The organism is Shewanella sp. MMG014 (genome assembly GCF_018100775.1).
In the GTDB taxonomy this organism is placed as follows: Bacteria; Pseudomonadota; Gammaproteobacteria; order Enterobacterales; family Shewanellaceae; genus Shewanella; species Shewanella japonica.
In genome coordinates this window covers 1-57,671 of record NZ_JAGJDZ010000001.1, presented here as the reverse complement: position 1 = coordinate 57,671, position 57,671 = coordinate 1, and the positions used below count along the sequence as shown (strand labels likewise).

Here is a 57,671-nt window from a genome sequence, read left to right as displayed (position 1 = left end):
AAGTTCTTTTGTAAGCAATTGCCATTGAGCGTTGCTGGGCTTTTGCGGTAATACAAAAGCCACTTGTTCAAACTCACTGCCTTGGCTTTTATGTACGGTCATCGCAAAGCAGGTGTCGTGGTTAGGTAAGCGAGCTGGCTGTACTTTTAATAAGCTACCGTCGGCTTTAACAAAATAAGCCATTAAGCGTTCTGGTTTTTGCTCGTCTTGTAAAATAAGCCCGATATCACCGTTAAATAAGCCTAAGTTGTAATCATTACTTTGAATGATGATTGGGCGACCTAAGTAAAACTCTTGGCTTGGCTTGATCCATTGATTTTCTTTAAGCACATTGGTCATCGCAAGGTTCATCCCATCTACGCCAAACTCGCCTGAACGCATCGCACATAAAATGCGGTATTGGTTAAAACTGTCGATAATGGCTGTTGGGCTATGTAAGTTTTCCAGCGCCGCTGAGCTAGATTCAAGTTGCGTATAGGCATATTGGTTATCAAGGATCATTTGCAAGTACTGACCATAAGCTGCAACAGATACCTGTAGCAGTTGCAGACTTTGAGTATTTGCTTGGGTTTTACTCGTGCTTGCTACAGGAGAATGTCCTTGAGTTGTAGCTTGAGCCTGATGTTCAATCCAAGTGAGCTCTTGGTGACCATGCTGCCATTCTCGGCGAATACCCGCAATATCGACATAATTAACAGCACTCGCTAATAAACCAATACCTGCATCGCCTTTAAACCTGTGGCTGTGCATTAACATACAAAGGTTGTCACCAATCATAGGTTGGGGGTGAACGAATTGGCTGGTGGGTTGATGGGTCAGTTTTTCAAGCAACTGAGCTTGCTCGGCAGAGTAACGCATTTGCCAAGGCTGAGTCGCAGTGTTTGCATTTACTTGATGCTGTTGAAGGCCAGAACAGATATCAGCAAGGACTGCGCCAGCTTCAACAGAGGCTAATTGATCTTGATCGCCCAATAAAATTAGCCGTGCATTGAGTGGTAATGCACTGAGCAATTTATGCATCATGGGTAAGTCCACCATGGACGCTTCATCTACGACTAATAAATCTAATCGCAATGGATTGGCTTTATTATGGCGAAAGGTGTGAGAATTCGGAATCACGCCTAATAACCGGTGCAAAGTCGCTGCTTCTTCAGGGATACGTGTTAGCGCATCTTTAAGCTCTTGTTTACCAGTCTGTTCTACCTGACTTGCTAGCCTTGTTTTTGACGCTTTAATTGATTCACTTAATCTCGCGGCAGCTTTGCCTGTTGGCGCCACTAACTTGATGGTTAATGAAGACTGAGTTAATAGCAATAATAATAGTTTGGTGACTGTGGTGGTTTTACCGGTTCCAGGCCCGCCAGTAATTACCGCTAAAGATTTAGTTAATGCGGTTGCTGTAGCCACTTTTTGCCAATTGATGAGAGGTTCATTCGTGTTGTTCTGTTTACTATTTACTTGCTCATCAAACAAATCATCCAGGTAGGCTGGCAGTAACTCAGTATTGGCCACTAAGTTGATAGCTGCCATTTGATTAAGCCGTTGAGCAACTTCAGCCTCGAAATGATAGTATTTGTTTAGATACAGGCGACCATATTCAATGATTAATGGCAAATTATCTTCGGGCTCACCAACACAACTTAGTTGTTTGATTTCATCCTCTAACTGCCCATGATTAATTTTTATTTGGCATAAAGCCAGTTGTTCACATAACGGGTTTTCGAGGTTGATATTACTGATCACTAAACAACTGTGTTGGCTAGACAGTTGCTGGCTTAATAAGGCGCATATAAACAGTAAAAAGGCTTCATCTTGCTGGCTATGACTGGCATCAACATAGCTACGCTGCATTTTTACCATTTCTAACGCAAAATGTCGGTCAAGAGGCGTTATAAGACCCTGTTGTTGCCAGTGTTTCAGTAATTGTTGAATGGGGGCTTGTAATTGGAGTATTGAATTCATTTTAGCGACTCCAAGTAGGCGTCATCACCTTGTTGAAATAACCTGTCTAATGCGTCTATAAGCGCTTGAGAAGGCTTATCAAAAAAGACGCCAGTTTGAGGCTCATGTGGTGTCATTCCACGTAAAAATAGATAGAAGCAACCGCCAATATGTGTATTGTAATCATACTGCGGAAGCCTTAATGCTAAGTAACGGTGCAGCGCTAAGGTGTACAAAATATATTGCAGATTATAACGATGACTGCTGATGGCTTTTGCCATTGCATGAGTATCGTAATCACTAAAATTTTCACCTAAATGATTCGATTTGTAATCGGCAATATAAAAACGTCCCTGGTACTCGAAAGTTAAATCAATAAAGCCTTTAAGCATGCCTTGTAATTCATCAAACTCAAAGCCAGCATCGTAGCCAAATTGAGATAATATTGTATTTAACCCTTGGGCTTTAAGACGAGTAATTGGTAGATAAAACTCCATTTCAACCAATGTTTGTTTTGGCGTTAGCTCACTTAAGCTAATGATATTTCCATCTGAGTTCAGCAGTTGTTGATCATTGTCGATAAAGCCGGTGAGTAATGGAGTATGCAGTATTTGCTGGTACCATTCGGTTAAGGTATTCGTCCATGTCTCTTTATCAAAACCGTATTGCTCCATGGCTTTTTCTAGTGCAGGAGCAAGTTCAATATCGGCTTTGGTGAAGTCAAATAATTCCATTACTAAATGCATAAAGCTACCCGCATTGGCGCCACGCTCAAAGGTGAAGCGATTAATGGCATTAACTTCTGCTTCAGTATCAAATGGGTTGATGTCATTACTGGGTTCAAATGCAACTTGTAGCTCTTGGCTGAAATCTTCATCGTCAGCGCCTGGTGACACTTTCTCATGAGCTAAGTGTTTTACTAAACCTGAATAGCTTCCGACACGCCAAGGCGTATCGTAACCTCGATTGAGTGTATTGGCAGCTAAGGCTTCTAAAGACGTTTGGCTGTCAACAAATACGGACTCATCGATTTGATTAATTTCAGTGATACTGATTGCACAGCGGTATAGTTCATCATCCGACTCCAGATGCAGTAATTTTTGTGCTTGCTGTTCTAGCTGTTCAAAATCGCAATCTTTGCTGGTGATGCCAAGTAAATAACCGATTGCAGTCTCAAATAATTGGCTACTAATGCCTGCTTTTAACATACGGCTGTGATTGGCTATATAGAGATAGCATACATACACAGGGCGGGTTAGGGCGACGTATAACAAGCGTAAATCTTCAGCGAGGTTTTCTTGTTTGTATTGCTCCCAACCTTCTTTGGTGCCTTCTACATCCCAAATGAGTTGATCATCTTGGTGATACAGCATTGGTGTCGGCTTTCTGCGATTGTCACGGGCTAAACTGATAAAAGGTACAAAACAAACAGGGTACTCAAGGCCTTTACTCTTATGAATCGTGACAATTTGAACAAGATTCTGCTCGCTTTCTAATCTTAACTGTTGCTCATCACTGCCTTGAGCTTCAATTAATTGTTGCTCAAACCAATTAATCAGTGCGCTACTGCCATCAAGTTCAGTGGCTTTTTGCTGCAATAGCTCAGAGAGATGACGAAAATCGGTTAAGCGTCGCTCACCACTCTCATGAAGTTGACTGATATCATTCTCAGACTCAATTTTGTTGTCAATTTTTGAATGACTATGACTATGACTATGACTATGACTATGACTTTGAGACAAAAAGCGTCGAATAAGCTGAGTTTCATTAGCCAAAGATAACAGTGCAGGCATGATCCCATGCCTAGACCATAATTGGTGCCATTGTGCAAAGGTGTCTAATAAGGTTTGTCGCTGCTCTTCATCTTGATTGAACTGATGAATTTGCAAGGCGTTATAACCCATGAGTTCAGTCGCCATTGCGGCTCGCAAACAGCGTTCATCTTTTGGCGTGGCAAGGGCTCGCAGAATGATAGCGAGTTCAAAAGCTTCTTGGGTTTTAAAAACACTATCACGACTTAAAAAAACTGCGCCAATATTACGCTGACTTAATGCCTGTTTCATTACGGCCGCTTCATTTCTGTCTCTCACTAATACAGCAATATCTTTAGCCACGAGTGCTTTACCATTATGATGGCATTGTCCTGCTTGAGACTCAGTGAGCAGTCGTTTAATTTCACTGGCTGCATCACCAGCGAGTTGTTTTCTAGCGGTGGTTTTGTTTAACCCGCTTTCATTTTCAGATAATAACTTTATCCGAAGAGCTGAGCGGTCATTACTCGCTTCAGTAAGTATTTTTGTATCTGCGTTTTTTGGCGTGTTAACGACATCATAAGGAATCGCATCGCTAATAAAAGGATCATCGTGCTGGCTAAATAATTGATTCACCCCATTAACCAAAGCGGTTGATGAGCGATAATTAGTTTCAAGGTTGTAATGCGATTGAGTTTGTTTTCTTGCACTAATATAGGTATGAATATCGGCACCACGAAAAGCATAAATGGCCTGCTTAGGATCGCCAATCATGAGTAAACTCAGTTTTTCTAGTTGAGTCTGTTGCTGATAAATTGCTGAAAATATCGCAAATTGAAGCGGGTCAGTATCTTGGAATTCATCAATTAATGCCACAGGAAAGCGTGTTGAAATCGCTTTTGCTAATTGCTGTGCAGTTTGTGTATTTGATGCCAACGCCATGTCGTCAGATTCTGGGTCATTTTCTGAGTTAGCTTCTGAGCTAGTTTCTAAGTTAATTTCAGAGTTAGTTTCGTTAGTGGCTACAGAATGAAGCGCCCCAGCTAAAGTCATCAGTAAGTCATCTGGTGTCATTAAGTTGCGCTGCGCTTTTTGCATAGCAAATCGTAACTTAATACCCTCTTTGGCTTTAACTAAAAAAGCCGGTTTAATTTGGTTAATTAAGTCGAATAAGCGCTCGATATGATCCAATAATGGTGCTTCAGAAGGTGTGGGTATTTCACCGCCTTTATTGAGTTTAAGTCCTGATAATGCCAGCATTTCAAGTTCTTTAATTGGCGGCAAACTCGCGTGCTCAGCACTAGCCCAATGAGTTAGTTTATCAAACATGGCTGCAAGCTTGGGGTAATCATCGGCTTTTTTACCAAACCTTGCGCCGTTTAAAGGCAAGCTATGTAGTAATTCAAGTTCTGCTTCACTATCTGCTTTCCAGCGCATTTTAAAACGAGATAAGCTTTGACTTAGCTCTGCTGTGAGCTTGTTAAAGTCTTTAGTAACAAGAGAAGTATTGGCTTGGGTTGCACCTAATAATTGCCGTAATTGCTTCGCTAGTTCATCAGGGCTACCAAACTCATTTGCAATGACTTGGGCTAATATTGGCGGTAGTGGGTAACAGGCCTCACGCCAGAAATCTCGAACGGCATGATGTAAAAATTCACTGTCATCCAGAGTAAATTCAGACTCAAACAGTAAAGATGACTCGAATGCCATATCCGATAGAATGCGCTGACAGAAACCATGAATGGTAAAAATGGCTGCTTCATCTAATGATTTTAAGGCTAAATCTAATCGCCTTAATGCCATTGAATGTTCATCGACAGGCATTTGTTGATAAAGGGCATTGACGAAGGCATCGTCGGTTTCAAGACCAAGAAAGCATTTAAACGCCACTTGAATACGCTTACGAATTCGGTCACGAAGTTCTTCTGTTGCCGCATTGGTAAAAGTCACCACCAAAATTTGTTCACAAGTTAATGGCGCTTTGTCTCTATCACCTAATAGCAAGCGTAAGTACAAACCCGATATAGTGTAGGTCTTACCCGTACCAGCACTGGCTTCGATTAAACTACTGCCTGCAAAAGGTAAAGTGAGCGGGTCAAGCTTAGTGACGTTGGTCATTAGTGGCTACCCTCTGTGTTAACACTGGTGATCTCGCTAATGTATTCATCTAACTCTGCTAATGTCCCTTTGTGATACACACTCAGCATAGGACTCAATAATTGCATCGCTGTGTGGCCAAACTCAACTTCGGTAAAGTCATCTGGAAATTGAAATAATCGTTTGTTATGGGGATCGTTACCTTCGCCAAATTCAGTTTGCTCATCTATCCATTGGCTTTGAGCTGCTAATAACTTGTCAGCATGCTCGCCTTCGGCTTCAACGTAGGCAAGGGCGGTGCGAGGCATAAAGCATAATGGTTTGTTTTGACCATTAAGGTAACCTTGCACAAATTGCTGTAGCAGTGTGTGGGCTTGAGCCTGCTTTATGGCAGTAAAGGCATGAAAATGACCGATATCTAATAGGTAACTGTTTTTTTCAATGCCAGAAGCGTTGATACAAAGATGACGTAAGTACACTCGTAAAAAGTCACGACCATGGGCTGTGCCAGGTCGGTAATTAATTTGACCTTTAGGATAAATATTATCGATACGACCGACGACATTGACTTGAATGTTTTGCTGTTGATTCAACGGCATGTGGTTAAAGCACAAATCAACATCAACTTCTCGCGTGTTTTCTTGCTCTGCGGTTAAAAATTGAATTCGACCAATTAATGGAGCGATATCTCGCTGATATTGGTTAAGCAACAAGTCATCAAAAGGACGCATCGGAAGCTCGCCGCTGGCTTTTAATTGGGCGATAAATTCCATATCTGCGTGCTCTAACTGGTGACTAATCGCACTGTCTAGCAGGGACGATTGCAGTTTATATCGCTCGAGTGAATCTAAATTAAACGGCTCATCATTATCATCAGCTTGAATACGAAGATTGAAATCTACTTTTAAGCTGCGATTTAAAAAAAATTGTGCTGGGCTACGATAAAACCGAAGCAAGGCTGAAAGCTCAAGTGTGTGTCGGCCAATATCTGCATTAGGTACGTCCACTGTTACTTGGGCAGGCATTGCTTCTTCAAGCTGCCAATCAATATCGATGGTTTGTTTAGCTGCAATAAAAGGGCGTTGACTTTCTGCGCTGGGATCATGTTGTGGCGGACACCATTGATGATTATAACTTTGCATTAATGCTGGCGAGCTATTTGTCGTGAGCTGTTCGCTTGGGGAAAATAACTTAGCGTCGAAAGGCTGTAATGGCTGCTGAATAATTAGATGTTCAATAATGGCGAGGTTAGCGTCATCGTTATTGATATCTCTGCGCTGTTTATTATTCGTGAGTAAACGATAATCCGCAAAATAACAAAGCTGATAATATTCAATTAATTCAGAGACTAACATTGACGGAATACGCTCAGCGTTATCACGTTCAGAATGGCCAATGTAACTAATATAAAGCTGTTGTCGAGCTGATAATAAGGCTTCTAAAAATAGGTATCTGTCATCTAAACGACGAGAGCGGTCACCTTTCATTGCGCCGTTATGCGCCATTAAGTCAAAGCCAACAGGGTGTTGAACTCGTGGGTAAACCCCATCGTTCATACCAAGTAAACAAACGACTTTAAATGGAATGGAGCGCATTGGCATAAGGGTGCAGAAGTTAACGCTGCCCGCTAGATAACGCTGACCCACACGAGATTCGTTAAGACGCTGATTAAACCATTGCTTTAATACTTCAATATCGAGCGAACCTTGATGGCCTGCAGCTTCTAACTCATCTTTTAAGGCGGTGAGTGCTTCGCGAATGGTTTGTACTTGTTCACGTTCGTCATCATCAGCTTCAAAGAATACTTCCAGCAGTTGATAGAGTTGCTCAATACGCTCAAGCGTAGGGCAAGGGGTTGCAAGTTGAAGTTGGTATTCGTCAATGGCTTCTAAAAAGTTGAGTAAAAACCCTAACGTTTGCGCTGACTGTCCTTCAACCCCTTTAACCAGCAAAGTGTCATGATAAATGGAGGACTCATCATTAAACGCGTAGCCTTGAATTAACCGTGTAATACCAAAAGCCCAAGAGTTTTGATTAAAGCCTGGCACGCCCTGTTGAACGCGGGTGTGTTCATCACGCCCCCAGCGAACGTTAGCATCATCTAACCAGCGCCTAATAAGCTGTAATCCGTCATCGTCGAGTTGAAATTTACGTAAAATGGCTGGCACTTCAAGAATGCTAACAATCTCAGTTAAGCCAAAGCGGCTTTGATTAATATTGAGTAAGTTTAAAAAACTATTGATTAATGGAGATTCTTGCGCAGCACCTCGGTCAGCTATGGCATAAGGAATATAGCGATTGCCATGTTGTTGCTGACTGTTTCCTGTGCCAAAAACAGCGTCGATGTAGGGGGCGTAAGCGGCCACATCTGGCATCATGATCACAATGTCTTTTGATAATAAGTCGGCATCATTTGATAATAAATGTAAAAGGTGGTCGTGCAGCGTTTCAACTTCTCGCAATGGACTATGACAGCTGCGCAATGTGATGGAATCGTCGCTTGAGTGCAATGTTCTTCGAGCTTCGGTGTTTTGATAAAAATGCGCATCTGGCCCTAATGGCTCACCTAAGGTTTCCATTTGCAAAATATCATATTGCAAACCATGTAGTAGGCTTAACTCATCGGTGGATTGGCTGGGTTCAACATAACAATCATAACTAAAATCAGTGTGCTCTGCAGGTAGCGCGAGCATTAAATCTAATAGCTCACGGCCCATTTTTCCGTTGTTCGCTAAGATAGGGTTACCGACTTCAAGTTTTTCTTCCCATTGCTCGCCTAGCTGCTTTTTATTGGCATACTGAAGCGCCATGCGAGCACGGGCTTTCGGGTCAACAATATCCCCCCAGTAATGCTGGCAAGGGCTGAGTGAGAACATAATAACTTCAATACGTTCTGCAAGGTGATATAGCACTTCTAACGTTTGCGGAGGCATAGATGAAATACCAAATACAAATAAACGTTCAGGTAGAGATTCGATTACCGTATTTGGGTTTTGCAGTGCTGTAATTAAATCTTGATGCAAGTTAGCTCTGTGATACAAACTGGAATTAACTTGATGTTGGTTGTATTCAATTAATGCTCGCCATAGTTTAGGTTGCCATAACTGATTATCTTCAAGAGACAAAGGATGCTCATTTTGCTCCCAGCCAAGTATCCAGTGTGGACGGTATACTAAATATTGATCGAATATATCGGCTATTCGACCACATAATTGGTATAGTTTCATCGCATCAAAATGTTGTTGATGTTGAGCATATAAAGGTGAGAGTTCATTGCTAGTCGTAGTGGGTTCGACTAATGTACTCGCTTGCTGCTCAAGGTAAGCTTTTAATGGCGCAAAATCTTCATCCGTTAATAACTTGGGTAACAAGTCCATTAACTTCCACGTCATTGCAGCTTTAGTAAAAGCATTGTCTTTTGGAACATCAGGTAAGAGTTCGTGGCATAATTGCCAAGTAAAACTTGAAGGCAATGGGAATGAAAGCGCTGCAGCAATGCCATTGTATTTAGCGACTTCAAGCCTTAACCAAGTCGACATACCTGGGCTTTGTACCAAGATATGTTCACTGGCCAGTAAATGCGTTGAATCAAGTGGAATTGCCAACATTTTAGAAAGTTGTTCCGATAACACTTCCATCTGATTTGATTGAATTAATCTAAGCATAACTGACTCGAAAGCTGATGATAAAAACCATTCTAAGAGGTTGTTATTAGGTTTGAAAGGCTTTTATAGCTGCGGATATTTAAAAGCTAAATAATTACACTAATATCTTTGTTCTTGATGTCATTAGTATGTGGTTTAAACTGTATTTTCCTATACTAATGGATTATATGGGCTACCAGTTTATGAAAACGAGGACCTACATCAACTTTCACTTAATTAAATATGGCAGTTAATTCATTTTTATACTTATGTATCAGTTATGGAGTAACTTATATATCGAAGTTTAAGTTTTTAAATTATGACGTTTATTAGTGTTTGTTGATTTTTTCTTGGCTATTTTACTGTGTTATCGACTTTCTATGTAGAATAACGACACCGTAATGTCTCTCTCATATAAATGGCTATCAAATCAAAGCTAATACAACCTTGAAAAGTCAACAGGAGTTAGTCACTAGATTAAACGTTTATAAGACGACGTGACTAATAGCTGTTAAGTGAGGGTTTGATACGTCATATTGCATTGGTTGATAGGAAATTAGTGGCATATATTAATCTTAGTTTTATGGTGAAGTATTTTTATTTCATGTAATTATCATGTGGGAGATTAAGAATGTGTACTCGTATTATTTATCAAACTAAATCAGGTAAATTCATTACTGGGCGTGGTATGGACTGGAATGATCCTAAATCAAAGTTTGCTGTGATAGCAATGCCTAGAGGAACAGCACAAACGGGTGGAGATGTTGCGAACGCGCTATCTTGGACATCGAAATACGGTTCAGTGTTTACTGCAATGTATGATTCATCTTCCTCAGACGGTTTAAATGAAGCTGGTTTAGCTGTGAACGCACTTTATTTCACTGAAGCAGATTATGGTGATTACACCAAAACTGAAAAGCCTGTTATTTCGGTTGGAGCTTGGGCCCAATATTTTCTTGACAATTTTGCTACTGTTGATGAAGCGGTTTTAGCGATGCATGAGCCAGCTTTTGTAATATACGCACCATTACTTGCAAATGGTCGCCCAGCTACGGCACATATTTCTCTGACAGACGAAAGCGGTGATTCTGCAATTTTTGAGTACATAGATGGTGAGTTGACGATTCATCATCATCCTAAATATACCGTGATGACCAACTCTCCTACGTTTGAAGAGCAATTAGCAATTAACAAATATTGGAAAACGGTTGGCGGTAATCGAATGATCCCTGGAACAATTAATGCTGCTGACCGTTTCGTAAGAGTAGATTATTTCCTGAAAAGTACTCCAAAGTTTGAAGATGGAAAAAGCGCTATAGCTGCTGCAATGTCAATTATGCGCTCTATAGGGGTACCGCTAGGCATGGAAGATCCTGACCATCCCAATATTTCTGCGACCTTGTGGCGTTCATTAGCTGATCATAGTAATAAAAAGTACTATATGGAGTCTTCATCTCAACTAGGTTTATTTTGGGTAGATTTAAAGCAGTTAAACCTTAATGAAGGTGCACCAATTGTTGGTGTTGTTTTGGACTCAGCTGATAATAGCTCCGGTGATGTGAGTAAAGATCTACAACCTATGCAAATGATTTCTTGGATGGTGTAAAAATACTTTTATTCTAAAAATGTCATAAGTGACCTATTGCATCTTAATTTGGCCTGAATTTTAAATTTCTAAATTCAGGTCAAAAATGTAAAGCTAAATTATTAAATATAAGTTTATCTTGGTAGATGTTGTTTGATGCTCTAATCTGCCAACTCACTTATAATCCAATTTTTACTTTACGAAAGTAGCGTTTAAACAATTTCTGATGTTGCTGGGCTTGCTTATCATTTAATACTTGATATTGCAGTGCGATAAAGTGTTCGGTCATTTTATTAAAGTCAGCAGCTAGTTGTGGCTGCTCTTGATGAATAGCTTGATGAATAAAGTTTGCAAATGCTTGTGGAGGCATTGTTTCTCTTGGGTAGCCCTTGTCAGCAAATTTTGAGCAAATATGGCTATAGCGTTTAATTAATGGATCTTGTTTAGGCTTTAATGCAAATACGCCTGCATAATACGCAATAACCAGTGCGATGATACTAAAGCTCACAATCATTAAGATAATGATTTTACTGGTATTGACCTCACCTAGTAGTTCACTTAGCACTTGCTGTTGACGTTCCTCATCGAAACCTAAAACCCAAACACTCCAGTAAAAGTCTAAGCTGGCTAACTGTAGACGAATGTCATTTAACCAAGGTATTTCTTTTACTCGCAAGCTGGTAAAAAGACTATCTTGAAGGTAACTGTCTTGACCTGTAAACATGGCATCGAACCCATCCAAGATCCGCTCAGGTGCAATCATCGCAGTCGGGTCTAACCTTATCCAACCTCTGCCTTCAATCCATACTTCAGTCCAAGCATGTGCCATATATTGATAAATACTGTAATAACCGGCTTTGGGGTTGTATTCACCACCTTGGTAACCTGCCACCATACGTGCAGGTATTCCGCTGGAGCGAGCCATAAACACTAACGCTGATGCGTAGTGAGAACAAAATCCTGCTTTGTTTTTAAATAAAAAATCATCCACTTGATTGTTGCCCAGAGGCGGTGGACTCAAGGTATAAAAATAAGACTGTTGATTAAAATACTGCATCATAGCGTTAATTCGAGGCAGTGGTTCAGGGTAATCTTTTACGAACTGCTGAGCTAAAGCTTGAGTCTGAGGGTTAGTTTCTTTCGGCAGTGATAGATTTATCCGTTTGGTCAGTGGTGTTAGCACAGGCTCAAGCATACTCAAAGGATAAGATGTCACGCGGTAACTGAAACGTTGGTCAATATTCCTGACGGAATATAAGCGAAAGTCATCCATTTCAACAACGTGATCCGTTTCTGAAAATGCCTGATCTAAGCCAAATAACCATTTCTGATAAGTCGGCTCAGTGATCACTTGATAATTAAGCGAATTGGATTGATCGACTTGAGCTGGCATCGCTCTTTGGTTGCGGTCGCGATAAGCTCGCTGCTGCGCATTTTTACGCAAGTGAGCTTGTTTCCACGTTTTACCATCGTAATTCTCCATTACAAGGGCACGCCAATATAACGCCTCATTAGGGATAAGTTGGATCTTGCTGGCATTGGATGCTTCGTTGTCAAAACCCACTCTAAATGCCAAATCAGGTGAGCGCGTCAGTTTACTGATATCGCCCAATGACACTTCATCAGATAAGCCAGTTGTCGCATTTTTCATGCTGGGCGCTAACCAAAGAGGGCCAAGGCGAGGAAATACAATAAAAAGCAAGATAGCCAAAGGAAGGCTTTGGAGTAACACTTTAGCGCCAAAGCTGAAGTTTATTTTACGAGTTGCATGTTGATAAACACTGATAAGTACACAGGTATTGATTAGCGAAACAAAGAGTAAGTGCACCGTATCAAGCATGCTTTGACGCTCTAATAAGGCAAAGGCAATGAGAAAATACCCGACTAGTACAACCACTTTTACATCACGTATTTGGCGCATTTCGATGTATTTTAAGGCGTAACCAAGTATCAATAAATTAACGAGTGCATTGAGCATACCGATTTCTTTTGACACTAAACCTAATGTTATCGCTGCGCCAATAGCTAGACTGGTGACCAGCAATTTAGGCGGGGCCGCGACTTTGCCAAAATAAATGCCGATGCGCCAAACAAAGCATATACAGCAAATACCAATGCTCCACAGTGTGGCGTCTTGGTATAGTGGTGATAATACCAAGGCATTAGTCAGTAACAGCCAAAATAAGGTGTTACGGCTAATATTCTCATTAAAATCATCGCTAATTTTCATCGAGTTCACCTTGTGTTGAGCGGGTAATATCTCGATAACCATAACTTGCTATCAATTGCTGGCATTGTTTTCGGTGTGACTCGCCGCTGTCTTGTTCGATGATTTGATTATCTAACGCTAAACCAAATACTTGATGGGCTTGTGATAACGCGTTGACCTGCCACGCTAATTTACTGAGCTTATGTTCAAGGTCATCACCTTGTGTGTCAGCTAGGCTTAACCATACGGGTTTACCTTCTGGCTGAGCGAACTCTTTACTGAGCATACCACGCCCTTGCGCCCATTGTTTCCATGCCACTTGCTTTAAGGGTTCACCTTCAACATAAGTTTTCAACCCTTTGTAATCATCAACCCCTGGTTGTAATTTACCGTGTTCAAACTCGGTATTATTGTCATCATCTAAACTGGTAAGCGAAACGGTTGTTTGCAATGGCTCTGCGAAAATGAGCTGCTCGATGTTTAAATCAACATAGGACCAAGCGCGAAATAAACCCAATGGGAAGTTAGAGGAAACTTGAATACGACCTGGATTGAATGGTCCTCTATTTTGAGGCGAATACCCGACCGTTGCGTTGAAGGATTCACCGACATCACCAATACGAATATGGCGCTGCTGAGCAAAATTTAAACAAATCTGCTGGTGGTTTGTGTGGCTTAAATCCTTTTTTTGTTTACTCGAAAGAACAACCGGAAATGCCAAACTGGTGTTCGCGATACTCTCTGGCGGCATAGGAGCTGTTAATGTTAACCCTGCCAGGTTTTTATAACTGTAAATGATACACGTATGCAGCACACTTGCGAGTAATAAGCTTAAGCCAATGACTAGGTTGTTTTGATAATTGGTGCCGAATAAATAAAGTACGACGATTAACATAAACCATGCGATACCAAAGGCACTCGGTAGGATAAAAATGCTTTTATGGCTTAACGTCACTTGTTGGTTGGGTGGGATTCGACGTGTTAACCAACGCGCCCAACGCTGCTTTATCATTTTAGGAATAAAGCGAGAATACCACTTGGGCGGAGTTTGATAATGAGCAGTATTACCGATGTTCTTGTTCATTATCACTAACTAATTGGATTAACGTTAGCCAATATTTGATCTGAGATAGCTTGGCCTTGTATTGGGTTATTATTACGAATTCGATGCTCGGCTACACAATGAAATACTGCTTGAATATCTTCCGGTACCACGTAGTTTCTTTGATGCATAAATGCCCACGCTTTGGCTGCATCAAGTAAAGCGATGCTGGCACGGGGTGATAGGCCATTTCCGTCTGCTTGTTCTCGAGAATATTGTGCTAAATGAATTAAATATTTAAGTACAGCATCCGATGCACTGACTTTTTGCACGAGTGATTGAAGAGTAATGAGTTCATCCGGCGTAAAACATTGCGGCGTAGTGGTAGCGGTGTTTTTGGCCGTATCACTTTTTAACATTTCAAGTTCAGCTTGTTCATTTGGGTAGCCAATTGAAATGCGCATCATGAAGCGATCTAATTGCGACTCTGGTAACGGGAATGTTCCTGATTGCTCAATGGGATTTTGAGTTGCGATAACAAAAAAGGGTTGGGGAAGGGCATGGGTTGCGCCATCTAAAGTAATTTGCCTTTCAGCCATCGCCTCAAGTAAAGCACTTTGTGTTTTAGGGCTTGCTCGGTTGATTTCATCAGCTAATAGCATCTGATTAAAGATCGGCCCAGGATGAAACTGAAATTCTTGTGTTTGTTGCTGATAGATAGAAACACCAAGGATATCAGCAGGTAACATATCACTGGTAAATTGAATCCGTTGATAGCTCATACCAAGTGAGGTCGCAAGTGCTTGAGACAAACTGGTTTTGCCCATGCCTGGTAAATCTTCAATGAGTAAGTGACCTTTTGCAAGTATACAGGCGACGGCCAATTTTATTTGCTGAGGTTTTCCTAATAATACCGTTTCTAATTGCGATAATAATTGTTGTAGTTTTGACGCAGGCACGCATTACTCCATTAGTTAATTGGCAGTAACATTATACTGCCAGTAACAAATACATCGAGTTGATTACGTTACCTTGTCGTTAAATATAAGGAAAGGATTTAACAAGTTTTAAGACTGAAAAAGTGTAATTTAGTATGCAAATGCCATTTCTTGTTCACTAAACATACTGGCGTTAATGTTTTTATTATGCTGATAAATCATTCGGTAACTTAAAACAGCCTGAACATACTCTCGAGTTTCTTTAAATGGAATCGTTTCAATAAAGCTCATAACATCCAGCGTCCCATTGGATTCTTTAAGCCACCGAGTCACTCGATGCGGTCCTGCATTGTATGCGGCAGTGGCTAGTACTCGATTTTGGTCAAACTGTTTTAGTAATTGGCTGTAATAGGCACTCCCTAACTGCACATTATAATCAACTTGATAAAGCTGAATTTTGTTCTTAAAACTGAGTTTGTTTTTACGAGCGGTTTCTTTTGCAGTTGCAGGCATGAGTTGCATTAATCCTCTTGCTCCTACACCGGATGTCGCATAAGGGTAAAATGCACTTTCACGCCTGGCTATGGCACGTATCTCATCAATATCGACTTGGTACAGTTTACTGGCTTTTTCAAATGAGTCTTGTGCTGCATTAGGGAACCTAAGTTGCAAGCTGTTCCATTGTTTCGCTTGAATACTGGCCTCGACACTGTAATCAAACCAACCTTGCTGTAAGGCATATAAACCATATTCAGCTCGCATGGCATTGTCATGTCGTCGTAACATGCTTACCCATTCACCTCGAGCATCTCGGGTTTTATCAATTGCAATGAGTTCAACTATTCTGGCCATTGCTGGGTCATCATTGATTTTAGCGGCAAGCTTAGGATTGGACTGTAACTTATCATCGTTCATCGCAAGCGGTGAGTTGATTGATTGCGCCGCATGGAAACCATAAAAATTACGAGCTTTGCTGAGTTGTTCTATTGTGGTGTTTTTTTTGGGGGTGTTGTTTGTATCAATAGATGCCATTCTGGCAGACCAATATTGCCAACGGCTGTCATCAATCACATCATCACTGAGTAAGGCAAGGTAACGTTTTATGCTGTCATTATCTTGTTCACTGATGGCCCATCGTAAACGTATTTGGAATAGATCATCTGAATCTAATATGGGCAAACTGGCATCAATGTGTTCAAGTAAATCAGCCTCTTTACGGATTAGTGCTCTTCTTACGATGTATCGGTTAAGTTGCTGACCCTTGATGGCAGTAAAGCGATTAGCTTTATCATATTTGTTATACAGTTTTACGGCTTGCTTGAGATCTTTTCGAGCAAGCTTTCTAAGGCCTACATTGACAATATCACCAACGATAGGTGAGTTTGATGAAAACTTTTTTGTATAGCGTAAGCTATTGGGATCTCGATAAACTGAAATCAGTAAGTCAGCTTCTTTCTTGTTTTTGGTTATTTTTCTGGCAAGGTATTGCGTTAAACCATATTGATTTTCGTTAAAGCTCAATAGCATTCTTGACCAAATTAATGCCTGAGTCCGTTTTCCTGCTTTAGTCCATTCACTAAAGAGGACGTCACACTCTTTTGGTCGTGAACGGCCATAAAGCCACATGCGCTCAGCACCATCGAAGGCGGATTTTTTATTGCCTTGAGAAAGTTGCGCTCGATAGTAATAGCATTGCAATGCAATATCGTTAGGCGTGTTTGGAGAAATGGCTAAAAAATTCTGCCATTGCTTTCGTTTCCCTGCATTTTTTAGATAACGGTAGCGTAGGGTGTTATAGAGGGGCGTTTTCTTATATTTCTCAATAGCGATATGGGCATCTTCGCCGTTTAGCGACAGGATGTCACTTCCAGTTTCATGGTAGTCAAGATAGACATTTAATGGATATTCACCAAGTTTTTTCCGCAGCGCCTGGTAGGTTTTCATTTGTTTTTTATCGAGTGCTTTACGGGCATCAAGATAAAGTTGTTGCTCAGTGGTATAAGTTGTTTTTGCAGCCGAAACCGGCAAGCTAAGCCCTGCCATTAACAGACAAATAAATACACTAACTAAAAAAAACACACTGTTACGCATAATAATGAGAACCTCCGTCCCAGTACGACATTGTTGCGAAACCAATTGTTACGAACGTATTTTAATTAAACTTTTCTTACTCAATGACTTCATCTACTCATCGGATATTAGAGCATGTTTGTACATGGTATTTATATCATGCTTAAAGGTTATATTAGTAACGATGATGAGCCTTTAAATACTAGCTCATCATTATAAACCTGCATGATAATATTCACTTTTGAGTCGCTGTGAGCTGCTGTTATAAAGTGCTGCTCATTTATTCAATTACTCGCTACTCTTTTGACTCATCTAACGCTTTATTAATTAATTGCGGGTCAAGATTTTTACTGGTTTCAACACCTAATTTTTGCATTACGTGAGCTTGTCTAATTAGGTTACCTTTACCTTGTGACAACTTACTCATGGCTTGCTGATAAGTTTTATCTGCAGTGTCTAATGCGCGGCCAAGTTTATCCATGTCTTCTACATAGCCACATAATTTGTCATATATTTTCGCGGCTTGCGAAGCGATAGCCTGGGCATTTTGATTCTGATATTCATAACGCCAAATATTGTTAATCGTTCGAAGTGCGACGAGTAAATTAGTTGGGCTGACCAGCATAATATTATGATCGAGTGCAAAGCTGACTAAACTCGGATCTGACTCTAACGCCAGTAAAAACGCAGGCTCAATTGGAATAAACATCAACACATAGTCGAGGCTTTTTAAGCCATGCAGCTTGTGGTAATCCTTTTGACTTAAACCTTTTATATGTTGGCGAACTGATAGCGCAAGCTCTTTAATTGCCTGTTGCTGTACTAATTCATCCTCGCTATTAAAGAAACGTTCATAGGCTACTAATGACATTTTTGCATCAATAACGACATCTTTTTGTTCAGGCAGGTGAACGATAACATCCGGTTTAAATCGCTTTCCGCCATCATCTTTTAAGTCTTGCTGAGTGTCGTACTCGTGTCCTTCACGTAAGCCACTTTCTTGCAGAACACGCTCTAATATGACTTCCCCCCAATTGCCTTGCTGCTTGTTATCGCCTTTTAAAGCCTTAGTTAAATTTATCGCGTCTTGGCTCATTTTAAGGTTAAGATCTTTGAGGTGATCGAGTTGGTGCTTTAAGGCACTTCGCTCAGTTTGCTCTTGAGTATATGACTCTCGGATTTGCTGCCTAAATCCTTCTAACTGTTGTTTTAGCGGCCCTAAAACCCCATCAATTTGTGTCACATTCTGTTGTTTGAAGTTTTCACTTCTTTCTTCAAATATGCGGTTAGCAAGGTTTTCAAATTGTAACTTTAATCGTTCTTCTGCACTTTCTAGTAAAGCTATTTTGTCATTGAGCGCTGCTTTTTCAGTGTTAGCTTGTGATTGGATGCTTTGTTGCATCGCATTTGATTTAGACAGAGCCAGTTGAGTCTCCATAAACTTACGTTGGCCGTCGCTAAGCTGCTGCTCTAGAAGTGGTAACCTTTCAGCTTGGGCTTCAAGTTTTGAAAGTTGAGCAATTAAAAGTTCTGCTTTTTCTCTAGCACTATGCAGCGCGAGTTCTTTGTCGTCGATTTGTTGTTGAAGTAATTGCTGTTTTATCGCCATATCAGATTCAAACTGCGCCATTTCAGCTTGGAGTTTGTCTCGATGTTGCTCCCATCGTTGGCGGGTCAAACGTTGGTTAAGTAGCGCACCAATTAATAACCCTAAAAAGGCGACAGCACAGAGGGCAATGATTTCAGCAATGGATAAAGAGGTAGGAAGCGTCATGAATACGGCCAGCTTAAAAATGAATGCTTAAGATTCTCATGGCAGTGCACATGGCGCAAGCCAACATCGAGTGATTTCATACTTAAGCGCTTAATTAATAAACTCAATAGCTTAAAAACTGTAAACTATTTGAAATTAATTGCCGTATAAACATGTCTAATAGTTTAACAGTAGAATGACTTTGTAGAATAGGTTTGCTTTAGGAGGCGTTATGGTCGCAAAAAAAGGGTTCACAAAAGGCATTGCCAACACGCCAAGTTGGGCATTAAAAGAAAACCAAGTAACACCAGAGCGGGTATTTGCTGATAGACGCAACATTGTAAAAGCACTTGGTTTAGGCGCGTTAGGAGCAAGTCTACCTGGGCAGGTTCAAGCTGGGTTATTTGACTTATTCGGCAGCGAAGATAAACCTGCTTTTGCTGTTCAAGGGCTTGATTACAGCAAGCCAAGCCAATTTCAAATCAGTGACATACTGACGCCAGAAGATAAAATTACTCGCCATAACAACTTCTATGAATTTGGCACGAGTAAACAGGATCCATTTGAAAATGCACAAGGTTTTCAGGTCAATCCTTGGGAGCTGCGAATTGAAGGTTTAGTGGATAAACCATTAACACTTGACTTAAATGACCTGACGACCAAGTTTGATTTAGAAGAGCGCATTTACCGTCTTCGTTGTGTAGAAGCTTGGTCAATGGTGGTGCCTTGGGTTGGTTTTTCGTTAGCTGAACTATTAACCATGGCTGGAGTGTCAAATAAGGCAACGCATGTTGCATTTGAAACTTTATTCGACCCAGATCAAATGCCCGGTCAGAAAAATCGCCTAATGGGAGGTGGGATCCACTACCCATATGTAGAAGGTTTAACCATTGCAGAAGCAATGAACGAGTTACCGTTCCTTGCTGTTGGCTTATATGGAAAAACTTTACCGCCACAAAATGGTGCACCAGTTCGTTTAGTGCTACCTTGGAAATACGGGTTTAAAAGCATTAAGTCTGTAGTGAAAATTCGAGTAACAGATAAGCAGCCTCCTACCAGTTGGAACCAACTAGCACCCCATGAATATGGCTTTTATGCCAACGTGAATCCACAGGTTGATCACCCTAGATGGTCACAAGCGACAGAGCGCAGCATTGGTGAAGGCGGTTTATTCTCTGCAAAACGGATTCCGACGCAAATGTTTAATGGCTACGCAGAACAGGTGGCTGACTTATATAAAGATTTAGATTTAAGGAAGTTCTATTGAAGCGGTTAACACCTAAAGGTCTATTTTGGATAAAAGGCTTACTGCATGTGAGCTTTTTATCTCCAATAGTGTATTTAGTTTTATTAGTTATGACTGACAATGCTGGTGGCGATCCTGTCCAATACATCATCCATTTTACTGGGATGGGTGCAATTAATTCGTTAATCATTACCTTAGTAGTTTCACCATTAGCTAAATTTTTGAAGCAAGGGGTGTTACTGCAAACTCGGCGATTAATTGGCTTGTATGTTTTTGTATATGCGAGCTTACATATTGCTGCTTTTATTAGCCTTGATTTACTTTTTGCATGGGGTTATTTGTTACAAGAAGTGGTTAAAAGGCCGTATATTTTGGTCGGCGCGGTGGCGTTGATTATTGTAGCGCTTCTAGCTTTGACCTCGTTTCAAGCAATAAAACGTAAAATGGGAAAAGGTTGGCAGCAATTACACAATTGGATTTATGTTGTCGCGATTTTAGCGCCAATACACTTCTATTGGTCTGTAAAATCAGAAATCATCGAGCCGAGTATTTATTTCGTTCTCTTTGCGGCTTTATTGTGGCTAAGAAGACGTCAGATTAAAATATGGCTGTTAAAACGTTAGTTATATCAACTGTTTAATGGGTGGTTTATTAACTAATGTAGCCAACTGATTTTTAAAGATACAACACCGGCATTGCCGGTGTTGTTTTATATAGCAATCCCTGTTTGCTATTGGCGCTATAGGCGCGGTGTAGTTTAAACCTTTTGTGCCAAGCTGGTTATTTAAATAATCATAGTCAGATTAAGCTTGAATGTGACTTGTGCGGACTTTAGCGAAATAAACAGTTCTTGGCTCTGGGTGGGTTAACCAGCCCATTGAAACAGTAACTTGCAAAAAGGCTAAAGGCGATAACTGAACCCATGATAATGGCGAGTGTATACCAAGGTTCATGCATTGTTATTCGCATATCAATATATTGGTAAGTTGATACGCCCCAAACCATCACAGTCGCTACGATTAAGCCTAATTGAATGACTCGGGTAATAATATTGTTCTTAAGCAATAATAACCAAGGTAGCATGACGCAAGTGATTGCAAGTGGCATTTGTCCAAATCGAAGAAAATGCGCTGCAAGTAATACATACGCTAATGAAATGAATATAATTCGCCACCACATGGTTCTGTTCTCCTAACTATTTTGATTTTTGCTGACGCAATATATCGCAATCAATTTAGGTTGTTCTGTCGAAGTGGTCACATAATATCGCAGCGTGGGTGATACAGTTCAAAAAACAGCAATCTTCTTAGTCAGAGCTAACGAGAAAAACAGCGTGTGGGTCGTCAATATTTTATTAATATGAAGACTTACTATGAATGGTATTAAGTGTGAAAATTGGTCGGGATAACAGGATTTGAACCTGTGATCTCTTGTCCCCCAGACAAGCGCCTTACCGGACTAGGCCATATCCCGATGACTTTACTTCTGATGCGTAAATAAACTAACAACTCGTCATTTTAGGCGCAACTTATTTTTAAATAAAAAAGGTTAATTGACTGATATATAGTCAATTAACCTTTTGTTAAGTCATCTCTTAATCACTCAATTTATAGCGTATTTTTATCACGAGTTATTGATTATATAGCCGGCGGCCTTCACGCATGACTTGAATTAACTCAGGTGCGCTCAACTTGCGCTTGAGTCGTTTGTCATAATTAATATCATATATTTGATATTTACCGTGACGATCTAAAACGGTGATTTCAGCATCTTGATAGATGGCAAATGTACGACTATCTCCAATATAGACCCAGCTTTGTTCACTTGGCTGCAATAAGCTGTAGCCAGAACTGTAATCTGTAGATGGATTATTACAATGTAAGATTTGGCTCATAATAGTCGGCACTATGCCGTAATGACTGGTGCGGTATGTGACTGTGTCTGCAGCGGCTTTTGGCCAATGCATAACAAAAGGTACTTTTACGTTGCCAGGGGATAAATTCTGGTTAACCTCAGATGGATTACTACTAAACACTTGGCCATGGGTACCTGTAATCATCACGACCGTATCTTTATCAACGCTATCAATTAGTTGATTGAGTTGCTGGTCGATAAAATACAATGACTGTCGGTATTGGTTATAAAGTACTTTTTCTGCAGGTTTCAACATTATGTGAGGCTTAACGGTTTCGATACCTAAAAAACCAATAGGCGTGTCATAATGTTTTGGAGCCGTGAGGTTCACAATTGAAAACCAATGTGACTGCTGCGATGCTTGCCAATTGACGAACTGGGCCACATTTTTACTATCTGTTTTAGCACTGCCTTCATCGCTATGGTTGATAAACGGTGTTAGCTCATCAAAAATAGCGCGCCCGATAAACGGATTAGCATTATCTTGCGGTAAGAAAATAGCTTGCTGATAACCTGCTTTGGCAAGGGTTTGTGTCATAACAGGTGCAGTATGATAAAACTCTTTTCTGTCACCATAGTTGCCCTGAAGGCCATACAGTATTGAAAAAATTCCCGTCTTAAACTGATTCCCACCACTAAAATGGTCAATGAATTGTTTGTTGTCAGTCTGATATTGCGTCAGAAACGGCATGGTTTGTTCATTCACCATATCTGCACGTAAACCATCGACAGAGACTATCAATACATTAGGTTGCTGCTCTTGGATTAATGGCGTTTTACATTGTAATGGCTTAACAGGGTAACTCAGTTTACGTGACTTAGTTTGGTAGCGATTATCTTCTATATTGGTGCCTTCAATACCATGGCTTTCCATGAATGACCGTGCAGTGGCTGGGTATGATAAAGGGTAAGTATCATCAAAACGGGTAATTTGTGTTACGTCAGATGCATCAGCCCAAATATGAACTAAATGGCTACTGATAAAGCAAATACCGACAAAAGCAATTGCTTTATTGCCAAGCTGTTTTTTCTCCAGCTTTTCGATGCGTTTCCATATGAAGTTAGCTGCTGTTAGCTCGATTAATATAATCGAGATGGGAGTCACTATATAGGAGGTACTTTTTAATAATGCATTCAGATCTGTCCAAGCTAAATCAAATGCGAAGGGGCTTAAATGGATACCATAATCGTCATAGACAATTGTGTCATACAATAAGATACATAAGCCTAGGCTCGCGACGAGGGCGGCGTAGCCTCGTAAAATTTTAGAATAAGGTAATAGTAACGTGACAGGAAAAAGAAAGACTACATAAACAATGAAAGCTAAAAAACTGAAGTGACCAATGGTGCTAACGGCAAGATAGCCCCAACCAATAAAGGTTTCAGGATAACCCACGCTACTGAGGTAACGGGCACCGACTATCATAGCTAAAAAGCCATTAAAGAAGGCAAACCAGTGACCCCAATTAACGAGGCGCGATACTTTATCGCGAGTCATTTGTTTTTTGCGCTCAACCATGCGGAGTTGTTTTCCTAATCCTATCTTTATCAAAGATATGCTTCAAAGCTAACATATCCTTGATAAATTAAAATACCTTTTAATATGGCTTAGTCAGCCTTTACTGATTGCGCCAATGCTTTTGCAAATTGTTCAGCAACCTGTTGACGAGATTCGCTAGGTACTTTGTTCTCTAGTAAATGTGAAACACAATTACCTAATACCATCAGACTTAAATCAGTCGGTGCTTGATGCTTGTTGAGTACTGCTAATAACTCAGTAATTAACGCTTCAACTTGGGTGTTGGTATATTTAGATTGGATAGCCATAATCAGAAAAGTTCAAAAAGTAATGAATTAGCCGCCTATTATATCGGATTTCATATTATCTTGCTGTAGTTTATTGTGGTGAAAATAGCGTCGAAATTTAGCAATTTAATGGCCTTGTTAAGTACAAATTGAAATAAATATAGCGGTTGAGTTAACTAAAATTGGCACTTGAAGCTATTGGCACTTTTCGTAATATTTTTTGAGACTTTTTTAACGTGTCTGTTATGATATTCAGCGCTATTTCGCTTCCATATATTACAGATTCAGTTAGGGCTTATGAGCATCAATATCGAACAAGCAATTATCCACGAAATTTCCCAAGACAGTCAGGGTCAACTCAGTTGTCGTTTAAGACCACAACCTCTACTAAATAGCAGCGCTGTAGAAGCGATGCTAGAAGAGTTGCATCAAACGTATACGGGTAAAGCTGGTAAAGGCTTTGGCTTTTTTGGCACACACGGTGAAGATGGTGAAGCCAACCCTGCTTTTTCTGACGCATTAAATGAATATCGAAGCGGCGAACTAGGATTTGTTGAGTTTAGTAGTGCTGCAAGTAAGTTACTTCAAGAAGAACTTGCGAAATATGACTTTAGTCAAGGCGGCTTTTTGTTGATGTCTTGCTATACCAGCATGACAAGTGATTATTTATTCGTGGCATTGTTAAACGCAAAATCGTCAATGACGGTGTTAGATGATATGGAACTATCGCAAAACAACCATCTTGATTTAACGAATGTTCAGTTGGCAGCTCGAATTGATTTAACAGAATGGCAAGCAGATAAAGATTCACGTAAATATATTTCGTTTGTACGTGGTCGTGCGGGCCGTAAAGTGGCAGACTTTTTCTTGGATTTCATGGGCTGTGTTGAAGGCGTGAATACTAAGGCGCAGAATAAAACATTAATGCACGCAGTTGAAGATTTTGTCGCCAGTAGTGAATTGACTAAAGATGAGCGTCAACAATGTCGTGATAAAGTGTTTGATTACTGCAGTGAGCGTGCCGATGAAGGCGCGGATATCGAAGTAAAAGATTTGGCTGATGAATTGGCCGATTCTGGTATGGATTCGTTTTACGATTTTGCTTGTGGCGGCGCTTACGAGTTAGATGAGGAGTTTCCTGCTGATAAAGCCAGTTTACGCACCTTGAAGAAGTTTTCGGGTACTGGTGGTGGCGTTACATTGAGTTTTGATGGCGGCCATTTAGGTGAGAGAGTTATCTACGATCCTATTTCTGACACCATTCTTATTAAGGGTGTTCCTGCTAACTTGAAAGATCAGTTAGATCGCCGCCTTAAAGGTGAATAAAGAAACAATATTCAATTAAAGCGCCCATATGGGCGTTTTTTTTTGCATTTATTATATGCATTTAACGATTTCGGTACATATAAGAGCTAATTTAGGCATAAATACATTTAAAGATTTAAATTTGAATTTATTTAAGTACACTAGCCGACAAATTTAAACCTAATATTGATAGTTATGAAAATATAACTATGTGGGGGATACATGATTACTGCCTATGTTTATAAAAATCGCAAGTTAACTGTTCACGAACTGAATGTTCAAGACAGTATACCCGAACAAACATTATGGTTAGACATGTTCAAACCCAATGATGATGAAAGGGAATGGTTGAGTCGGTTTTCGGTCGAGGAAGTTCCCGACGAAGAAGACATCAACGAAATTGAAGCCTCGGCTCGTTTTTTCCAAAGTAAAGATGGATTGCATATTAATTCGTTATTCCCGCAACGTGTTGGCTCGGATGTGCGAGCGATTAACGTATCGTTTAACTTGAGAAAGGATTTCTTACTGACTATTCGTGAAGATGATGTCGGTTTGATCCGTTTATTACGCAACTATCTACGTCTTGGCCGTTTGGATGCCACCACGCCTCAAGGCTTAATGCTAGAGCTATTCCATCTAAAAGTGGATTACCTGTCTGATTTAATTGAAGACGTTTACTCTGTTCTTGATGATGTAAGTGAAAAAGTGTTTGATGATGAAGAGTTAGATGAAGTATTCAAAATGATCACGCTGCAAGAAGACTCAAACGGTAAAATCCGTCTAAGTTTACTCGATACTCAGCGTTCATTACGATATATCCAACGTTACTACCGCGATCATTTATCTGAAGAAAATATCAAGGATATTCGTGAGATGTTGTCGGATATTGAGTCGTTAATGCCTCATAGCCAATTCATCTTTGATAAGTTGAATTTTTTGCTCGACGCAGCCATGGGCTTCAGTGGCATTCAGCAAACCAAGATTATTAAAATATTCTCGGTTGCCGCCGTGGTGTTTTTACCACCAACGGTAATTGCAAGTAGTTACGGAATGAACTTTGTTAATATGCCAGAGTTAGATTGGCGTTTCGGTTACCCAATGGCGATAGGATTGATGTTAGCCAGTGCCGGTGGTACATATTTATTCTTCAAGCGAAAAGGCTGGTTATAAAACCTATTTAAGTCCTTTGTTAATATTAAAAGCCATTAGTAACGTTAAGTTATTAATGGCTTTTTTGTATCTGTTAAATAGATTTTTATGCTTGTTTAAATAAGGATTACCCTTGGCCAATACCATAGCTTATGCGCTCTCTTGGGCTTAAATATTTTAGAATGTTTTCGGGTAATGCAGATATCGGCAAACATCGTGCAATACTGATTTCTTCGCGTTCTAAGTCAATGATTGGTGCTTGTTCTTTTGGAACGAGTGCGTCGTATAGCATGATTTGAGGGTATAAAATCTTATTTATATTTACAGACATCACCATGCCAAATTGACCGCTTGAAAGCTCTACAACACTACCAGGTGGGTAAATACCAATGGTTTTGATTAAGGTGCCTACATATTCTTGATTGAGCTTATCTTTATAGTTTTTATAAATATAACCTAAAGAAGCATAAGGTGTTTTCGCTTTTGTAGTCTTAGTGCCGTTACACAAATCATCATACTCATTGACTACCGTGATAAGTTGGGAGTATTTATCTAACTCATCTCCTTTAAGTCCTTTGGGGTAGCCAGAACCGTCTAGAAACTCATGATGATTGGCTATCATGGGGTTAGCTTCTTCAGGAAAAGTATCGGCAATTTTAAGGAAGTTGAGACTCATTAAAGGGTGCTGCTTTATAAGGTTATGTTCCGGTTTATTTAAAGGAGCTTGTTTATTCAGTACATTGCTAGGAATTTTAAGTTTGCCAATATCATGAAATAGGGCACCTAAGCCAATCTGCTCAATCTCTTCTCGTGACCAATTCAAGCTTTTTGCTAACATCATGCAAAGCACTGAGACATTCAGTGAATGGTGATATATTAAATCGCCAGGTTTGACATCACCCATAAGATGTAACACTAAATCATCAGAATTAAGCAGCATAGTGGTCATCGAGCTCACCATGTCTTTAGCATCGTTGACAGCGTTTAATGGTCGACTACCGAGTTTTGAGATACTAGAACGCATAATTGATAATGAACGGTCAAACTGTTGCTCAGTCTTTTTAAGTCCTCTTCTAAGCTTCTTTTGCGTTTCAATTTGATCATGTTTGTACTGATCCATTTCAAGCTTGAGCTTATCGAGAGAAGCAGTATCTGTAAGTACTTCTTTTGCATCTTTAGCGGGTTTATCACGTAACTCAGTGTCGCTTTTAGTAGGCACGAATAAAACGGTTTCGATACCTAAACTTTTAATTAAATCGATTTGAGACTGACTTTTAACCTTGAAACGACTAAATAGAAATGGGTGATCCTTCCAAGATACTGGCAAGCAAATAAAATTGCCGACTTGGATTTCATCGATTGAAACTTTTACTGTGTTTTTCATAGGTTAAAACAGGTACCTAAATTTATTTTTGTTATTTTGTAGCTAACCATCTGTACTCATCCCTTTTGCTAATCGACAGTTTCCATGGCAGCATATTACCAAACAGATATAAAAAGTGCTTATTTAATATGGATTTTATTGAAGTCATACCAAATGCGTTAGATGAAGATTTATGCGATCGATTGATTGCCGCTTTTGAACAACACCCAGGAGTCATTGAAGGTAAAACTGGTCAAGGTGTTGATAAGGCTAAAAAACATAGTTTTGATTTAACTTTAGACATTCATGCTGATTTAGCGCCGCTAAGAAATGAAATTTTACAATTAACGCTTAAGCATGCGGCTTCATACTTTACTCAATATTCGATGGCGTTAATGGGCGCGGTATCTGTGGCTGTCGCTGATGAGCATGGTCAAGCAGTGACTTTACAACCCAACAATTTCGATGCTTTAGGTGCGCCTCGAGCAGAAGCGCTAACCAAGTATTTGTATCGAAGTGGCAATGTAAATTTGCAAAAATATCCTATGGGGCTAGGGGGCTACCCTCATTGGCATTCTGAGCATTTTCCGCAATCTGGTTCACATGAAGCTTTACATCGAGTACTACTTTATATGTTTTATTTAAACGATGTGGAAGAGGGCGGAGAGACGGAGTTTTTTTACCAACAGAAAAGCATTAAACCTAAAAAAGGGACCATGGTTATTGCACCAGCGGGTTTCACTCACACCCATAAAGGTAATAAGCCAATCAGTGGTGATAAATATATCGCCACCTCTTGGATTATGTTTAACCGGGCAGAGCAGCTCTATGCACCATTAAACAGTAAATAGTGTTTATTGTTATTGAGGGGGGATTTTGATAGTAAATTTAGCCCCTTCAAGCTCACTTTCGGTGATTGATAATAGACCATGGTAACTACTGACAATTTCGTTACACACAGCTAAACCTATGCCTTGACCTGGTGATTGGGTATCGGCGCGCACTCCTCGTTGAATGATGCGTGCTTTTAATGATTCATCAACGCCAGGTCCATCATCTTCAACACAAAGGATAGAATGCCCCTCACTATCAATTGTCGCAGTAACAATAACTTCACTAATACAAAGCCTGAATGCATTTTCCATTAGGTTGCCACACAGCTCCATTAAATCCCCTTTATTAATAGGAAAGTTAATATCAGAATCGATGTGACTGCTAAATTTGACGTTTTTTTCTTGATAAATCTTGAACAACATTTGTGACAACTGCTCAACCATAGGTTGAACCGGTGTTTGTTCTTGAACGAGCCCTTGACGACCGACTAAAGCGCGTTTCAATTGATATTTTACCAATTGATCCATCTGTCCCACTTGCTGCATGATTTTTTCACTGGCATCTGATTTTGACAACGTTGCGTCATCAGTTATTGCATGAACAGCGGCAAGGCGCGTTTTTAAACTATGGGCTAAGTCATTCATGGCATTCTGGTAACGCTCTTGTTGCGCACTCGATTGCGATAATAGTTGGTTTAATGCTTGAGTTACCCCTTCTAATTCTTGTGGGTAACCATCTGATAGTGACTTTTTGTTGCCGTCACCAATTGCTTGTAATTCACTTTTGAGCCTCGTCAGTGGGCGCATTCCCCAATAAGCTGCACTAATCAGTAATATAAATGCAAGTAACATGACGACGCCAAGACGCAAATAAGTCAACTTTTTAAAACGTTTAAAGTCGTTCTCTACGGTGTCAGCTTCTTTTAATACCACCATATTGTATTGGGTTTGATTGAGTTCAACGGGCAGTAAATAGGCAAAGTAGGAACGATTATCTGACATGTTTAGAAAGTAAGGGGGATTGGAGTCGACAATAGATTCAAATCGTTCACATATATTGGTTAACCCAGCATCGGTAGCGAGTGATGACGTCCATACGTCTGCAAAGTCTTGACTACAGCTGGCCATCATATAGCGTTTTTGCTTATTGTTTTCCATTAACCAATTATTATTGGCTGGAATAAGGTCGTGTTCACGCAGCTCTGCTGCAATTTGCGGCATTTCAGCGATAAGTTGAGCCGTTTCTTTATTATAACTGTTTTGCGCATGAAGAATGGTTACTGACCATGCAAGGCCAAAGCCTACCAGTGCGATGATAGTTAACGAGGTAATAAACATCCTCGTGAGTAGGCGTTTTTTGGGCTTAAACCTTAGCTGCATGGTAGATTAAATTTATATCCTTGACCGCGGATGGTAGCGATTGGATTATCCATACCGCCTTTATTAAGTTTTTTTCGTATACGGCTGACCATGACTTCAATGGTATTCGGGTCGCCTTCTTTGTCACCGTAAACGACATCAAGTAAACGTTGCTTGGCTACAACTTCATGGCAGTGACGCATGAGGTATTCAAGAATTAAATATTCAAATGCAGTAACTTCCATAACCTCAGCATTTAGCGTGACTTGTTTTGCTGCTAAATCTAATTGTAGTGGCCCACTACTTATGGTCGGTTTTACAAACCCAGCGCTCCGTCTTACCAATGCGTCAAGTCGAGCAACTAACTCTTCTTTTTGGAATGGTTTGACTAAGTAATCATCTGCACCTGCATTTAATCCTTCAACCTTATCTTGCCAGTTAACTCGGGCCGTTAGAATAAGAATAGGCGCTTTAACATCGGCATTACGGATATCTGATATGAGTGTCATACCGTCTTTATCAGGCAGGCCTAAATCAACAATAGCGATATCAATAGGGTAATTGGTTGCTTGATAAAACCCTTCTTTCGCAGTCAGTGCCACTTGTACTTGATTACCTAATTCAGATAATTGCACATTTAAGTGGTGGGATAAAATTGGGTCATCTTCTATTACCAAAATTCTCATAACAAATACTCTTTGGTGAAATCGTAATATTTCTTTGCATTAAATGATCGCTTAAGAAAAGTACAAGGCGATAGGCATAGTGGCATCTTAGCCCGACGATACTTAACCTTAACTGACTGTAATCTGTAATTGTTTACCAGACAATAAGTTGATTGATTAAATTCATTAAAATAGTGATTGAGACACCCATAAATATAATGCCTGTTATAGCATCAATGAGCAGGCTGCCTTTAGCCATTTTATGTTGTATTTGCGGTTTTGTAAGAATGATAGCAAGAAAACTAAACCAACAAAGGGAAAGCGTGAATAATAGACTTGCTGAAGCTACTTTTGTAGCTAGTGTAACCTGTGGTGTGACTAGAACAGTAAAGATTGTGATGAAAAAGATCAAAGCCTTAGGGTTAAGCAAATTTGTATAAAGCCCAATTTTGAATCCTTTAGCTGATGAAAATGTTAAATGTTCTAAATCGTTATTATTAGGTTGATTGGCGGCTTTGTCTTGGGTTTTATGCTCAAAAGATGATGGTTCACTGAAATTTTTTTCTTCGTTTTTAGTGTTTTTTTTGAATGATGATAATGCAGAAGATAAAGCACCAAATCCCATCCATGCAAGGTAACAGGCTCCAATAATTTGCACTGCAAAATAGGCAAACTCAGATTGACGGATCATTAAGCTGATACCTAATAGTGAAAGTAGACTATGTATTAGTATGGCGAGGCTAATACCAAAGGCACACATTAATGCAATACGTCGTGGTTGCTGTGTCGCTGTTTTGACTATGATAGCAAAGTCTGGTCCAGGGCTAATAAGAGCTAGGCTGTGTATAACAGCGAGAGTCGATAGAAGAGCAAAATCCATTTAAATTCCATTTGAGTATTTGTTAAACCAGGTTTTATATGAACGCATTTTTATCTGAAAACAGTTTATATGGTCATAGATTAACGATAAAAAAGGCAAGGTGTCCATTATATGAGCCTTATACGAGTCAAATATGAGTTATTTGGTATTGATTGTTTTGTTTCTATTTTTAAACAATAAAAAGGGCGCCTTTAAGGCACCCTTTTCGTATGCAAAATTAAGCTTACTTTGTATGAAGTAAAAGCAAAAGTAAATTACTCATTAAGCGTTTTTAACTTGATCTTCAAAACTAGAACCAACTTTTCCTGCTTGAGAATCATTGAAAGTTTCTTCGCTGAATTCGCCTTCAGATTTCGCTATGACTACAGTCGCTACGGAATCACCTGTTACGTTTACCGCAGTTCTTATCATGTCGAGTAAACGGTCAACACCAATAATTAACGCGATGCCTTCAACTGGTAAGCCAACTTGGTTCAGTACCATCGCAAGCATAATTAAACCAACACCAGGAACACCAGCAGTACCAATAGACGCTAAGGTTGCCGTTACAACCACAGTGACATAATCCATTAAACTTAATTCGATACCAAATACCTGTGCAATAAACACCGTCGCGACACCTTGCATAATCGCGGTGCCATCCATGTTGATGGTTGCACCCAAAGGCAAGGTAAATGAAGCGACTTTATTATCAGCGCCTAAACGGTGTTCACAGGTTTCGATGGTAACAGGTAGCGTTGCATTGGAACTTGCAGTACTGAATGCAAATAATTGCACGTCACGCATCTTGCGTAAAAACATAAACGGATTAAGACCAGTAAATGTTTTTAATAAGGTCGGGTAAACGACTAATGCTTGAACCAGCAGTACAAATATTACTAAGAAGAAATATTGAACAACACTGCCTAAGGTTTCTAATCCTAAGGTCAGACTTAATTTCGCCATGAGGGCAAATACACCATAAGGCGCAAGCTGCATGATTAAAGTTACCACGCGCATAATCACTTCGTTTAAGTCATTAAATAACGCTGATACTCGAGCGCCACGTTCGCCGATATGTGAAATTGCGAAACCAAAGATAACGGCAAAAATAATGATTTGCAGCATGTTACCTTGGCTCATGGCTTCAATTGGGTTAGTTGGCACAATGTTGATGACAACTTCAGACAGGCTAGGTGCATCTTTTGCGCTAAATTCCATTGCTGAGGATGCAAGGGACGCATTACCTGGATGGATAATAATCGCTAACGTTATAGCGACTGTCAGCGCAATAGCGGTAGTGAACATATAAAAAGCGATAGTTTTACCACCTAAACGACCCAGTTTGGAAGGGTCGCTCAATGAACTGGTTCCGCATACTAGTGATACAAACACTAATGGGACAACTAACATTTTTAAACTGGAGATAAATATCGTACCAACGACATGTAAAATGCCTTCGGTAATATAATCCTTAACGAATAAGCTTTCAGGAAATAAATTTCTCAAAATTAATCCGAGAAGAATACCCGCACCCATACCGATAAGTATTTTGCTTGTTAAACCAAGCTTACTATTTTTATTCAAAACCACTTCCTTCAATCTTTATCATCAATTTTTTGATGATTATTATTTTTTATCTTTTAAAGCGTAGCAGGAAAATAAATCATATGAAACGGCATAAAAGTTAAAGTTTTTAAGGAAAAATGCCGAAGAAAACATTAGAGTAACAAGAAAGTTACGATATTTTTATGTAATATCGACCGGTAAGTAACTATTATAAATCATAAGTACGATTTTAATGTAACAGGGAGACTGACAATGAGGTCAGCACAAAGACTATTTTTAGCGCTTTTAAGTTCGATTTTTCTTTTTGCTTGTAGTGGTGGGGGAAGTATTTCAGATGATGGCGGCGGGGGAACAGATCCTGTTGAAGTCATCAGTGTAGAATTAACATCATCTGTGGCAGATGGAGCTGAAGTTGATGCAACAACTGGTGCAGTTTTAACTGCAACCGTGACAAGTTCAACTCAAGGCGCAGTCTCTGGGACATTGGTCAGCTTTGTATTAAACAATACAGACTTAGGGACATTTAGTAACGAAACAGCGACAGCTGTAACTAACTCTGATGGTGTTGCTACTATCTCCATTTTTTCAGCAAATATTGCAGGATCGGGTAGTGTCGTTGCTTCTACAGCAGATGGGGACTCTAATGCGTTAGCGATAACGATGAAAGGGGATGGGACTACGACAGGTTCCAATACGCTTACAGTAGCTTTAGTAGACACTTCTGGAAATTCTATTAGTGAGATTAGTGATGATGTACCAGGTGAGGTACATGCTACTTATTTAGATGTTGCAGGCAATGCTATTTCTGGAGAGTTAGCTACTTTTTCTACTAAATTAGGCCTAGGAATAATCAATCCAACAACTGGAACTGCCATAACAGATTCTAATGGTGTAGCTAAGATCTCTTTAACAGCCGGTACTATTGCTGGTGCAGATGAAATTACAGTTGTTATTGGTGAGACAACTGAAACAATTGGTTTTACCACGCTTGGTGATGTTTCAGTCGTTAATCCAATTGATGAATATGAAATAACTTTGACTGTTGAGGATTCAGCAAATAACGAATTAAGAGATATTAGCCAAGATTCTCCAGGAACCGTTTTAGCGACTTTAACCAAACTTGGTGCAGCAGCAGCATTTGAGCCTGTTAGTTTTTCTATAACAGGCGAAGGTATAATCAATCCAACGTCGGGTAACGCATTAACTGATACTAATGGTATAGCAACTGTAACACTACTAACCGGTGATATTAAAGGTGCAGGTACTTTAACAGCAACTTTTGTATTGGATAATGATTCAGTTTCTGATGACTTTAGCTATAGCGTAGCTGGTGATGCAGAAGGTGGTGATGGTGAAGTAAACGATTTGGTGGTTACACTCGTTGATACATCAGGTAATCAAACAAGCTACATCAGTCAAGCCTCTCCAGGTAGAGCTCAAGTCTTTTTGAGTGATGACAGTGGTAACCCTCTGCAGAACAAAGTGATTACTTTTACAAGTACTCTTGGTAACTTTTTACCTAATTCTGGAACGGCGCTTACGGATGCTTCAGGTAAAGCTGAAATATTAATAACAGCCGGTACTGTTGAAGGAGCTGCGACTATAACCGCTTCTTTTGGTTCAACTCAAGCAACAATAGGCTTTGAAACTGCTGGTGATGATATTGATCCTGTCGCAGCAGATCCAAGCATTACATTTGATATCTATGATTGTAATGATGCACCATCTTTTGACAAAGCTCTGAAAAACTTCGAAGTTTGCACAGTAACTGATAATATTACAAATCAGCGACCAGGCATTTTAGGAGCCATTGTAACGCTTGAAGGTTCTAACCAGCCTTTAAAACAAGTTCTTGTTAGTGCAGGTACAACACTAGGTGCCATCAGCCCCGCTTCTGCTACCGCTATTACAGACTCAGACGGTAAAGCAATACTTGACTTATATTCTGACGGGGCAGTAGGTGCTGGTGAAGTCTCTCTTAGTGTAAAGCAAGTTACTTCTACTAAAGCATTTGAAATTGGACGTGTTGATATTGACCTGCAAGTTTCTACTTATATTGGTACAGGTACAATTCCTGCTGGTGGGTCAACAGTAATCGAAGTAACTGTTCTTGACCCTGATGGAGCGATTGAAACAACTCAACCATTTAATTTAGAGTTTTCTTCTCAATGTATGTCCGCAGGAAATGCTGTAATAGACTCTCCTGTAGTAACAAATGCAGGTAAAGGTTTTGCGACATACAAAAGTATAAATTGTCAAGGTACAGATACTATAACTGTATCTGCAATAACTGGTGCTTCAACTGTTACTGCTACCATAGATGTCTTGATTGAGGCTATCTCTGTTGGTGCAATTCAATTTATTGAGGCTTCTCCTACGAAATTAGCAATAAAAGGCTCAGGTGGGCTTTCTGATGCGGGTGAACGCTCAGAAACATCTCAGGTTTCTTTCAAATTGTTAAATGAGATAGGACAAGCTGCTGCAGCAAAAAGAGTATGTTTTGAATTAAGCACAGAAGTCGGAGGGATGACTTTATCACCAGCTCCTATTGCAGATGACTTTGTAAATTGTCCAAATATGCCAAAAGTCGGTGATGCAGAATACCCAGCAGACCTTACGCAAGCAAATAAGTATGCCGTTGCATATACAGATGCGAATGGCGATGTAACTGTTACGGTTCGTTCGGGTAATGTACCTACGCCAGTAAAAGTGTTTGCTGTTTGGCAAGACGAAAATGATCCTTCTAGTCTACCTGTTTCAAATATTTCAGACAGCTTAACAGTCACAACAGGTCTTGCTGATTATAATAGCTTTTCTTTATCTGCTTCAGTATTGAATGTTGAAGGTTGGAACCGCGACGGAGAAACAAGCACAGTCACTATTCGTTCTGCTGATCATTTTAATAATCCTGTTCCGGCAGGTACCGTGGTTCACTTCGTCACTGAAGGTGGGAATATCGGTCAAGGTGATTTAGATGGTAGTTGTACAACCGTTTCTAATACTGGTACCTGTTCAGTTATATGGACTAGTTCAAATCCAAGACCTTTTGATGGTACAACTGTGACCTGCCCTAATGGCGGTTTCAATGGCTCCGTTTTACCTCCTTGTACAGGTGCAACAATGGCGGGTTACACCGATGGAACAAACTCGGTGATTGCTGAGCCACGTCCTGGTCGCTCAACAATAACTGCCTATGCAATTGGTGAGGAAAGCTTTGTTGATTTAAATGGCAATGGTTTATTTGATACGGGGGAGCAATGGATAGATCTATCTGAAGCTTTCTTTGATCATAATGAGGATGGTAATTACCGTGACACTATAGTTAGCCCACTTCCTGACGGTGCTGTAAATGAAGAATATGTTGACTACAACAGTAATGGAACCTTTGATACCGCAGATGGTTTTTACACAGGTTTGCTATGTGCAACAGGCTCTGAAGCAAGTTGTACTCAAACTGGTATCAATAATACTCAAGCCCAACTAAATGTGTTTAGGAATATCCCAATTGTGATGTCTGGCTCGGTTCCTTTCGGAAGGTTAGTTGATATTGATGATGCTGGAGCTATTACACCTGTAACAGCTATTGATTTAAGATCTGTATTTGTTCCTGTTGACCCATCTGATCCAAATGGTCCTCAAGAAGATGTTGGTTTATCCTCTAAAACAGTTTATCTTTTTATTTCAGATATTAATAACAACACATTAGCAAATGGAACGACAATTACTGCTCAATCAGGTAATGGTGACCTAGCTGCAGCTACAACGGAGTATACAATAGGTAACAATACTTCTAACAAACCTCTGCTCTATGCATTTACTGTTAGTAGAGAAAGTAGCGCCAACCAAAAAACGGAAGGTTTGCTTTCTATAACTGTCCAAACTTTGTTTGGTGACGCGGTGACATATACGGTTAATGTATTAGATAATGGATAATTATTTTATCTAACTGCAAAAAATGCCGCTCATTGAGCGGCATTTTTTTATGTCATTATTCAAACTATGTATTATCTTTGGAACTGATAAACACTGCCAAGTTTTAATATCTGTGTTAATTCATCTAATGCGGTACGAGATTCTATAATAAGTTGTGGGTCAGCTAAGTCTTTAACTTCTAGACGGTCACGATAATGTTTCTCAACCCAGTTATTTAATTTATTAAATAATACATCGTTCATTAATGTGTTTTGATTGACGGCAGATATTTCTAATTCACTCATTGCTACGCGTAATCTTAAACATGCTGGTCCACCACCATTTTGCATGCTTTGCTTCACGTCATAATATTGGACCTGCTTAATTGGGGTTCCTAAGGTGACTAACTCATTCAAATACGCGTGCACAGCAGGGTTTTCTTGGCAATTGGTTGGGGCAATAATTGCCATTTCGCCATTTGGTAAGGTAATAATTTGCGTGTTAAATAAATAACTTTTTACGGCATCATTGATAGATACTTGTTCAGTTGAAACTTTTACGAAGTGAACATCAGTATTCATTTTTTTACGTATTTCATCAAACTTAACATCAGTATTTAAAAATGCTTGTTCATGGTAAAAAAGAACATTTTGGTTTCCTACTGAAATCACATCATTATGAAAAACACCTTGGTCAATAACGTGAGGGTTTTGCTGCATGAATACACAACTTTCTTCATCTAGTTGATGAAGGCGAGCTACAGCTTGTGATGCTTCAAGTGTTTGTCTTGCTGGGAATTTAACCGGTTTTACTGCATTAGGGTTGGTTGACTCTTGGCCATATACAAACAACTCAACCCCTGAATGACCGTAATCATTACACAGACGAGTATGGTTTGCAGCTCCTTCGTCACCGAAGCTTGCGTGCTCAGGTAAATGTTGATGATGCTTAAAAAAACGTTCATCTTTAAAAGTTGCTTTTAGAATATTACCAGTTGTAACAGGTTCAATGCTGCGATGAAGCTTATCAACGAGATTTGCTGGAGTGAAATGCACTTTACCGTCTCGGGTATCGGCACTAGGTGAAACAGTAGCGGCGTTTGCTGTCCACATAGAAGATGCACTGCAACATGCGTTGAGTAATGCAGGTGCTTGCTTAGCTGCTTGATTTAGCACTTCTGCATCAGAGCCAGAGAATCCCATGCGTCGAAGCGAATAGATATCAGGACGTTCTTGAGGTGCTAAAACACCTTGCACCATACCTAAATCAGCTAATGATTTAGCTTTTAATAAGCCTTGTTTTGCCGCTGCCTTAGGATCTGATGCTTGCGCTGCGTTACTATAAGAGGCTACATTACCAAAAGATAAACCTGCATAGTTGTGCGTTGGTCCGACTAGTCCGTCAAAGTTCGCTTCGTAGTGCTTCATTTATTATCCTTAAAATATTTATTATTGTAATTATCGCGTGATTTGCTGATAGCTACAGCAAGAATATTGCCAGTATACTGATGAAATAGGGGTTAACAAGCAGTGACAATTGTCTCAAAAAATGAAAAAGTGACTAAACATGCACAAGTTTTACTTGCTAGACCCTAAATAATGAAATATTACTTTTTATTAACGCAATATTATTTTTTCTCCTTTTTTATAATTGATTAAAAAATGGCTCGCTGGACACATATTAGAGTTATTTACTTGAAACATTCGTCTCAACACTCTATATATGGAACCAATTTATATCTATCAGAGACTTTTTGGCGCAAATAAAACTATGGGTAAATCGCTAGTTATTGTCGAATCGCCGGCCAAAGCCAAGACTATTAATAAATACCTTGGTAAAGAATTTATCGTTAAATCGAGTGTAGGTCACATCCGTGATTTGCCTACATCATCATCGCCTGACAGCAAAGTGGCAACTAAAACGCCAGCTGAAGTCAGGAAAATGTCGCCTGAAGAAAAAGCCAAATATAAGCAGCAACGTGATAAACGTGCGCTAGTGGCTCGTATGGGGATTAACCCTGAAAAAGGCTGGGACGCCAAATATCAAATTTTGCCTGGCAAAGAAAAAGTCGTTAAAGAATTAAAAGCCCTTGCAGAAAAAGCTGACCATATCTATCTCGCAACCGATTTGGATAGAGAGGGAGAGGCGATTGCATGGCACTTACAAGAAATCATTGGTGGCGATGAATCTCGTTACCAACGTGTTGTTTTTAACGAGATTACTAAATCAGCTATTCAAGATGCATTCAGTGAACCTTCTGCTCTTGACACCAATATGGTTAATGCCCAACAAGCACGTCGTTTCCTCGATCGTATTGTAGGCTTTATGGTCTCCCCGCTACTTTGGAAAAAAGTGGCTCGTGGTTTGTCAGCTGGTCGAGTTCAATCGGTAGCTGTTCGATTAGTCGTTGAACGTGAAGGCGAGATTAAAGCATTTGTTCCTGAAGAGTTTTGGGATGTACATGCGGATTTAGCGACATCTCAAGCTCAGAAGCTTAAAATGCAAGTGGCTAAATTCCAGTCGGCCGCTTTTAGTCCAATCAATGAAGCGCAAGCGCAAGTTGCTTTGGATGCGCTAAAAGGTGCTAAGTTTGTTGTTACTGGCCGTGATGACAAAGCCACATCAAGCAAACCATCTGCGCCGTATATAACGTCGACATTACAGCAAGCCGCGAGTACTCGTCTTGGTTTTGGTGTTAAAAAGACCATGATGATGGCACAGCGATTATATGAAGCTGGTCATATTACTTATATGCGTACCGACTCAACGAACTTGAGTAAAGAAGCGGTTGATTGTGTACGAGATATGATTGCCAATGATTACGGCAACAAGTATTTACCTGAACAACCTATTCGTTATGGTAGTAAAGAAGGCGCTCAAGAGGCGCATGAGGCTATCAGACCGTCTAATGTGATAGTTCAGTCCGCATCCTTAACAGATATGGAAAGAGACGCTCAGCGTCTTTATGAGCTTATTTGGCGCCAATTCGTAGCATGTCAGATGACTCCAGCTAAATATGATGCAACTCGTTTAACGGTCACTGCGGGTGATTACGAATTAAAAGCCAGTGGTCGTACATTGAGATTTGATGGTTGGACAAAAGTGCAACCGCCAATGGGTAAAAAGAACGAGGAAGATAATACGTTACCAGTAGTTGCTAAAGGGGATGTATTAGACCTTAAGGACTTATTACCTAAACAACACTTCACAAAGCCTCCTGCACGCTTTAGTGAAGCATCATTAGTAAAAGAACTTGAAAAACGTGGCATTGGTCGACCATCGACTTATGCGACGATTATTTCTACCATTCAAGATCGTGGTTACGTTAAAGTTGAAAACCGTCGCTTCTTTGCTGAAAAAATGGGTGAAATTGTTAGTGACCGTTTAGTCGAAAGCTTCAGTGACATCATGAACTTTGATTTTACTGCCAGCATGGAGCAAACGCTCGATGATGTTGCCCAGGGTAAGTTAGAGTGGAAAAAAGTGCTTGATGGGTTTTATGCTGAATTAACTAAACAGCTTAAACAAGCTGAACTCGATCCTGAAGAAGGCGGAATGCGCCTTAATGAGATGGTACTTGCTGAAGATATTAAGTGTCCAACTTGTGGTCGCCCTATGGGAATTCGCACTGGTACAACAGGTGTATTCCTAGGTTGTTCAGGCTATGCTTTACCGCCAAAAGAGCGCTGTAAGACCACCATGAATTTAACACCTGGTGAAGAAGCCGTTAGCGATAATGAAGATGCTGAAACGGATGCATTACGCGCTAAACATCGCTGTGGTAAATGTGGCACAGCGATGGACAGCTATTTAATTGACGAAGGCCGTAAATTGCATGTCTGTGGTAATAACCCAACGTGTGACGGTTATGAAATCGAAGCGGGACAATTCAAAATTAAAGGCTATGAAGGGCCGATCATTGAGTGCGATAAATGCGGCAATGATATGGAACTTAAAAACGGCCGATTTGGTAAGTATTTTGGTTGTACAAATACCGAGTGTAAGAATACCCGTAAACTGCTGAAAAGTGGTGAAGCGGCGCCACCAAAAGAAGACCCTATCTTCTTACCTGATTTAAAATGTACTAAATCAGATGCGCACTTTGTTTTACGTGATGGTGCTGCTGGTATTTTCCTTGCGGCAAGTACATTTCCTAAATCTCGGGAAACACGTGCGCCATTAGTTGAAGAGTTGGTTCGCTATCGTGAACAACTTTGGCCTAAGTATCAGTTTTTGGCTGATGCGCCAGTCACTGATGATGACGGTAATAAAGCTGCCGTTAAGTTTAGCCGCAAAACGAAAGAGCAATACGTTGCTACTGAAGTGGATGGCAAAGCGACTGGATGGACATCTAAGTTTATCGGTGGCAAGTGGGTGAGTGAATCTACCAAGAAAAAGCCAGCGAAAAAAGCAGTCAAGAAAAAAGCTTCATAGCTAAGGCGTTAATCGCTAAGCTTGTTTCAATCGCTTTTATATAAATGGAACCTTCGGGTTCCATTTTTTATGTGAGCAGCAATCACAGCTTATGGTTAAATATAAAATGAATATCTTAGAACAAGGAGATTTGTTCCCGCTTAGGAGGATATTAGAGCCTAGAAAATCAGTTATTCCATAGCTTTTAAGTCAACTAGGGTTAGTTTTACATGAGAGGGAGGCAGGCTTGGTAAAAGGGTATGTTGTGAGTCACTCTATATTAACGTAGTGGTTAGTATTAATAACACGCAGATATAAAAAAAGCCCCTAGCGAGGCTTTAAATAGGTGCGGCGGATTTATTATCTCATCAACTACTTTGTTATCTCACCAACTACTTACCATTTTTTCTTTGGCTGGAATAACATGTCAATATCATCTTCGTCATTCTTAGGTGTATTGACCGTTTCTGGAGTGACTTGTTTTTGCTGCGAATTTATTTCTTCTAATAGCTCTTTTGCTTCATCCACTTTACGACTAATGAATGGGTCGTTTGGTGTTTTGGCTTTAATCGCTTGTAGGGTTGCCAGCGCTTTAGAAACCATTTGTTTTGAAGAGCCAAATTGCTTTAGCGAATTAGAAGCTCTTGCTCTCGATAGCATTGATTCGACATTAATGCGAAGCTGATAGCTGTCTATTCGGTTCTCTGCATCAGTAAATACCTGAGGTTCAAGTTTCCCTTTGTTATTTTCAGCTCTCACAATCGCTTTTAATTTTTTCAGCATCTGCACCAATTCTAAAATTTGTTTGTCATTATCAGGCAGACGGAAATTTTCAATTGCCAGCGCTTGAGAAGGGCTAGCACTTAATGTGGTTATTTGAGCTTGAATATCAGATAGACGACGCTGATAGTCAAGTTGCTGCGGCTGATTTTCCAAATGTGTTAGCGAGACTTCTAAGGCTTCATTAATACGTTTATAGAGCACAAGGATTACACTGCTAGGAAAAGAAGCGAGCCCAGTATTTGATAATACGGTTTCTGTTTCATCAATAATGGCACGTTGGCGTTTAAGCTCCATTCTTCGTTCAGCTTCAGCGCGTTCTTTTTGTTGCTGAATGACGCTAATCCCGATAATGAGGATAAATAGTGCGCCTAGAAGGATCAATACCAAAGTAAAGGTCATATGGTTTCCGTTCAATTGTGTGAAAGCAGAGTGGCTGGTTACCACTTTTATTTAATTAATTGATTATATCTTAGCGCATGTCATCGCTTGTGTCGTACAAAAAGTCATTCAATCTGTTGATAATTGCGAGATGTGTCGACTCTGTGAGCAAGGGTAACATTACAGGCTGAGAACATGCAAAATTCTCAATCTCGTTATTACTATTTGCATTAATAAACTAGATGGACTATAACATTTAGCTATAACAGTGTGTTGGTTTGTATCAATGTTGTTTAGTCTCAGATCAGAGTGAAGGTCGTATTATGAAGTTACAGCAATTAAGATATATCGCAGAAGTGGTGAAGCATAATTTAAATGTATCAGCGACAGCTGAAGACCTTTATACCTCGCAACCTGGGATAAGCAAACAAGTTCGTATGTTAGAAGATGAACTTGGTATTCAGATATTCGGACGTAGTGGTAAACATTTAACTCACGTCACACCTGCTGGGCAGCTAGTGATTGATATCTCAAATGATATCCTAGGAAAAGTCGAGAGTATCAAAAAGGTTTCTGAAGAGTACACACAACCGAATCAAGGTGAGCTCAACATTGCGACAACTGATACTCAAGCCCGTTACGCGTTGCCGCAAGTGATTAAACCTTTTATTAAGCGCTACCCAAAAGTTAATCTCCATATGCATCAAGGCACGCCATCTCAGATCAGTGAGCAGGCAGCAAGAGGTGATGCAGATTTCGCCATTGCGACCGAAGCAATGCATTTATACTCAGATTTAATTATGTTGCCTTGCTATCATTGGAATCGTTCGATTGTAGTAACGCGTGATCATCCTTTGGCTAATCGTAAAACACTTTCAATAGAAGACTTAGCAGAGTTTCCTTTAGTCACTTATGTGTTTGGTTTCGATAAAGCCTCTGAGATTGAAAAGTCGTTTAAACGAGCTGAACTAGAGCCAAGAGTCGTATTCAGTGCCACCAGTGCTGATGTATTAAAAACCTATGTGAGGCTTGGCTTAGGCGTCGGAGTGATTGCTTCTATGGCGATTGATCCCGTGATAGATAAAGATTTAGTTGCTATTGATGCGAGACACCTATTTGCCCATAGTACGACTAAAATAGGCTTTAGACGTGGGAGTTTTTTACGAAGCTACATGTATGACTTTATGTATAACTTCGCGCCTCATTTGACCCGAGATGTTGTTGAAAAAGCAGTAGCATTGAGAGATCAGCAATTAATTGATGAGATGTTCGCAGGAATGGAGTTGCCTGTGAGGTAATGATATTTGCCATAAAAAAATCTCGCAATAGCGAGATTTTTTTATGGCATCTTGATGCAAATACAGGGTTAATCAGGCGCGTATCCATGAAGGCCAATTTTCTCACCATCAAGGAAAGCGCAGTTATCATGCATTGTTAACCGCTTTAAGCTAAACCATTTAACGACTAACGGATAAATGGCATGTTCTTGTTCATGTACTCGACTAGATAATGTTTCAACAGTATCTTCATCATATACAGGTACCTTAGCTTGTAATATCACAGGGCCAGCATCAAGTTCTGGTATCACAAAGTGAACACTCGCGCCGTGCTCAGTATCTTTCGCATCAATCGCTCTTTGATGCGTATGTAAACCAGCATATTTAGGCAATAATGAAGGATGGATATTAATCATTTTACCTAAATACTGGCTAACAAACTCATCTGATAAGATCCGCATGAAACCAGCAAGTACAATTAAGTCAGGCTGATAGCGCTCAATAACAGTTTGCAAGCGCAAGTCATATTGCTGACGCGATTCATCTTTACGGGCTATAACGCAACTAGTATCAATCTCACTATGGTGAGCTCGAACTAAACCGTAAGCATCGGCTTTATTACTAATAACACCGACGACTTCAGCATTGACGTTATCATCACAACCATCAATGATGGCTTGTAAGTTACTTCCATTGCCTGAAATAAGAACAAGAACGCGACAGCATTCAGACATTTAATTAATCTCCACTTGCTCTTCGTCACCTTGACGATTAGCAATTTCACCGATTAACCAAGCATTTTCGCCTTCAGCTTTAAGTAACGCTAAAGCTGATTCAACTTTTTCTGCAGGAAGAGCGATAATCATACCCACACCACAGTTAAAGGTACGGTACATTTCAAATTGTTCAATGTTGCCGTTTTCCATTAGCCAGTCAAAAACGACAGGCCATTGCCATGAGTCACCTTTAACGACGGCTTTGCAGTCATCTGGCAATACGCGTGGGATATTTTCCCAGAAACCACCACCAGTAATGTGTGCCATTGCATGAACTTCAGTTTGCTCAAGCAATTTCAGTAATGGCTTAACATAGATTTTAGTTGGTTCTAATAAGTGCTCGATAAGTGGCTTACCGGCTAGATCTTGCTGCGGATCGGCTTTGCTCACTTCTAATACTTTACGTATTAACGAGTAGCCATTTGAATGAGGCCCTGTTGAACCTAGCGCAATAAGTGCATCGCCAGATTGTACTTTTGTACCATCGATGATTGCTTCTTTTTCAGCAACACCAACACAAAAACCTGCTAAGTCGTAGTCTTCGCCTTCGTACATGCCTGGCATTTCAGCCGTTTCACCACCAATTAACGCACAACCAGATTGATGACAACCTTCAGCAATACCATTGACAACAGAAGTCGCTGTTTCAACGTCGAGTTTACCTGTAGCGTAGTAATCGAGGAAGAATAAAGGCTCTGCACCAGATACGATTAAATCATTGACACACATAGCAACTAAATCAACACCAACAGTGTCATGCTTTTTATAATCAATCGCTAAACGTAATTTAGTACCAACACCATCAGTGCCGGAAACCAGTACAGGGTGCTTGTATTTAGTCGGTAGTTCGCATAATGCGCCAAAACCGCCTAAATTGCCCATGACTTCAGGACGATGAGTGCGTTTAACCGCAGTTTTAATGTTGTCTACTAATGCATTACCAGCATCGATATCAACGCCAGCGTCTTTGTAACTAAGTGGTGTAGGAGTGCTCACGGAGGATCCTCTAGGGTACATCGTTTTATGGGATTTTATGCGGCGGTATTCTATCAGCTTGTGAATGCCGTCGAAAGTCATCATTTGGATTTATACGTTTATGAAAACAGTTTTCTGTAATGGTTTTAGCTGGTTAGCGTGAGATTGTTTGCAATTATGAAACTTTATGTTTTATATCGAGGATAAATAAACTAAGATTTGAACAATTTGCAAAAAATATCTCATCACTAGGAGTGCAAAATGAAAGTCGTTGAAGTAAAACATCCGTTAATTCGTCACAAAGTGGGTTTAATGCGCGAAGCTGACATTAGTACTAAACGTTTTCGTGAGCTAGCAACGGAAGTGGGTAGTTTATTAACTTACGAAGCTACTGCGGATTTTGAAACTGAAACAGTTACGATTAATGGTTGGAATGGCCCTGTTGAGATAGAACAAATTAAAGGTAAAAAGGTCACGGTTGTACCAATTCTACGAGCTGGACTTGGCATGATGGACGGCGTGCTAGAGCATATGCCCAGTGCCAAAATCTCTGTGGTAGGGATTTACCGCGATGAAGAGACGTTAGAGCCGGTTCCTTACTTTGATAAACTTGTTAGTAATGTAGATGAGCGTGTAGCGATTGTCGTCGACCCAATGCTTGCAACTGGTGGCTCAATGATTGCGACTATCGATTTATTGAAAAAGCGTGGTTGTGTTTCGATTAAAGCACTAGTGCTAGTTGCTGCGCCAGAAGGGATTAAAGCATTAGAAGCTGCGCATCCAGATATTGAGTTATTTACTGCATCTATTGATGATTGTTTGAATGAACAAGGTTACATTTTACCTGGTTTAGGTGATGCTGGAGATAAAATTTTCGGTACTAAATAATCAAAGAGTCATTTGATGTGTTGTAAAAAGGGAGCCATTGGCTCCCTTTTTTGTATTTATATTCTATCTACTACAATACCATTGCAGCAATCCAGCCAAAGGCGATTAAGGGAATGTTGTAGTGAATAAACGTCGGAATAACACTGTCACGAATATGATCGTGTTGACCATCCGCATTTAAGCCCGCAGTAGGGCCTAATGTAGAGTCTGAAGCTGGTGAACCCGCATCGCCCAATGCGGCAGCAGTGCCTACAAGTGCAATAGTTGCAGCTACAGAAAATCCAAATGTTAATGCTAGTGGCACATAAATCGTGGCGATGATAGGGATGGTTGAGAATGAAGAACCAATACCCATAGTAATTAACAAGCCTACTACTAACATCAATAATGCAGCTAATGCTTTATTATCTCCAATAATGTCACCAAGCGAAGCAACAAGAGTACTCACTTCACCCGTTGATTTTACAACTGCAGCAAAACCTGCAGCTGCAATCATAATAAAACCAATGTTGGCCATCATTAGCACACCTTGATTAAACATGTCTTGTCTAACGTCAGGTTTGATAATTCCAGAGAAACGAAAAATGATAAAACCTGTTAAGGCACCGAAAATCATTGAGTCAGTTTGAAGTTGCACAACCAGTGTTGCAACTATCGCTACTAACGATATTAAAATGGTTTTCTTATTAATACTGATTTCTTCTTGCTCAACAGTAATATCTTTTGCTTCGTATATTCTTGGTTTTCGATAAGTGATGAATACCGCAGTCAATAAACCAGCAATCATTCCAAGTGCAGGTAGTAGCATAGCTGCAGGGATCTGTTCTTTTACGGCTTCTAGGCCATTATTGTTTAAATTGGCTAATAGTATGTCATTTAAAAATATGCCGCCAAAACCAATCGGTAGAATCATATAGGTCGTCACTAAACCAAATGTGATAATACAAGCGACAAGGCGTCTATCAATTTGCAGTTTACTAAGCACATGAAGTAGCGGCGGGATAAGGATCGGGATAAAGGCAATATGAATCGGCAAAATATTTTGCGAGCTAATCGCCATTAATAAAATTGAGGCAAGTAATAACCAACGAACGACTAAAGTATTGGTGCTGTTTGGCTCTTTACCTACTTTTTTAATAATATTATGCGAAATAAGGGTCGTTAAACCAGAATGCGATAACGCAGCAGCAAAAGCCCCTAGCAAAGCATAACTCAAGGCGATTTGCGCTCCGCCTCCTAAGCCATCATTAAAGGCTCCTATTGTTTGGTGAATATCAAGTCCACCAACTAAACCCGCTACCAAGGCGCTAACCGTTAGTGCAATAACAACATTCACACGCATGAGACTTAATGCAAGCATTAAGGTGACAGCAATTACGACTGCATTCATATTTAAGTTTTCTTATTTAATTTTTATTTAGATAGACATAGTGCAATCATTCTTGTCTGTATAAAACCTCATGTCCAGTTTATCTCGGTTGAGTTTACGAAAACTGAATGCTTGTAAGTAGGGTTTATCATTGATGTAACAAGGCGTGTAAGGATGTTGAAAATTTTTTTAGGAATAAAAAAGGATTGATATGGAGTATTTTTCATCAAGTAAACCATATTTCATCTTAAAAGGCTTATGTCTTTATTCAATTAGCGGTAAGGTATAGCGCAATTATCCTACATTCGTCGTGTTAATCGTTAACACGTATGTGAGCTATCTCGCATATTGTATTTGTTTGGGTATAATGCTTATCAGTTTTAAACAGGTATTGTGTTAATTTTTTTCAATCCATAGATGGAGATTTAAAATGAGCGTATTAGTAGGCCGTCCGGCCCCAGATTTTACTGCCGCAGCGGTTCTTGGTACTGGTGAAATCGTTGATAGTTTCAATCTATCTACCGCGATTAAAGGTAAGCCAGCAGTTGTTTTCTTTTACCCGCTAGACTTCACTTTTGTTTGTCCTTCAGAGCTGATTGCTTTTGATCACCGCATTGAAGAGTTCACTAAACGTGGTGTTGAAGTTATCGGTGTTTCAATCGATTCTCAATTCTCTCATCACGCTTGGAGAAAAACTGCCGTTGAAAAAGGCGGTATCGGTGAAGTTAACTACACATTAGTAGCTGACGTAAAACATGAAATCTGTAAAGCATATGACGTTGAGCATCCAGAAGCTGGTGTTGCCTTCCGTGCATCATTCCTAATTGACAAAGAAGGTCAAGTTCGTCACCAAGTGGTTAACGACTTACCACTAGGTCGTAATGTTGATGAAATGCTACGTATGATTGACGCATTACAATTCCACGAAGAGCACGGTGAAGTATGTCCTGCTGGTTGGGAAAAAGGCGACAAAGGCATGACAGCAACAACTGAAGGTGTTGCTTCTTACCTAAAAGATAACTCTGACAAGCTTTAATATTCGTTTGTTAGACATAAAAAAAAGCTGCCTCGGCAGCTTTTTTTATTTATATCAATCAGCTTTCTGATGTTTCTTTAATTGATTCTTCTTCGTGCTCTTCGCTTACCATTGGCCAGCCGCCTAAAGTCTTCCATTTATTGACGATGTAGCAAAATAACTCAGCAGTGCGCTCTGTATCGTACAAGGCTGAATGAGCCTCTTTATTGTCAAATTCAATTCCTGCCATTTTACAGGCCTTTGCTAACACTGTATGACCTATTGCAAGCCCTGCAAGCGTGGCGGTGTCGAAAGTGGCAAACGGGTGGAAAGGTGAGCGTTTTAAATCGTTTCGTTCTATGGCTTTATTAACAAAGCCAATATCAAATGCAGCATTATGGGCCACAATAATACAGCGATGACAATCAGCGGCTTTCTGCGCTTTTTTGACATGCTTGAATATTTCTAGAAAAGCTTGCTTTTCTTCAACGGCTCCACGCAATGGATTTGTTGGATCAATGCCATTAAAAGCAAGTGCTTCGGGTTCTAGGTTAGCGCCTTCAAATGGTTCAATATGAAAGTGAAGTGTTTTATCTAGTTCGATAAAACCATCATCATTCATTTTAAGGGTGGTAACCGCTATTTCTAGCAACGCATCAGTGGCGGCATTAAATCCAGCTGTTTCAACATCAATAACAACAGGGAAGTAGCCTCTAAAACGGTGTTTGAATTTATTTGCGTCGCAGATATCGCTCATTAAAAACCTCTTTCTTTAATATGGTGGCTATTATGCTAAAAGAGAGAGCCAGTGTCATGTGTGAATGAGTAAATTCTACGCTAAAGAAACATAAAACGATGCCGATAGAGTATTGTGACTAGCAAACAGGGTGTTTTTTATGTGGCGTAAGGCAATTCTAGTATCAAGCTTTTGTTTAGTAAGTTCTGCACAAGCAGACTTACAGCATTATGTTGCATCATTAGATAACTCTATGTGGCGCATTAGTGAAAACAGCCCAATTGAATGCCGTTTAGAACATGATATCCCTGATTATGGCAAAGCCATTTTTACTAGCAAAGCAGGTAAAGATTTAAACCTTAATTTTACCTTAGATATGTGGAACAAGCCCGATCAAGTGACTAATGCTGAGTTAATTAGTAAAGCACCTCAGTGGCGTCCTGGCGTAAATGAAAAAGCGATCACTAAACTTAAATATCAAAAACAATTTAATGGCGAAGTTCCAAAGAAAGCGGCTTGGTCAATGTTGTCAGAATTAAGTAAAGGCATGCAACCGACTTTTTACTACGCAGATTGGTATAATCAATCTGACAAAGTCGCTGTAGGCTTATCTTCGGCAAATTTTGGTGGTGAGTACCGTCAGTTTCGTTCTTGTTTAGCGACGCTGTTACCTTACGGTTTTGATGATATAGCGTTTACCGTGCTCAATTATGAAGAGGGTGGAACTAATTTAACCCGTTTTTCAAAACAGCAGCTGAAACGTGTTCAAGAGTATTTATCCTATGATTCTGATGTAGAGTTAGTGTTTGTTGATGCTTATACTGACAGTTATGGTGGTCGCTCTGTGAATCAAAGGGTGTCACAGCGTCGTGCAGACACAGTTGCAGATCTTCTTGTTGCAAGTGGCATTGAAGAAAGTCGTATTCATAAGACGGGTCATGGTGAACGTCGTCATGTTGCATCTAACGATCTTGTTGAAGAAAGAGCACGTAACCGCCGCGTAGTGATCAAAATTTCCAAGAGCATTTAAATTTCAATTTCTGCCTATCACGACTCTAGCAGCCCCAATCTCTTTCAAGGCTTAACTCAGCGTTAAGCCTTTTTAGTTTTCTAAGCCACTGATTGAACATCATGATGGCAGCACCACAAAGTAAGTTGCATTTTAATGAACTGAGACTCATTAGAATAAAGTCGATGATAAATTTAAGGTAAAAAAAAGCCCACTTAAAATAAGTGGGCCAAACAATTTGTATTCACAAATTCAAGGAAGGAAGTCAAGCATAAGAACCAGGGATAAGTTGAGGTATTGGGGTACATCAACTAGGAGTTCTTGGTTTTCAATAACTAAATAAGCTATGTCCTGAAAACAAGATGAATTTTAGAGAGTTTACTCTAAGGTGACAAACTAGAAAAATTACAGCTTCAGATTAGTATTTCTAATTCATTACAATGTCGTTAAATTTTTACTAATCACAATAATTAAATCAGAATACCTAAAATGGCCGTTTATATTCATTCGTTATGCATATTTAATTGTTTTTGTGCTTATTTCAATTGATGTATAAATGTTAAATTTACAATTCTACTAACAATACAAAAAAATTTAATAATAAGAAATACTGCTGAATTCCCTTGTTAATAGGGTTTTTAGTACTTTGGTAAGGGATAGGGAAATCGTATCTTTAGTGACTAGCTAGAATTGATGTCTTCGTTAATTTTTTTATAATTTTTTGCTATACAGGGAACAAAGTTGAGGTCGCCCTGTATAATTAACCCGCTTTTTGTGCGGATATTAACCACCTGTATGACTTTGTATCCTTTATCGCTATATCCACAAACTACAGCATAAGTAACTTTTAGCACTATATATTCTTATCCAAATGCTCTTTTGGGAAAGTCATCGCAGAAATAACCGATTGAATGACCTATGTGTATAGACTTTTTAGGACTTCTTTAACTAATTACCCATCAAATTATTTACGCATCACTATTGATAAACTCTCATTACTCATTACTCATTACTCATTACTCATTACTCATGACTTTTTCTAAAAATGAAAATTAATCATTCTTGCTGTCTACTGTGACTTAACGATTTTATATGAGTGACTTATAAATTTGACTAATAAACACGCTGGAAAACGTTTATGTTTGTTCTCTAGTTACTTTGTTAAACATCCCCTTTATGTAGTGAACCTCCTTCAATGGTTAACTCGAATGAGGAACGCTTAAAAGTTAAATGTTTGTAAATGAATCAATAGCTAACATTAAACATTCTTCATTTATTAGGCATATCGCTGCAAAAGCCCTAAGTTTAATGGCAAATTAATCATCGCTCTTTAAAATAAACCTTTTATAGCTGTGTCCTTTTATTCACAAGCGTGGTGGTACTCGGTATAGTAAGCCATCTTTTATTACGCAAAATTCACAATCGCTAATTATGTTTACATGGCCAATTTCAATTTATTATGAAGACACGGATGCCGGTGGCGTTGTGTATCATTCTAATTATTTAAATTTCTTTGAACGAGCAAGAACTGAATGGCTTAAATCGATGGGAGTAGTACAAAGCACACTTTTAGCTGATGATATTGCTTTTGTGGTTAAGCATGCTGAGTTAGATTTTCGAATTGCAGCTAGGTTTGAACAGAACTTATTTGTTGAATCAAAGGTCATAGAATTAAAAAAAGCCTCTTTGGTATTTAAGCAGCGTTTGCTTGACGATAACGGTGACTGTTATTGTGAAGGAACCATTATTGTTGCTTGTATCGCGCTATCTCGTATGCGCCCAAGAGCTATCCCATTAAATATTGTGCAGGAGTTTAATCGTGCAAGCTGAAATTTCTTTTATAGGTCTTTTTTTAGAGGCAAGTGTCCTCGTCAAACTGGTAATGCTGACCTTACTTTGTCTATCAATAGCATCATGGGCTGTTATTATTCAGCGCAGGAAGTTATTAAACTCAGCTCGTGCTAAATCAATTAAGTTTGAAGACACATTTTGGTCAGGTGTGGATTTAAATAAACTCTACAAAGAATTATCTGCGCGAAGTGAAGGGGTTTCGGGACTGGAAGCGTTATTCGTTGCAGGATTTAAAGAGTATTCTCGTTTGAGTCAAGCAAATAGTAAGTCACCGGAAGCCGTCATGGATGGCACATCTAGAGCGATGCGTGTGAGTTTATCTCGTGAAGTTGAAAGACTAGAAACCCATCTACCTTTATTAGCTACCATTGGCTCAACCAGCCCATATATTGGTTTATTTGGAACGGTATGGGGCATTATGAATTCGTTTATTGCCTTAGGTGCAGTTGAAAACGCTACCTTAGCTATGGTAGCACCAGGTATTGCTGAAGCATTAATTGCAACTGCAATGGGTTTATTTGCAGCGATCCCTGCCGTAATTGGTTATAACCGCTTTTCGACACAAGTTGAAAAACTAGAAATGGCGCATGTAAACTTTATGGAAGAGTTCTCTAACATATTGCAACGCCAAGCCTACAGTGAGAAGGAAGCGGTGTAATGTATCAACGTAAGCGCCGTCGTCCGGTCGCCGAAATCAATGTTGTTCCTTATATTGACGTCATGTTGGTGTTGTTGATCATCTTTATGGTCACAGCACCTATCGTGTCGCAAGGCGTAAAAGTAGAATTGCCACAAGGCGAAGCTGAACCTTTACCTGCAGAAAGTAAACCACCAATCGTTGCTTCTATCGATGAGTTTGGTGAGTACTTCTTAAATGTGGGGAGTGGTTCAAGTGATGATCCGCTGTCTTTGGATGAGATCTCTATCCAAGTTGGTGCGATGATCCAGCTAGAGCCAGAAAGGCCAGTCGTTGTTAAGGCTGATAGAAGAATTCCTTATGAAAATGTGATTCAGTTAATGGTCAGTCTACAGGGCGCAGGTGTGCCTGCTGTTGGCCTAATGACTGATTCACCTAAGGAGTAATTCAGTGGCTGTAAAATCAGAATTAACCTTACCTATTACTATTTCAGCTGGCATTCATATTGGTGTTATTGTTGCGTTAGCTCTTGGTATCAGTTTTGAAGACAAGCCAAAGCACCTGCCTCAAGCGCAATCATCTGAGCCAGTTGTGCAAGCAGTTGTCGTTGATCAACAACGTATTAATGAGCATGCTGAAAAACTCAAAAAACAGCGAATTGAAATGCAACGTAAAGAGCGTGAGCGTCAAGAAGAGTTAGATAGGCAAGCCCGCAAAGCGAAGGAAGAAGTTAGAAAAGAGCAGGAGCGAATAAAGCAGCTTGAGAACCAACGCAGAATAAAAGAACAAGAGACATTAAAAGCGAATAATGCAGCTAAGGCTGCAAAACTAAAAGAAGCTGAAGAAAAAGCAAAAGCTGAAAAAGCAGCTGAATTAAGAAAGCAAAAAGAAGCTGAGCGTAAAGCAGCGGAGAAAAAAGCCGCTGAAAAACGTAAAGCTGAAGAAGCAGCGGCAGCGAAAAAGCGAGAAGAAGAACGTAAACGTAAAGAAGAAGCAGAACGGAAACGCAAAGCTGAAGAAGCAGAACGTGCTCGTCAAGAACGTGAAATGGCTGAAGCAATGGCAGCTGAGCAAGTCGCTTTATCGGCAACACGTTCAAAGCAAATTACGTCAGAAGTCAATAAATATACAGCAATGATTAAATCAACGATTCAACGCAATTTGGTGGTTGATGAGTCAATGCGTGGTAAAAGTTGCCAAGTACTTATTCGACTCGCAAAAGATGGGTTTGTGACGGCAAGCCAAACGTTAAGTGGCGATCAAGTCGTTTGCCGTGCTGCGAAAGCTGCAATTAATAAAGCGGGGCGTTTACCCGTTTCTTCTGAAGAAGATGTTTACAATAAAATGAAAGAAATTAATTTAACCGTATCACCGGAATTTAATTAAAGGAGTCACATGAAGATTTTGGCAAAATGGTTAACAGTTTTTGTATTTTTAACCAGTACCACGGCAAATGCTGCGCTAGATATTGTTATTACTGAAGGTGTTGATGCCGCAAGGCCCATTGCGGTCATGCCTTTTGTATGGCAAGGAACAGGGCCAGCGCCAACACAAATTAGTGATGTTGTTACAAGTGATTTAGCTCGTAGTGGTACATTTAGCCCATTGGATGCTCGCAGTCTACCGCAAGCGAATATCAGTACTGTTAACGAATTTATTGCAACAGGTTGGGAGCAAACGGCTTCAGATGCACTCTTAGTCGGTTCGATTAAACCTTATGGTACTAATCAGTACTTAGTGAGTTTTGACTTAATCGACTTAGTCAAAGCGCAATTGCAGTCAGACAAAGGTCCAGTACCTGCAAGTGACTTATTATTGGAAAGCCGTGAAACGGTAATCAGTGAGTCGCAATTTAGACAGTATGGTCATCGCATCAGTGACATCGTGTATGAAAAGCTAACTGGAATACGTGGTGCCTTCTTAAGTCGTATTGCTTATGTGGTTGTGAAACAGGGTGAGAAATCACCGTATCACTTGATGATCGCTGATTATGACGGATATAACGAGCAAATGTTATTGCGTTCGCCTGAACCGTTAATGTCACCGACTTGGTCTCCTGACGGACGTCGTCTCGCTTATGTGAGTTTTGAGAATCGTAAAGCAGAAATATTTGTTCAAGATATCTATACTCAAGAACGTATTAAGGTGAGCTCCCATAAAGGTATTAATGGTGCACCAAGCTTTTCGCCTGATGGTAAAAAGTTAGCTGTTACATTATCAAAAGATGGACAACCTGAAATTTACGTGATTGATATAGCGACAAAGGCACTTAAACGTGTGACAAATCACTACGCTATTGATACAGAAGCATCTTGGATGCCTGATGGAGAGTCATTGATTTTTACTTCAGAACGTGGCGGCAGACCTCAAATTTATCAAGTTAAATTGAGTACTGGAAAAATCTCACGTGTAACGTTTGAAGGTGAGTGGAACCTCGGCGGTACTATCACTCCTGATGGACGTAGTATGATTTTTGTAAATCGTACTAATGGTAAATTTAATATTGCGAGAATGGATCTTCAAACTCGCTTTATGCAAGTGCTTACTTCAACTCAACTTGATGAGTCACCAAGTATTGCACCTAATGGAACCATGGTTATCTATGGTACAACCTATCGCGGTAAGCAAGTATTAGCAGCGGTATCTATGGATGGACGTTTTAAAGCAAGACTACCAGCAGGCCAAGGTGAAGTGAAATCGCCAGCCTGGTCTCCATTTCTATAAATTTTAATTAAGGATTACCCATGAATCTGAATAAGTTGTTTAAAGCTATGTTAGTTGTTGTACCTGTAATGGCATTAGGTGCATGTAGCACAACTTCAGAATCTGAAACTGACGCAAGTGGTTCAACTAGTAGTTCTACTACTACAACCACTGGCGGTGAATATGGTTCTGGTGGTGTTGAAACAGGTGGCGCAGCGCCAATCTTAACTCCAGAAGAGCAGCAACGTATTGAGCAAGAAGAATTACGTGCTCAAAATATTATTTATTTTGATTTTGACCGTAGTGAAGTACAAAGTGAAAATGCTGCAATTATTCAAGCTCACGGAAACTATTTAGTTGAGCACCCAAATGTACGTGTATTAATTGAAGGTCATGCTGATGAGCGTGGCACGCCTGAATACAATATTGCGTTAGGTGAACGTCGTGCTAAAGCTATTGCTAAATACTTACAAGGTATGGGTGTTCAAGCTAGCCAAATGAGTGTTGTTAGTTATGGTGAAGAAAAGCCATTAGATTTTTCACGCAGTGAAAGTGGTTTTGCAAAAAACCGCCGCGGTGTTTTAGTTTATTAATCGCGAAGAGTAAAAGCGATAACGGAAGGCCGGCTATGCCGGCCAGTTTAGGAGTTTATTGATGAAACATGCTGTTTTAGTTGCTGCGATGTTTGTAGCTGCAGGTGCTAACGCTGCCCCTGCACCTGTTCAAGATATTGCAGGCGGGTCAAATGATGATCGACTATCTCGTTTAGAACGTATTATTAAAGCAAAACAACAATCTGAATTTGAAGCGCAACAACGTTTAGATGCATTACAACGTGAAGTTCTTGAGTTACGTGGTATTACTGAACAGCAAGATTATCAAATTAGTCAAATGTTGCAGCGCCAACGCCAGCTTTATGAAGAAATTGCTAATTTATCAGCGAGTGCGGCGTCGACCACTGTCTCTGTCGCTGATACTGCTACATCTGCTGGCACTCAGTCTACTCTAGGGGAAACTGCAAGCTATGAGCAAGCCGTGAACCTTGTATTGAAAGAGCGTAAGTACGATGAAGCCATTCCGGCCTTTAGTGACTTCATTAAACAATACCCAGATTCCACATATGCTGCCAATGCCAACTATTGGTTAGGCCAGTTGTTATTCAATAAAGGTACTTTTGCTGAAGCTAAAGTTGCATTTAATACCGTGGTCAATAAATATCCTAACTCTAATAAACGTGGTGATAGTTTAGTTAAGTTAGGCATGATCGCTGAAAAAGAAGGTGACAGTGCGACAGCGAAGACATTCTATAACCGAGTGTTGAAAGAATACGCTAATAGTGCCTCAGCAAGACTTGCCCAACAACAATTGTCGGCTTTGTAAGCCTAATTTAACTAAAAAACAGCCTCTTAGTTTATTTTTAGTGCAAACGGCAAAAAAACCATAAATTGCACTTGCATGCGAAGATGAAAAAGGTATTATAGGCGCCCTCAGAACGGAGCGACGTTCTGAGGTCATTAAACAGGTTAGATTAACTTAGTTAGATGACAGATTGATTGAACTCTATTTATAGTCTTCACTTAATCTAAGAAACAGAAATGGGTCGTTAGCTCAGTTGGTAGAGCAGTTGGCTTTTAACCAATTGGTCGAAGGTTCGAATCCTTCACGACCCACCACTTTTCTGAAAGTGAGATTGCCAGTCAGGCTTTAATTCAGACGTAATGAATCGTTACGTAAAACCAGATGGGTTTTTAGCTCAGTTGTTTAGTTTAATTAGGCAGTTGGCTTTCTCTCCAATTAAAACATAGGTTTTAATGAAATACAGATGGGTCGTTAGCTCAGTTGTTTGGTTTA

41 protein-coding genes and 2 tRNA genes (1 of these 43 running past the window's edge) are annotated in these 57,671 nt (G+C 39.9%); 20 read left to right on the top strand and 23 right to left on the bottom strand.

Features of this window, described 5'->3' with window-relative positions; all coding sequences use genetic code 11:
* The 3 genes in view from recD to recC are tightly spaced (each overlapping or abutting the next) and all read right to left on the bottom strand, a layout consistent with a single transcriptional unit that may run on beyond the window.
* Positions 1-1,962, bottom strand: the 5' portion of a protein-coding gene (gene recD / locus J8L86_RS00215) for an exodeoxyribonuclease V subunit alpha (RefSeq protein ID WP_211028170.1). The gene continues 132 nt to the left of window position 1, outside the view; only the first 1,962 of its 2,094 coding nucleotides appear in the window; it begins with the start codon at positions 1,960-1,962; its stop codon lies beyond the left edge, outside the window.
* Positions 1,959-5,810, bottom strand: a complete 3,852-nt coding sequence (recB, locus tag J8L86_RS00210) for an exodeoxyribonuclease V subunit beta (RefSeq protein ID WP_211028169.1) — start codon at positions 5,808-5,810, stop codon at positions 1,959-1,961. Before recB ends, recD begins: the two co-directional genes overlap by 4 nt.
* On the bottom strand, positions 5,810-9,454 hold the full coding sequence (gene recC, locus J8L86_RS00205) for an exodeoxyribonuclease V subunit gamma (protein ID WP_211028167.1): 3,645 nt from the start codon (positions 9,452-9,454) through the stop codon (positions 5,810-5,812). Before recC ends, recB begins: the two co-directional genes overlap by 1 nt.
* A gap of 610 nt (positions 9,455-10,064) precedes the next feature.
* Between recC and J8L86_RS00200 the strand changes: the two genes are divergently transcribed.
* Positions 10,065-11,039 carry a linear amide C-N hydrolase gene (locus J8L86_RS00200; protein ID WP_065108338.1) on the top strand — a complete coding sequence of 325 codons (975 nt, stop codon included), beginning with the start codon at positions 10,065-10,067 and terminating at the stop codon, positions 11,037-11,039.
* 157 nt (positions 11,040-11,196) lie between these two features.
* Here J8L86_RS00200 and J8L86_RS00195 read toward each other — a convergent pair whose 3' ends face one another.
* The 5 genes from J8L86_RS00195 to rmuC all read right to left on the bottom strand — a co-directional run bounded on the left by J8L86_RS00195 (position 11,197) and on the right by rmuC (position 19,051).
* Positions 11,197-13,248 carry a DUF3488 and transglutaminase-like domain-containing protein gene (locus J8L86_RS00195; RefSeq protein ID WP_211028166.1) on the bottom strand — a complete coding sequence of 684 codons (2,052 nt, stop codon included), beginning with the start codon at positions 13,246-13,248 and terminating at the stop codon, positions 11,197-11,199.
* Positions 13,238-14,311: a DUF58 domain-containing protein gene (locus tag J8L86_RS00190; protein ID WP_211028164.1), complete on the bottom strand. Its 1,074-nt coding sequence runs from the start codon at positions 14,309-14,311 to the stop codon at positions 13,238-13,240. Before J8L86_RS00190 ends, J8L86_RS00195 begins: the two co-directional genes overlap by 11 nt.
* Positions 14,312-14,316: 5 nt before the next feature.
* Positions 14,317-15,228 carry a MoxR family ATPase gene (locus J8L86_RS00185; protein WP_211028162.1) on the bottom strand — a complete coding sequence of 304 codons (912 nt, stop codon included), beginning with the start codon at positions 15,226-15,228 and terminating at the stop codon, positions 14,317-14,319.
* A 129-nt stretch (positions 15,229-15,357) separates the two neighbouring features.
* Entirely contained in the window at positions 15,358-17,298 is a 1,941-nt protein-coding gene (locus tag J8L86_RS00180; protein ID WP_211028160.1) for a transglycosylase SLT domain-containing protein, read from the bottom strand.
* 274 nt (positions 17,299-17,572) lie between these two features.
* A complete protein-coding gene (gene rmuC, locus J8L86_RS00175) occupies positions 17,573-19,051 on the bottom strand; it encodes a DNA recombination protein RmuC (RefSeq protein ID WP_065108335.1) in 1,479 nt (492 codons plus the stop codon).
* A gap of 211 nt (positions 19,052-19,262) precedes the next feature.
* On the opposite strand from rmuC, the gene msrP reads away from it, so the two are divergent.
* Together msrP and msrQ are read left to right on the top strand one after the other, a co-directional pair.
* Complete coding sequence (gene msrP / locus J8L86_RS00170; protein WP_119968344.1) at positions 19,263-20,297, top strand: protein-methionine-sulfoxide reductase catalytic subunit MsrP; 1,035 nt, start codon at positions 19,263-19,265, stop codon at positions 20,295-20,297.
* Positions 20,294-20,899: a protein-methionine-sulfoxide reductase heme-binding subunit MsrQ gene (msrQ, locus tag J8L86_RS00165; protein ID WP_065108334.1), complete on the top strand. Its 606-nt coding sequence runs from the start codon at positions 20,294-20,296 to the stop codon at positions 20,897-20,899. The genes msrP and msrQ overlap by 4 nt, the downstream gene beginning before the upstream one ends.
* 208 nt (positions 20,900-21,107) lie before the next feature.
* Here msrQ and J8L86_RS00160 read toward each other — a convergent pair whose 3' ends face one another.
* The 4 genes from J8L86_RS00160 to J8L86_RS00145 form a co-directional block, all read right to left on the bottom strand.
* On the bottom strand, positions 21,108-21,455 hold the full coding sequence (locus tag J8L86_RS00160) for a hypothetical protein (RefSeq protein ID WP_065108333.1): 348 nt from the start codon (positions 21,453-21,455) through the stop codon (positions 21,108-21,110).
* A 217-nt stretch (positions 21,456-21,672) separates the two neighbouring features.
* Positions 21,673-21,749: transfer RNA gene (locus tag J8L86_RS00155), tRNA-Pro, on the bottom strand.
* Between the two features lie 157 nt (positions 21,750-21,906).
* The gene (locus J8L86_RS00150; protein WP_065108332.1) at positions 21,907-23,709 is read right to left on the bottom strand and encodes a DUF3413 domain-containing protein; all 1,803 of its coding nucleotides are present in this window, start codon (positions 23,707-23,709) and stop codon (positions 21,907-21,909) included.
* 89 nt (positions 23,710-23,798) lie between these two features.
* Positions 23,799-24,017 carry a YejL family protein gene (locus tag J8L86_RS00145; protein ID WP_055023816.1) on the bottom strand — a complete coding sequence of 73 codons (219 nt, stop codon included), beginning with the start codon at positions 24,015-24,017 and terminating at the stop codon, positions 23,799-23,801.
* 276 nt (positions 24,018-24,293) lie between these two features.
* Here J8L86_RS00145 and yejK point away from each other — a divergent pair, with 276 nt between their 5' ends.
* Positions 24,294-25,322, top strand: a complete 1,029-nt coding sequence (gene yejK, locus J8L86_RS00140) for a nucleoid-associated protein YejK (RefSeq protein WP_055023815.1) — start codon at positions 24,294-24,296, stop codon at positions 25,320-25,322.
* Between the two features lie 201 nt (positions 25,323-25,523).
* The gene (corA, locus tag J8L86_RS00135) at positions 25,524-26,471 is read left to right on the top strand and encodes a magnesium/cobalt transporter CorA (protein WP_055023814.1); all 948 of its coding nucleotides are present in this window, start codon (positions 25,524-25,526) and stop codon (positions 26,469-26,471) included.
* 106 nt (positions 26,472-26,577) lie between these two features.
* Here corA and J8L86_RS00130 read toward each other — a convergent pair whose 3' ends face one another.
* Positions 26,578-27,834, bottom strand: coding sequence for a DUF3391 domain-containing protein (locus J8L86_RS00130; RefSeq protein WP_211028158.1), 1,257 nt, complete (start codon positions 27,832-27,834; stop codon positions 26,578-26,580).
* Positions 27,835-27,962: 128 nt separating this feature from the next.
* Between J8L86_RS00130 and J8L86_RS00125 the strand changes: the two genes are divergently transcribed.
* Positions 27,963-28,664, top strand: a complete 702-nt coding sequence (locus tag J8L86_RS00125; protein WP_080915472.1) for a 2OG-Fe(II) oxygenase — start codon at positions 27,963-27,965, stop codon at positions 28,662-28,664.
* Positions 28,665-28,673: 9 nt separating this feature from the next.
* On the opposite strand, the gene J8L86_RS00120 is transcribed toward J8L86_RS00125, so the two are convergent.
* The 4 genes from J8L86_RS00120 to J8L86_RS00105 form a co-directional block, all read right to left on the bottom strand.
* A complete protein-coding gene (locus tag J8L86_RS00120; RefSeq protein WP_065108328.1) occupies positions 28,674-30,026 on the bottom strand; it encodes an ATP-binding protein in 1,353 nt (450 codons plus the stop codon).
* Positions 30,017-30,691: a response regulator gene (locus J8L86_RS00115; protein WP_055023810.1), complete on the bottom strand. Its 675-nt coding sequence runs from the start codon at positions 30,689-30,691 to the stop codon at positions 30,017-30,019. Before J8L86_RS00115 ends, J8L86_RS00120 begins: the two co-directional genes overlap by 10 nt.
* Positions 30,692-30,824: 133 nt before the next feature.
* Positions 30,825-31,550, bottom strand: a complete 726-nt coding sequence (locus J8L86_RS00110; protein WP_211028156.1) for a LysE family translocator — start codon at positions 31,548-31,550, stop codon at positions 30,825-30,827.
* A 261-nt stretch (positions 31,551-31,811) separates the two neighbouring features.
* A complete protein-coding gene (locus tag J8L86_RS00105; protein WP_055023808.1) occupies positions 31,812-33,122 on the bottom strand; it encodes a dicarboxylate/amino acid:cation symporter in 1,311 nt (436 codons plus the stop codon).
* A gap of 228 nt (positions 33,123-33,350) precedes the next feature.
* Between J8L86_RS00105 and J8L86_RS00100 the strand changes: the two genes are divergently transcribed.
* Positions 33,351-37,031 carry an Ig-like domain-containing protein gene (locus tag J8L86_RS00100; RefSeq protein ID WP_211028155.1) on the top strand — a complete coding sequence of 1,227 codons (3,681 nt, stop codon included), beginning with the start codon at positions 33,351-33,353 and terminating at the stop codon, positions 37,029-37,031.
* A gap of 71 nt (positions 37,032-37,102) precedes the next feature.
* On the opposite strand, the gene astB is transcribed toward J8L86_RS00100, so the two are convergent.
* Complete coding sequence (astB, locus tag J8L86_RS00095; protein ID WP_211028153.1) at positions 37,103-38,437, bottom strand: N-succinylarginine dihydrolase; 1,335 nt, start codon at positions 38,435-38,437, stop codon at positions 37,103-37,105.
* 343 nt (positions 38,438-38,780) lie between these two features.
* On the opposite strand from astB, the gene topA reads away from it, so the two are divergent.
* Positions 38,781-41,444 (top strand): type I DNA topoisomerase, encoded by a 2,664-nt coding sequence (gene topA, locus J8L86_RS00090; protein WP_211028151.1) that lies wholly within the window; start codon positions 38,781-38,783, stop codon positions 41,442-41,444.
* Between the two features lie 375 nt (positions 41,445-41,819).
* On the opposite strand, the gene J8L86_RS00085 is transcribed toward topA, so the two are convergent.
* A complete protein-coding gene (locus J8L86_RS00085) occupies positions 41,820-42,605 on the bottom strand; it encodes a hypothetical protein (RefSeq protein ID WP_055023805.1) in 786 nt (261 codons plus the stop codon).
* Between the two features lie 302 nt (positions 42,606-42,907).
* Here J8L86_RS00085 and cysB point away from each other — a divergent pair, with 302 nt between their 5' ends.
* On the top strand, positions 42,908-43,882 hold the full coding sequence (gene cysB, locus J8L86_RS00080) for an HTH-type transcriptional regulator CysB (RefSeq protein WP_055023804.1): 975 nt from the start codon (positions 42,908-42,910) through the stop codon (positions 43,880-43,882).
* Positions 43,883-43,950: 68 nt separating this feature from the next.
* On the opposite strand, the gene purN is transcribed toward cysB, so the two are convergent.
* Together purN and purM are read right to left on the bottom strand one after the other, a co-directional pair.
* A complete protein-coding gene (gene purN, locus J8L86_RS00075; RefSeq protein ID WP_055023803.1) occupies positions 43,951-44,595 on the bottom strand; it encodes a phosphoribosylglycinamide formyltransferase in 645 nt (214 codons plus the stop codon).
* Positions 44,596-45,633: a phosphoribosylformylglycinamidine cyclo-ligase gene (gene purM, locus J8L86_RS00070; protein WP_055023802.1), complete on the bottom strand. Its 1,038-nt coding sequence runs from the start codon at positions 45,631-45,633 to the stop codon at positions 44,596-44,598.
* Between the two features lie 240 nt (positions 45,634-45,873).
* Between purM and upp the strand changes: the two genes are divergently transcribed.
* Complete coding sequence (gene upp / locus J8L86_RS00065) at positions 45,874-46,500, top strand: uracil phosphoribosyltransferase (protein ID WP_055023801.1); 627 nt, start codon at positions 45,874-45,876, stop codon at positions 46,498-46,500.
* A 70-nt stretch (positions 46,501-46,570) separates the two neighbouring features.
* Here upp and J8L86_RS00060 read toward each other — a convergent pair whose 3' ends face one another.
* On the bottom strand, positions 46,571-47,890 hold the full coding sequence (locus J8L86_RS00060) for a Na+/H+ antiporter NhaC family protein (RefSeq protein ID WP_065108324.1): 1,320 nt from the start codon (positions 47,888-47,890) through the stop codon (positions 46,571-46,573).
* Positions 47,891-48,299: 409 nt separating this feature from the next.
* Here J8L86_RS00060 and J8L86_RS00055 point away from each other — a divergent pair, with 409 nt between their 5' ends.
* A complete protein-coding gene (locus tag J8L86_RS00055; RefSeq protein WP_055023799.1) occupies positions 48,300-48,905 on the top strand; it encodes a peroxiredoxin C in 606 nt (201 codons plus the stop codon).
* A gap of 58 nt (positions 48,906-48,963) precedes the next feature.
* Here the strand turns inward: J8L86_RS00055 and rnt are convergent, their stop codons facing one another.
* The gene (rnt, locus tag J8L86_RS00050; protein WP_055023798.1) at positions 48,964-49,641 is read right to left on the bottom strand and encodes a ribonuclease T; all 678 of its coding nucleotides are present in this window, start codon (positions 49,639-49,641) and stop codon (positions 48,964-48,966) included.
* Between the two features lie 139 nt (positions 49,642-49,780).
* On the opposite strand from rnt, the gene J8L86_RS00045 reads away from it, so the two are divergent.
* The 9 genes from J8L86_RS00045 to J8L86_RS00005 all read left to right on the top strand — a co-directional run bounded on the left by J8L86_RS00045 (position 49,781) and on the right by J8L86_RS00005 (position 57,493).
* Entirely contained in the window at positions 49,781-50,650 is an 870-nt protein-coding gene (locus tag J8L86_RS00045) for an OmpA family protein (protein ID WP_055023797.1), read from the top strand.
* 1,407 nt (positions 50,651-52,057) lie between these two features.
* Positions 52,058-52,459, top strand: coding sequence for a tol-pal system-associated acyl-CoA thioesterase (gene ybgC, locus J8L86_RS00040; protein WP_119968336.1), 402 nt, complete (start codon positions 52,058-52,060; stop codon positions 52,457-52,459).
* Positions 52,449-53,138 carry a protein TolQ gene (gene tolQ, locus J8L86_RS00035; RefSeq protein WP_055023795.1) on the top strand — a complete coding sequence of 230 codons (690 nt, stop codon included), beginning with the start codon at positions 52,449-52,451 and terminating at the stop codon, positions 53,136-53,138. The genes ybgC and tolQ overlap by 11 nt, the downstream gene beginning before the upstream one ends.
* A complete protein-coding gene (tolR, locus tag J8L86_RS00030; protein WP_055023794.1) occupies positions 53,138-53,563 on the top strand; it encodes a protein TolR in 426 nt (141 codons plus the stop codon). The genes tolQ and tolR overlap by 1 nt, the downstream gene beginning before the upstream one ends.
* 4 nt (positions 53,564-53,567) lie before the next feature.
* Entirely contained in the window at positions 53,568-54,503 is a 936-nt protein-coding gene (tolA, locus tag J8L86_RS00025; RefSeq protein ID WP_211028150.1) for a cell envelope integrity protein TolA, read from the top strand.
* Positions 54,504-54,512: 9 nt separating this feature from the next.
* Entirely contained in the window at positions 54,513-55,841 is a 1,329-nt protein-coding gene (gene tolB / locus J8L86_RS00020; protein WP_055023792.1) for a Tol-Pal system beta propeller repeat protein TolB, read from the top strand.
* A gap of 20 nt (positions 55,842-55,861) precedes the next feature.
* Positions 55,862-56,413, top strand: a complete 552-nt coding sequence (pal, locus tag J8L86_RS00015; protein ID WP_211028146.1) for a peptidoglycan-associated lipoprotein Pal — start codon at positions 55,862-55,864, stop codon at positions 56,411-56,413.
* Positions 56,414-56,474: 61 nt separating this feature from the next.
* Positions 56,475-57,200, top strand: a complete 726-nt coding sequence (gene ybgF / locus J8L86_RS00010) for a tol-pal system protein YbgF (protein ID WP_055023790.1) — start codon at positions 56,475-56,477, stop codon at positions 57,198-57,200.
* A 217-nt stretch (positions 57,201-57,417) separates the two neighbouring features.
* Positions 57,418-57,493, top strand: a tRNA-Lys gene (locus tag J8L86_RS00005).
* Positions 57,494-57,671 lie beyond the last annotated feature (178 nt).

Excerpts from the sequence above, each read along its gene's own strand:
- yejK (WP_055023815.1), top strand. The coding sequence starts at position 24,294 with ATGAGCATCAATATCGAACAAGCAATTATCCACGAAATTTCCCAAGAC.
- J8L86_RS00120 (WP_065108328.1), bottom strand. The coding sequence starts at position 30,026 with ATGCAGCTAAGGTTTAAGCCCAAAAAACGCCTACTCACGAGGATGTTT.
- cysB (WP_055023804.1), top strand. The coding sequence starts at position 42,908 with ATGAAGTTACAGCAATTAAGATATATCGCAGAAGTGGTGAAGCATAAT.
- recC (WP_211028167.1), bottom strand. The coding sequence starts at position 9,454 with ATGCTTAGATTAATTCAATCAAATCAGATGGAAGTGTTATCGGAACAA.
- tolR (WP_055023794.1), top strand. The coding sequence starts at position 53,138 with ATGTATCAACGTAAGCGCCGTCGTCCGGTCGCCGAAATCAATGTTGTT.
- J8L86_RS00190 (WP_211028164.1), bottom strand. The coding sequence starts at position 14,311 with ATGAACAAGAACATCGGTAATACTGCTCATTATCAAACTCCGCCCAAG.
- J8L86_RS00115 (WP_055023810.1), bottom strand. The coding sequence starts at position 30,691 with ATGAGAATTTTGGTAATAGAAGATGACCCAATTTTATCCCACCACTTA.
- rnt (WP_055023798.1), bottom strand. The coding sequence starts at position 49,641 with ATGAGCGATATCTGCGACGCAAATAAATTCAAACACCGTTTTAGAGGC.
- topA (WP_211028151.1), top strand. The coding sequence starts at position 38,781 with ATGGGTAAATCGCTAGTTATTGTCGAATCGCCGGCCAAAGCCAAGACT.
- msrP (WP_119968344.1), top strand. The coding sequence starts at position 19,263 with ATGGTCGCAAAAAAAGGGTTCACAAAAGGCATTGCCAACACGCCAAGT.
- J8L86_RS00125 (WP_080915472.1), top strand. The coding sequence starts at position 27,963 with ATGGATTTTATTGAAGTCATACCAAATGCGTTAGATGAAGATTTATGC.
- J8L86_RS00100 (WP_211028155.1), top strand. The coding sequence starts at position 33,351 with ATGAGGTCAGCACAAAGACTATTTTTAGCGCTTTTAAGTTCGATTTTT.
- J8L86_RS00195 (WP_211028166.1), bottom strand. The coding sequence starts at position 13,248 with ATGAAAATTAGCGATGATTTTAATGAGAATATTAGCCGTAACACCTTA.
- J8L86_RS00110 (WP_211028156.1), bottom strand. The coding sequence starts at position 31,550 with ATGGATTTTGCTCTTCTATCGACTCTCGCTGTTATACACAGCCTAGCT.
- J8L86_RS00085 (WP_055023805.1), bottom strand. The coding sequence starts at position 42,605 with ATGACCTTTACTTTGGTATTGATCCTTCTAGGCGCACTATTTATCCTC.
- J8L86_RS00180 (WP_211028160.1), bottom strand. The coding sequence starts at position 17,298 with ATGCGTAACAGTGTGTTTTTTTTAGTTAGTGTATTTATTTGTCTGTTA.
- rmuC (WP_065108335.1), bottom strand. The coding sequence starts at position 19,051 with ATGACGCTTCCTACCTCTTTATCCATTGCTGAAATCATTGCCCTCTGT.
- purN (WP_055023803.1), bottom strand. The coding sequence starts at position 44,595 with ATGTCTGAATGCTGTCGCGTTCTTGTTCTTATTTCAGGCAATGGAAGT.
- astB (WP_211028153.1), bottom strand. The coding sequence starts at position 38,437 with ATGAAGCACTACGAAGCGAACTTTGACGGACTAGTCGGACCAACGCAC.
- J8L86_RS00160 (WP_065108333.1), bottom strand. The coding sequence starts at position 21,455 with ATGTGGTGGCGAATTATATTCATTTCATTAGCGTATGTATTACTTGCA.
- J8L86_RS00045 (WP_055023797.1), top strand. The coding sequence starts at position 49,781 with ATGTGGCGTAAGGCAATTCTAGTATCAAGCTTTTGTTTAGTAAGTTCT.
- J8L86_RS00145 (WP_055023816.1), bottom strand. The coding sequence starts at position 24,017 with ATGGCTATCCAATCTAAATATACCAACACCCAAGTTGAAGCGTTAATT.
- J8L86_RS00200 (WP_065108338.1), top strand. The coding sequence starts at position 10,065 with ATGTGTACTCGTATTATTTATCAAACTAAATCAGGTAAATTCATTACT.
- J8L86_RS00060 (WP_065108324.1), bottom strand. The coding sequence starts at position 47,890 with ATGAATGCAGTCGTAATTGCTGTCACCTTAATGCTTGCATTAAGTCTC.
- tolB (WP_055023792.1), top strand. The coding sequence starts at position 54,513 with ATGAAGATTTTGGCAAAATGGTTAACAGTTTTTGTATTTTTAACCAGT.
- corA (WP_055023814.1), top strand. The coding sequence starts at position 25,524 with ATGATTACTGCCTATGTTTATAAAAATCGCAAGTTAACTGTTCACGAA.
- J8L86_RS00130 (WP_211028158.1), bottom strand. The coding sequence starts at position 27,834 with ATGAAAAACACAGTAAAAGTTTCAATCGATGAAATCCAAGTCGGCAAT.
- J8L86_RS00150 (WP_065108332.1), bottom strand. The coding sequence starts at position 23,709 with ATGGTTGAGCGCAAAAAACAAATGACTCGCGATAAAGTATCGCGCCTC.
- pal (WP_211028146.1), top strand. The coding sequence starts at position 55,862 with ATGAATCTGAATAAGTTGTTTAAAGCTATGTTAGTTGTTGTACCTGTA.
- upp (WP_055023801.1), top strand. The coding sequence starts at position 45,874 with ATGAAAGTCGTTGAAGTAAAACATCCGTTAATTCGTCACAAAGTGGGT.
- ybgF (WP_055023790.1), top strand. The coding sequence starts at position 56,475 with ATGAAACATGCTGTTTTAGTTGCTGCGATGTTTGTAGCTGCAGGTGCT.
- recB (WP_211028169.1), bottom strand. The coding sequence starts at position 5,810 with ATGACCAACGTCACTAAGCTTGACCCGCTCACTTTACCTTTTGCAGGC.
- J8L86_RS00055 (WP_055023799.1), top strand. The coding sequence starts at position 48,300 with ATGAGCGTATTAGTAGGCCGTCCGGCCCCAGATTTTACTGCCGCAGCG.